The organism is Pseudomonas sp. Choline-02u-1 (assembly GCF_002836515.1).
Classification (GTDB): Bacteria; Pseudomonadota; Gammaproteobacteria; order Pseudomonadales; family Pseudomonadaceae; genus Aquipseudomonas.
On record NZ_PJBC01000013.1, the window covers coordinates 391,700 to 448,028 of the forward strand.

Here is a 56,329-nt window from a genome sequence, read left to right on the forward strand (position 1 = left end):
ATCGCCTATCGCGGCATCCTCCCGGATCTGTTCCGCGAAGGGCAGGGCATCGTCGCCCTTGGCAAGCTCAACGCCGATGGCGTGGTAGTCGCCGATGAAGTGCTGGCCAAGCACGACGAGAAGTACATGCCGCCGGAAGTGACCAAAGCGCTGAAAGACAGCGGTCAATCCGCACCGACGCCTGTGAAGGAGGGTTGATCGATGGCCGCCGCACTGTTTATTCCTGAGCTGGGCCATCTGGCGATGATCCTCGCGCTGTGTTTTGCACTGGTCCAAGCGCTGGTGCCGATGCTCGGCGCGTGGCGCGGTGACCGCTTGTGGATGAGCCTGGCGCAACCGGCGGCGTGGGGCCAGTTTGCCTTTCTGCTGTTTGCCTTTGGCTGCCTGACCTACGCGTTCATGACCGACGATTTCTCGGTCGGCTACGTGGCGATGAACTCCAACAGCGCGCTGCCGTGGTACTACAAATTCAGCGCAGTGTGGGGCGCCCACGAAGGTTCGCTGCTGCTGTGGGCGTTGATCCTCGGCGGCTGGACCTTCGCCGTGTCGGTGTTCTCCCGGCAGTTGCCACAAGTCATGCTCGCCCGGGTACTGGCGGTGATGGGCATGATCAGCACCGGTTTCCTGCTGTTCCTGATTCTTACCTCGAACCCGTTTTCGCGGATCCTGCCGCAGATCCCCGCCGACGGTCGCGACCTCAACCCGTTGCTGCAGGACATCGGCCTGATCGTGCATCCGCCGATGCTGTACATGGGCTACGTCGGTTTCTCTGTGGCCTTCGCATTTGCCATCGCCGCGCTGCTCGGCGGACGTCTCGATGCAGCGTGGGCGCGGTGGTCGCGGCCATGGACCATCGTCGCCTGGGCCTTCCTCGGCATCGGCATCACCCTCGGTTCGTGGTGGGCGTATTACGAACTCGGCTGGGGCGGCTGGTGGTTCTGGGACCCGGTGGAAAACGCCTCGTTCATGCCATGGCTGGTCGGCACCGCGCTGATTCACTCGCTGGCCGTCACCGAAAAACGCGGCGTGTTCAAGAGCTGGACGGTGTTGCTGGCGATTGCCGCATTCTCGTTGAGCCTGCTCGGCACCTTCCTCGTACGCTCGGGCGTGCTGACCTCGGTGCACGCGTTCGCCTCGGATCCCGAGCGGGGCGTGTTCATCCTGATCTTCCTGCTGTTTGTGGTGGGCGGTTCGCTGACGCTGTTCGCACTGCGCGCGCCAGTGGTGAAAAGTCAGGTCGGTTTCAATCTGTGGTCGCGTGAAACCTTGCTGCTGGGCAACAACCTGGTGCTGGTCGTCGCTGCATCGATGATTTTGCTCGGGACGTTGTATCCGCTGATTCTCGATGCCATCAGTGGCGCCAAACTGTCGGTCGGCCCGCCGTACTTCAATGCGCTGTTCATTCCGTTGATGGCGTTGTTGATGCTGGTGATGGCAGTCGGTGTGATCGTGCGCTGGAAGGACACGCCAGTGAAATGGCTGGCAAGCATGCTCACGCCCGTGCTGCTCGGCAGCGTCGCGCTGGCCGTGGTGGCCGGCGTGGCGTATGGCGATTTCAACTGGGCGGTGATTGCGACATTCCTGCTCGCCGCGTGGGTGTTGCTCGCCGGCTTGCGCGATCTGTTCGACAAGACCCGCCACAAGGGCCTGATCAAAGGTTTGCCGACGCTCACCCGCAGCTATTGGGGCATGCAGATCGCCCACCTCGGCATCGCCGTGTGCGCGCTGGGGGTGGTGTTGTCGAGCCAGAACAGTGCCGAGCGCGACCTGCGTCTGGCGCCGGGCGAGTCGATGGATCTGGCGGGCTATCAGTTCGTCTTCGAAGGTGCCAAGCATTTCGAAGGGCCAAACTTTACCTCGGACAAAGGCACCGTCCGCGTCATCCGTGATGGCAAGGAAATCAGCGTGCTGCACCCGGAAAAACGTCTGTACACCGTGCAGAACTCGGTGATGACCGAAGCCGGCATCGATGCCGGTTTCACCCGCGATCTCTACGTCGCCCTCGGCGAGCCACTGGATAACGGCGCCTGGGCCGTGCGCGTACACGTCAAACCGTTCGTGCGCTGGATCTGGTTCGGTGGCTTGCTCACCGGATTTGGCGGTTTGCTGGCGGCGCTGGATCGACGTTATCGGGTCAAGGTGAAAAGCAAAGTGCGCGAAGCACTGGGCATGACAGGAGCGGCGGCATGAGGCGTTGGTTGATGTTGTTGCCGCTGGCGATTTTCCTGCTGGTGGCGGTGTTTCTGTATCGCGGTTTGTATCTGGATCCGGCGGAGCTGCCGTCGGCGATGATCGACAAGCCGTTCCCGGAGTTTTCCTTGCCGAGTGTGCAGGGTGACAAGACGCTGACCAAGGCCGACATTCTCGGCAAACCGGCGCTGGTCAATGTCTGGGGCACCTGGTGCATCTCCTGCCGGGTCGAGCACCCGGTGCTGAACAAACTCGCCGAGCGCGGCGTGGTGATCTACGGCATCAACTACAAGGACACCAATGCCGACGCCTTGAAGTGGCTGGCCGAGTTCCACAATCCGTATGCGCTGGATATCCGTGACGACGAAGGCTCACTGGGCCTCAACCTCGGTGTCTACGGCGCGCCGGAAACCTTCTTCATCGACGCCAAAGGCATCATTCGCGACAAGTTCGTCGGGGTGATCGACGAGCAGGTCTGGCGCGAAAAACTCGCGGCCAAGTATCAGGCGCTGGTCGATGAGGCCAAGCCATGAAGCGTTTTCTCGCAGCAGTGGTGTTGGGCTTGAGCCTGGCTGGTGTCGCCCACGCGGCCATCGACACCTACGAATTTGCCAAAGAGGGCGACCGTGAGCGTTTCCGCGAACTGACCAAGGAACTGCGCTGCCCGAAATGCCAGAACCAGGACATCGCCGACTCCAACGCACCGATCGCCGCCGACCTGCGCAAAGAGATTTTTCGCATGCTCGGCGAGGGCAAGGACAATCAGCAGATCATCGACTTCATGGTCGATCGCTACGGTGATTTCGTCCGCTACAAACCGGCGCTCAATTCGAAGACCGCGCTGCTCTGGTTCGGCCCGGCCGGTCTGTTGCTCGGTGGTTTTGTGGTGATCGCGCTGATCGTGCGCAGGCGTCGCGGGCAACGTGCCGAAACGCCCACATCGCTGTCTGCCGAAGAACGTCAGCGCCTCGACCAACTGTTGGATAAAAACCAAGAATGATTGATTTCTGGCTCGCCGCAGGGCTGTTGCTTCTGGTCGCCCTGAGTTTTCTGCTGATCCCGGTGCTGCGTGAACGTCGTGCCCAGCGGGAAGAAGACCGTACCGCGCTGAACGTCGCGCTGTATCAGGAACGGGTTGCCGAGCTGCAGGCGCAGCAGGCCGAAGGCGTGCTCGACGCGGCGCAACTGGACAGCGGTCGCGCGGAAGCTGCGCGTGAATTGCTGGCCGATACCGAAGGCGCCGCCGCGCCGCGTGTCTCGCGCCTGGGCAAACCGTTGCCGTTGCTGGCCGCGGTGTTGGTGCCGCTGCTGGGCCTTGGTCTGTACCTGCATTTCGGTGCCGCCGACAAGGTGGAACTGACCCGCGAGTTTGCCCAGGCACCGCAGTCGATGGAGGAGATGACCCAGCGTCTGGAGCGTGCGGTTGCCGCTCAACCGGATTCTGCTGAAGGTCTGTATTTCCTCGGCCGTACCTACATGGCTCAGGACCGCCCGGCAGACGCGGCGAAGATGTTCGAACGCGCCGCTAACCTCGCCGGTCGCCAGCCGGAGCTGCTCGGCCAGTGGGCGCAGGCGCAGTATTTTGCTGACGGTAAAAAGTGGTCGGAAAAGATTCAGAAACTGACCGACGAAGCGCTGAAGGCCGATCCGAAAGAAGTCACCAGCCTCGGTCTTCTCGGCATCGCCGCGTTCGAAGGCGAGCGTTATCAAGAAGCGATCGATTACTGGAATCGCCTGCTTGCGCAGCTGCCACCGGATGACAACTCTCGCGCGGCGCTGCAAGGCGGCATCGAGCGTGCCGCCGAACGCTTGAAAGCAAGCGGTGGCAAGGTTGCCCAGGCAGCGGCGCCGAAAGCTGCGTTGCTGACAGTCAGCGTCGATCTGGCCAGCGAACTCAAAGGCAAGGTGCAACCGGGCGACAGCGTGTTCATCTTCGCCCGCGCCACTTCAGGCCCACCTGCGCCGCTGGCGGCCAAACGCCTGACCGTGGCGGATCTGCCAGTGACCGTCGAACTGGGTGATGCCGATGCAATGATGCCGCAGTTGAAACTGTCGAACTTCCCTGAAGTCCAACTGGTTGCGCGCATCTCACGAGCCGGTCAACCGACTGCCGGTGAGTGGATCGGTCGCAGCGGCCCACTGGCCAGCAGCACCACCGCGCCACAAACACTGACCATCGACAGCCCGGACAAATAATCGGGCAAACAAGGAAAGCACCGCCATGCACACCATCGCCCGAATCACAGTCCTCACACTGGCCCTGGGCTTGAGTGCATGTGCGGTGCAACGCCCGGAACCGACCACCAGCCTGCCGCCGATCCCGCCGTCGCAACCGAGCCCGACCCCGTCGACCTCGCCAACACCGGGCAAAAGCATCCCGGCGAAACCGGCAAAACCCGTCCCGCGCACCTCAGCCAGTTTCGCCCCACCACCGGGCGGCAACAGCCACTGGGATCAGAAACTCGGCGTCTACGTCCTCGACGACCAGACCAACACCTTCTACCGCCAGCGCACCTACTACCGCTGGAATAACGGCTGGAGCCGCTCGGTCAGCCCCAACGGCCCGTGGGAAGACACCAACATCCACGGCGTCCCGCCGGGGTTGGGCAAGAAGTTCGGGCAGTAAGAGAAACGGCGATCCTCGGATCGCCGTTTTTTTTGCGTCTGATTCTCAGAGAATCGCACGATAGTTACCTAACGCCTTTACCGATTCGACCAAGCCTTGCCGCTGGAGAAAGCCAAGATATTTATCCACCTCCACATTGGGCGTTTTCAATTGCCGTCGCTGGCTTTGAGCCGCAGCGACGACGGCCGCCGAATCAAGGTGAAAAAGGTTTTCCACAAACTCATCCAGGTGCTGAGCTTCGATGCCGTATGGCGCGAGGTGACAGGAGGGGAAATCTTTCAGGTTGAACGTCACTATTACATCGGCACCGCATCGGATAGCGGCCGCCAGAACATGGCGGTCGTTCTCATCAGGCAGCGTCAGGCCTGACACCAGGTCTTCATAGCCATCGATACACGCATCTGGAATGGCCAAGTCCATCAAGTGCGATGTGCGATCGAGTTGTTCGAGGGTCAGGTCGGACCTGTTCTTCAATAAGTTACGCTTCCATTCGTGGTGTATTTCCTGAGTCCAGCGAGCCTGATACAGCCCAGACAACGCGAGCCACATCAGGAAATCTCTTAAAGGGGCCGGATATAAAACGCATGCATCGTATACAGCAGTGAAAGAGGAATGCCTCACTCGTATCCTGTCCTTAGCGCTTGTGCCTGCTCCGCGAGAAGCGTCATTGCCTGCTCGCTGGCGGTGTCTCGCCGGGTTTTATATTCCATCAGATCGGCAAAACGCACACGTCGGTGCTTGCCTGTTTTGTGGTAGGAAATCTCACCGCTTTCCAGCAGTTTGATCATGTGCGGACGTGAGACGTTGAGCAGATCGGCAGCTTCCTGCGTGGTCAGCTCCGCGTGGATCGGGACCACCTTCACAGCGTGGCCCTGCGCCAGCGCCGCGAGGATATCGCTCAGCAAGCGTAAAGCCGATGTAGGCAGCTCGACGCTGTGGGCTTCGTTCTGTTCATCAAAAATCTGGATTCGCTGAGTTTCAAAACCGGTTGCGAGAAATGCGGTCAGGGCGCGCTGGCCTTCAATCGCGGCTTTGACCTTACGTTCGACAGGCAGATTGATGGCAGATGGAGTAGCGGTGGTCATAAGACTGTTCCAGCACTGTAAGGAAGATCCGCGGACGTTATTCGAACCAAACGAAATTCGCAATAAACGAAACTGTTGCAGGAATACTTTGTAAAACAACCAACCATCACCCCGTCCCATTCTGTGCTTGAGTAAAGATAACTCTAGAGTTACTTTTAATGGGCCAGGCCAAGGAGGCGGTTGGTGCAGAGCAGGCTATTGATGAAGGAGCTGGAGGAGGCGGGCTGGACGCTGGATCGGGTTGCGGGCAGTCATCACATTTTCACTCATCGTTACAACCCGAACACCATTGCCGTCCCGCATCCGAAAAAGGATTTACCGCTGGGGACAGTCAAAAGCATTCGGCGGCGCGCGGGGTTATTCAGCCCGGCAACCCGTCATGAAGGAGATCCGTAATGCAATATCCCATCTGCATCGAGTGGGGTGACGAGAACACTGCCGTCGGCATTCAGATCCCCGATATTCCCGGCGCAGTCACGGCCGGGGACAGCTTTGAGGAGGCCTACAACGCGGCCGTGGAAGTGGCTCACCTCATGCTGCAGGAGATCGCGGCGGCCGGTCAGGCGATTCCGATGCCGACCTCGGCAGCGGCGCATCGCAATCATCCGGATTTTGCCGAGATGGGCTGGGGCATGCTGGAGCTGGATATCTCGCCGTACCTGGGCAAGACCGAAAAGGTCAACGTTACGCTGCCCGGCTATGTGATTCAGCGTATTGATCGCTATGTACGCGAGCACAACGTCAAAAGCCGCTCCTCGTTTCTGGCGGATGCGGCGATGGAGAAACTGGTTCGGTATTGAGGGGCTGCGCAATTGTGGGAGCGAGCCTGCTCGCGAAGGCATCAGGTCAGGCACTGATCTGTGGCTGACACACCGCCTTCGCGAGCAGGCTCGCTCCCACTATGACATCGCGTCAGGACGCGACTTTTCGCTGCGCCAGCGCAGCGTTTTGCGAAGCACTCAAAAACCGTAACAACGCCAACAGCGGAAACACACTCCCAACAATCACGATCCACAACCAGCCGCCATGTTCATACACAGCGCTGGCCACCGACGAGCCGAAGGCGCCGCCGATGAAGATGCTGGTCATGTACAAGGCGTTCAGTCGACCACGGCTTTTGGCGTCCAGCGAGTACACCGCGCGTTGGCCGAGGACCATGTTCATTTGTACGCAGAAGTCGAGCACCACGCCGGTTACAGCCAGGCCGATGACGCTGTAGGCGGGGTGGATGAAGGCGGGAAGGAAGCTCAGGCTGGCGAAGAGCATGGCCAGCAGCGAGGCGATGCGGGTGTGGCCGGCATCGGCGAGGCGGCCGCTGATTGGCGCGGCGATGGCACCGATGGCGCCGACCAGGGCGAAGATCGCGATTTCGCTTTGCGACAGGCCATGGTTGCGCGCCAGTTCCAGCGGCACGGCGGTCCAGAACAGGCTGAACGTGGCGAACATGCAGCCCTGATAAAACGCCCGCTGACGCAGCACCGGTTGCTGGCGCAGCAAAGTCCACAGCGAGCCGATCAGTTGGCCATACGTGGCGCTGTGATCGGGCTGGCGCTTGGGCACGGTCAGCGCCAGCACTATGCTGATCGCCGCCATCAAGGCCGCAGCGATCATGAACATGGCGCGCCAGCCGAGGTGATCGGCGACCACGCTCGACACCGGTCGCGCCAGCAGAATACCCAGCAGCAAACCGCCCATGATCCCTCCGACCACCCGGCCACGGGATTCTTCCGGCGCCAGGTGCGCAGCGAGCGGAATCAGGACTTGCACCGACACCGAGCTGAACCCCACCAGCAACGAAATCAGCAAGAACACATTCGGCTGATCGGTAAACGCCGCCGCCAGCAGGCTGGCAATTGCCACCACGGTAGTGATGATCATCAACCGCCGGTTTTCCAGCAGATCGGCCAGCGGCACCAGAAAGAACAGGCCCAGTGCATAACCGATCTGGGTCAGCGAGACGATGAAACTCGCCATGGTGTCGGAGAGGCCGATGTCTGGCGCGATCAGGCCAATGATCGGTTGTGCGTAATAGATATTGGCAACGATGGCGCCGCAGCAGAATGCGAACAGCAGAACCATGCCTCGGGTCATTGCGTGAGGAGTGGTGGTCATGGGATTACTCGGGTCGGGCACAGGGAAAGCGGTGAAGGCTAATGGACAACGCGGGTTGGCAGAAGACAGTTTCGGATGATAACGGTTATTACGTTGTGTAATGACCGGTATCTGCGCTCGACAAAAAAGGCGACCGAGTGGGTCGCCTTTTTGTTGAGGTCAAACTTTACTGGCCGCTATAAATCTGATCGAACACCCCACCATCGTTGAAGTGGGTTTTCTGCACGGTGCGCCAGTCACCAAACGTCTTCTCCACCGAAAGGAAATCCACTTTAGGGAAACGGTCGGTGTACTTCGCCAGCACTGCCGGGTCGCGCGGGCGCAGGTAGTTGGCCGCAGCAATCTCCTGACCTTGCGGCGACCACAGGTACTTCAGATATTCATCAGCTGCCGCGCGCGAACCTTTTTTGTCGACGACCTTATCGACTACCGACACAGGCGGCTCGGCTTCGGCGGAGACGCTTGGGTAGACCACTTCAAACTGATCACGACCAAATTCGCGAGCGATCATTTCCGCTTCGTTTTCGAAGGTCACCAGCACGTCGCCGATCTGGTTGGTCATGAACGTGGTGGTGGCGGCGCGGCCACCGGTATCGAGCACTGGCGCTTGCTTGAACAGTTTGCCAACGAAGTCCTTGGCCTTGTTCTCGTCGCCGCCGTTCTTCAGCACATAGCCCCAGGCCGACAGGTAGGTGTAGCGGCCGTTGCCCGAGGTTTTCGGGTTCGGCACGATCACCTGCACGCCGTCCTTGAGCAGGTCCGGCCAGTCTTTCAGGGCTTTAGGGTTGCCCTTGCGGACGATGAACACCGTCGCCGAGGTAAACGGCGCGCTGTTGTTCGGCAGGCGCGTGACCCAGTTCTCCGGCACCAGTTTGCCGTTGTCGGCGAGGGCGTTGATGTCGGTGGCCATGTTCATGGTGATGACATCGGCCGGCAGGCCATCGATCACCGAACGCGCCTGCTTGCTCGAACCACCGAAAGACATCTGCACGGTGATGTTCTCGTTGTGCTCGGCCTGCCAGTGTTTCTGGAACGCAGTGTTGTAGTCCTTGTAGAAATCGCGCATCACGTCGTAGGAAACGTTAAGCAGCGTCGGTGCTGCCTGAGCGATGTTGGCCAAGGCCAGGCCAGCGGCGAGAAGTGAGGCGCCAAAGAGTTTTTTCACTGCGCATTCCTTGTTCTGTGGGGGTGTTGAGTCAAAGGTGAGGCGATTTGCCAGCGACTATAACGGGCGCGTGATAGCCGCTTAAAGATTAAAAAGCTCTGTACTTATTCCACTTTCTTGAACAGTTGACTGCCGCAACGCGAACAAAACGCCGCGCTTTGCTCGTGGCTCTTTTTCTGACATCCCGGGCAGTCATGTTGCAGCTGTTCGCCGCGCATGGCATTGGCCAGTTCTGCGGTAAAAATCCCCGTGGGCACGGCGATGATCGAGTAACCGGTGATCATGACCAGCGAGGAAATCACCTGGCCCAGAGGTGTCTTCGGCACGATGTCGCCGAAGCCCACAGTGGTCAAGGTGACGATCGCCCAGTAGATGCCCTTCGGAATGCTGGTAAAGCCGTGCTCTGGACCTTCGATCACGTACATCAGCGTGCCGAACACCGTGACCAGCGTGCACACGCTGACCAGAAACACGACGATTTTCTGCTTGCTGCCACGCAGCGCCGACATCAGGTAGTTGGCCTGCTTGAGGTACGGACTGAGCTTGAGCACGCGGAAAATCCGCAGCATCCGAATGATGCGGATGATCAGCAGGTACTGAGCATCGCTGTAATAAAGCGCGAGGATACCGGGCACGATCGCCAGCAGATCCACCAGCCCGTAAAAGCTGAAGGCATAGCGCAGCGGCTTGGGCGAGCAGTACAGACGCAGGATGTATTCGCCGAGAAAAATCGCCGTGAAACCCCACTCGATGTAGGCCAGCACGTCGGCGTAGTTGCGATGGATACTGTCGATACTGTCGAGCATCACAATCACCAGACTGGCGAGGATGATCAACAGCAGAATGCCGTCGAAGCGACGCCCGGCCGGGGTGTCGCTCTGGAAAATCATGACGTAAAGCCGTTCACGCCAATTGTTGCTGCTGTCCATGGATAACGCCTGAATCGAAGATCAGCGCAGCCTAGGGTGATTCTCCTCGTGAGCGCAAGACTCATGCGCAAGCGACGCTTTGCCAAGCATCTGAATGCCGGCGCGAATCAACCAGCAGGCAAGGATGAATGGCGCAGTCAGCGTCGCCAGCCCGAGGGCGGCAAACAGCGGCGTCACCAGCAAGGCCAGGACAATTGCGAGCAGCGGCAACCACGGATGTTGCCGTTGCGCGCTGAAGGCGAGGGCGGCGAGTACGGCGTTGTAGCCACCGAGCCCGAGCAGTGCGGCGGACGTTTCGTGATGCAGCAGACTGGAGCCGAGGCCGATCGCCGACGCCAGCAGCGCCCAGCAGAACGCCCGGCGATCGGCGAGCAGCAAACCGCTGGCGATCAACGCCCCGGCCAAGGGATGGTCGAGAAACATCACTTGCCCAAATCCGCGCAGTTCAGCAGCCAGCAGATTTGTCGTGTTCAGGTCGACCGATGCCATTGGCGCGGAGGGTTCGGCGAACACCAGCAGCACCCAACTGATCGCCACGAACGGCGAGGTATACGCCGGTATAGCGCGACTGCGGTACACGTGTTTGAGCCATTGCTGAGTGAGCATCGCGCTCAACCCGCCTGCCGCGAGAATCAGCGGTGGCAGCAACGGCGACCAAGGGAAATACAGGCTCAGCAGCAGGCCGAGCAGCACGCCGTTATAGCTGAATAACCCGGCCTGGCGATCGGCTTTGGCGTAGTTGCGCCGCTGCGCGGTGAGCAGACCGGCAACGCCACCAAGCAGCGCCCCGGCAAACAGCACCGGCGCTGTCAGCAGAATCGCCAACAGACACAGCAGGCCGCACAGCGGATGGCGCTGGAAGAAAATCTGACTGAAACCGTTGAGCAAAGCCTCGGCCCAGTCGGGGCAGTGGGTGTTGAAGTGATTGGCAGGCATGGCAGTTCATTCGGTGCTGATCGTTCCCACGCGCCGCAAAGGAATGCCTGAAAGGACGCTCTGCGTCTGCTCTTGGGACGCAGAGCGTCCCGGGCCGCATTCCCACGCAGAGCGTGGGAACGATCATGGTGGGGGGCTAGATCAACGTCTCAATGCGCAGGGAGTTGGTCGAACCCGGCTGGCCAAACGGCACGCCGGCAGTGATCAGCAGCGTGTCGCCACGCTCGGCCATGCCTTGTGCCTGGGCGATTTCCAGCGCGGTTGAGCAGACTTCATCGACCTGGCGCAGACGATCGTTGACCACCGAATGAATGCCCCACGCCACGCTCAAGCGCCGCGCCGTTTGCAGGTTCGGCGTCAGATTGAGGATTGGCGCTTTCGGTCGTTCCCGCGATGCGCGCAGCGTCGAAGCGCCCGACTCGCTGTAATTGACCAGCACCGCCACCGGCAGCACGTTGCTGATCCGGCGGATCGCGCAGCTGATTGCATCCGAAACGGTTGCCTCGGCTTTCGGTCGGCTGACGTCGAGCTGGGTCTGATAATCCGGGCCGTTTTCCACCTGACGAATGATCTTGCTCATCATCTGCACGGCTTCGAGCGGATACTCGCCCGAGGCGGTTTCCGCCGACAGCATCACTGCATCGGCGCCTTCGGCCACGGCATTGGCAACGTCGGTGACTTCGGCGCGGGTCGGGGCCGGGGAGAAGCGCATCGACTCGAGCATCTGCGTCGCCACGACCACCGGTTTGCCGAGTTCGCGGCAGGTGGTGATGATGTTTTTCTGAATCTGCGGCACGCTTTCTGCCGGCACTTCAACACCCAGATCGCCGCGAGCGACCATGATTGCGTCGCTCAACCCAGCAATCTCACGCAGTTGCTCGACCGCTGAAGGCTTCTCGATTTTCGCCATCAGAAAGGCTTTGTCGCCGATCAATGCGCGGGCTTCAACAATGTCCTGCGGGCGCTGCACGAACGACAGCGCGACCCAGTCCACACCCAGCTCCAGACCGAAGCTCAGGTCGCGACGATCCTTGGCGGTCAACGGGCTGAGGTCGAGCACCGCTTGCGGCACGTTCACACCTTTGCGGTCGGACAGTTCGCCGCCGTTGAGCACGGTGGTGTCGATCGCATCGGCGTACTTGGTAACCACGCGCAGACGCAGCTTGCCGTCGTCGAGCAGCAAATCCATGCCGGCTTCCAGTGCGGCGATGATCTCGGGATGCGGCAGGTTCACCCGACGCTCGTCGCCCGGTGTCGCGTCGAGATCGAGGCGGAACGCCTGACCGCGATGCAGTTGCACCTTGCCTTCGGCGAACTTGCCGACGCGCAGTTTAGGCCCCTGCAAGTCCATGAGAATGCCCAGCGGATAGTTGAGCTGGCGCTCGACTTCGCGGATCCACTGATAGCGATTGGCGTGGTCGGCGTGATCGCCGTGGCTGAAGTTCAGGCGGAAGATGTTGACCCCGGCCTCGACCAGTTCGCGGATGTCGTCGATGCCGTCGACCGCAGGGCCGAGGGTGGCGAGGATTTTGACCTTTTTATCAGGCGTCATGATTTGCAGTTCTCAAGGATCAGGATGGCGCGGAAGTCGTTGACGTTGGTGCGGGTCGGCTCGGTGACGATCAACGCGTCGAGCGCTTCGAAGTAGCCGTAACCGTTGTTGTTATCCAGCTCATCGCTGGCGCTTAAGCCCAGGGCGGCGGCGCGGGCGTAGCTGTCCGGGGTCATGATTGCGCCGGCATTGTCTTCCGAGCCGTCGATGCCATCGGTGTCGCCGGCCAGCGCGTAGACGCCGGGCTGGCCCTTGAGGTTGTCGGTGAGGCTCAAGAGGAATTCGGCGTTACGCCCGCCACGACCATTGCCGCGCACGGTCACGGTGGTTTCGCCGCCGGAGAGAATCACGCACGGCGCCGCCAATGGCTGGCCGTGGTTGATGATCTGCCGGGCGATGCCTGCGTGGACTTTCGCCACTTCACGGGATTCGCCTTCCAGATCGCCGAGAATCAAGGTGCTGAAACCGGCCTGACGGCATTTCACCGCCGCGGCATCCAGCGATTGTTGCGGGCGGGCAATCAACTGGAAGTGGCTGCGAGCCAGACTCGGGTCGCCGGGTTTGACGGTTTCCGACTCGGGGCTTTGCAGCCAGTTGCGCACCGAGGCCGGAATGTCGATGCCGTAGCGTTTGATGATCGCCAGGGCTTCGGCGCTGGTGCTAGGGTCGGCCACGGTCGGGCCGGAGGCGATGACGGTGGCGAGGTCGCCGGGTACATCGGAAATCGCGTAGGTGTAAACCGTCGCCGGCCAGCAGGCCTTGCCGAGGCGGCCGCCCTTGATCGCCGAGAGGTGCTTGCGCACGCAGTTCATCTCGCCGATGGTCGCGCCGGATTTGAGCAAGGCCTTGTTGATCGACTGTTTGTCGGCGAGGGTGATGCCTTCGGCCGGCAAGGCGAGCAGGGCAGAGCCGCCGCCGGAGAGCAGAAAGATCACGCGGTCGTCTTCGGTCAGGTTGCTGACCAGTTCCAGCACGCGTTTGGCCACGGCCAGACCGGCGGCGTCCGGCACCGGATGCGCGGCTTCGACCACTTCGATTTTTTCGCACGGGGCGCCGTGTCCGTAGCGGGTGACGACCAGGCCCGTGACTTCGCCTTCCCAGCAGCGCTCGACCACTTGCGCCATGGCGGCCGCCGCTTTGCCGGCACCGATGACGATGACGCGACCGCTGCGGTCGGCGGGCAGATGGGCTTCAAGGACTTGGTTCGGATGCGCCGCGTCGATGGCTGTGGCAAACAGCTCGCGCAGCAGTTGTTGCGGATCGACCGACATGGCGGGCTCCCAATCTTATTGTTCTTGGTTAATGCTGATGATCGTTCCCACGCTCTGCGTGGGAATGCTTCAATGGACGCTCTGCGTCCGCTTCGGCAGGGACGCGGAGCGTCCCGGGCAGCATTCCCACGCGGAGCGTGGGAACGAGCGACGGGGCAGGCTTTATTTATTGTCGCGGATCGAGAAATTGGCCATGTGCTCAAGTCCCTTGATCAGCGCCGAGTGGTCCCAGTTGCTGCCACCGATGGCCGCGCAGGTGCTGAACACTTGCTGAGCGTTGGCGGTGTTGGGCAGGTTGATGTTCAGCTCCTTGGCGCCTTGCAGGGCCAGGTTCAGGTCCTTCTGGTGCAGGCTGATGCGGAAGCCCGGATCGAAGGTGCCTTTGATCATGCGCTCGCCGTGCACTTCAAGAATCTTCGAGGAGGCGAAACCGCCCATCAACGCTTCACGCACCTTGGCTGGATCGGCACCGTTTTTGGAGGCGAACAGCAGCGCTTCGGCAACGGCCTGGATGTTCAGCGCAACAATGATCTGATTCGCGACTTTGGCGGTCTGGCCGTCGCCATTGCCACCGACCAGGGTGATGTTCTTGCCCATGGCCTGGAACAGCGGCAGGGCGCGTTCGAAGGCATCGGCGTCGCCACCGACCATGATGCTCAGGGTCGCGGCTTTGGCGCCGACTTCGCCGCCGGACACTGGCGCGTCGAGGTATTGCGCGCCTTTTTCGTTGATTTTCGCGGCGAAGGCCTTGGTGGCGGTCGGCGAAATCGAGCTCATGTCGATGACCACTTTGCCTTTGCCGACACCGGCCGCGACGCCGTCGGCACGGAACAGCACGTCATCGACCTGCGGGGTATCCGGGACCATGACAATGATGAATTCAGCTTCCTGCGCGACTTCGCGCGGGTTGGCCAACGCGACGGCGCCAGCGGCGACCAGATCGGCCGGGGCTGCGTCGTGGTGCTGCGACAGGAACAGGCTGTGACCGGCTTTCTGCAGGTTCGCCGCCATTGGGTGGCCCATGATGCCGGTGCCGATGAATCCGATTTTAGCCATGAGAAAATCCTCTTGTTTTTGTCGTGCTCAAGCAAATTGGGGAACTGCTTTTTGTGGGAGCGAGCAAGCTCGCTCCCACAGGGGATCTGCATCAAATTGCGTTATGAGTTTTCAGCCAGCCGAGGCCCGCCTCGGTGGTGGTCAACGGCTTGTATTCGCAGCCGACCCAACCCTGATAACCGATGCGGTCGAGGTGTTCGAACAGGAAGCGGTAGTTGATCTCGCCAGTGCCCGGCTCGTTGCGCCCCGGGTTGTCCGCGAGCTGCACATGGTTGATCTCGCCCAGGTGCGATTGCAGGGTGCGGGCCAGATCGCCTTCCATGATTTGCATGTGATAGATGTCGTATTGCAGGAACAGATTGGCGCTGCCGACCTGTTCGCGAATCGACAGGGCCTGCGCCGTGTTGTTCAGGTAGAAACCGGGAATGTCGCGGGTGTTGATCGCTTCCATCACCAGTTTGATGCCCACCGCTTGCAGCTTGTCGGCGGCGTATTTGAGGTTGGCGACGAAGGTCTTTTCCACGGTGGCATCGTCAACGCCTTGCGGGCGGATACCGGCCAGGCAGTTGACCTGGGTGTTGCCCAGCACTTGTGCGTAGGCGATCGCCAGATCAACCCCGGCGCGGAATTCTTCAACCCGCTCCGGCAGGCACGCAATGCCACGCTCGCCCTTGGCCCAGTCACCGGCCGGCAGGTTGAACAGCACTTGGGTCAGACCGTTGGCTTCAAGCTTTGCCTTGATTTCGGCGGAGCTGAAGTCGTAAGGGAACAGGTATTCCACGCCACTGAAACCGGCCTTGGCGGCGGCGTCGAAACGGGCAAGGAAATCCTGTTCGGTGAACAGCATGGACAGGTTGGCTGCGAAACGCGGCATGGTGGTCTCCCGTAAATCTTGTGAGGTCTCCTGTGGGAGCGGGCTTGCTCGCGAAAGCGGTGGGGCAGTCGACATTGATGTCGGATGTGATATCGCCTTCGCGAGCAAGCCCGCTCCCACAGGGAGAGCGGTCAGCAGTTAATCAAGCAACGAAATCGCCGTCGGCGCGTCATTGCCGACCAGAGCCAGGTCTTCGAACTCGTTGACCGCGTTGATCTCGGTACCCATGGAGATGTTGGTCACACGCTCCAGAATGATCTCGACGATCACCGGCACCTTGAACTCTTCGATCATCTGCTCGGCCTTGCGCAGGGCAGGGGCGATTTCTGATGGTTCGAACACACGCAGCGCTTTACAGCCGAGGCCTTCGGCGACTGCGATGTGGTCTACCCCGTAACCGTTGAGTTCCGGCGCGTTGAGGTTATCGAAGGACAGCTGCACGCAGTAGTCCATTTCGAACCCGCGCTGGGCCTGACGGATCAGGCCCAGGTACGAGTTGTTCACCACGACGTGGATGTACGGCAGTTTGAACTGAGCGCCGACCGCCAGTTCTTCGATCATGAATTGGAAATCATAGTCCCCCGACAGGGCCACGACTTTGCGATTCGGATCGGCCTTCACCACGCCCAGCGCCGCCGGAATGGTCCAGCCCAACGGGCCGGCCTGGCCGCAGTTGATCCAGTGACGCGGCTTGTACACGTGCAGGAACTGCGCGCCGGCAATCTGCGACAGACCAATGGTGCTGACGTAGCAGGTGTCCTTGCCGAACACCTGGTTCATTTCTTCGTAAACGCGCTGCGGCTTGACCGGCACGTTGTCGAAGTGCGTCTTGCGATGCAGGCTGGCCTTGCGCTGCTGGCAATCCTGCAGCCAGGCGCTGCGGTTTTTCAGCTTGCCAGCGGCTTGCCATTCACGGGCCACTTCGATGAACACGGTCAGCGCTGCCGCAGCGTCGGAAACGATGCCCAGATCCGGCGTGAACACACGGCCGATCTGCGTGCCTTCGATGTCGACGTGAATGAACTTGCGACCTTCGGTGTACACGTCAACCGAACCGGTGTGGCGGTTGGCCCAACGGTTACCAATGCCCAGCACCACGTCGGATTTGAGCATCGTCGCGTTGCCGTAACGGTGCGACGTCTGCAGACCGACCATGCCGACCATCAGCGGGTGATCGTCCGGGATAGTGCCCCAGCCCATCAGGGTCGGGATGACCGGGATGCCGGTCAGTTCGGCGAACTCGACCAGCAGATCGCTGGCATCGGCGTTGATGATGCCGCCACCGGCGACCAGCAACGGACGCTCGGCCTGATCCAGCAGCGCCAGAGCCTTCTCGACCTGCACGCGGGTCGCAGTCGGTTTGGCCAGTGGCAGCGGCTGGTAGGCGTCGATGTCGAATTCGATCTCGGCCATCTGCACGTCGAATGGCAGATCTATCAGCACCGGGCCTGGACGGCCGGAACGCATTTCGTAAAAAGCTTTCTGGAACGCGTAAGGCACCTGGCCCGGTTCCAGAACCGTGGTCGCCCACTTGGTGACTGGCTTGACGATGCTGGTGATGTCGACAGCCTGGAAGTCTTCCTTGTGCATACGGGCCCGGGGTGCCTGGCCGGTAATGCAGAGGATTGGAATCGAGTCGGCCGAGGCGCTGTAGAGCCCGGTGACCATGTCAGTACCGGCCGGGCCGGATGTACCGATGCACACGCCGATATTGCCGGCCTTGGTGCGGGTGTAGCCCTCGGCCATGTGCGAGGCGCCTTCAACGTGGCGAGCAAGGACGTGATCGATGCCACCGACCTTCTGCAAGGCGGAGTACAGCGGGTTGATCGCTGCGCCCGGGATGCCAAAAGCGGTATCGACCCCTTCACGGCGCATCACCAGAACGGCGGCTTCGATTGCTCTCATTTTGCTCATGGTTTTGTGCCTCTTTACGTTTTGTAATTGTATACAAGTGGCTTTGCGCAGAGTGTATTCACGGCGGACGGCGCAGGTCAATCCATTTTCTCAAGCGCCTGTTTCATTCGTCGCAAGCCCGTTGTGCTGTGGCTTTTCGTCGCATGTGGCGCTTTTCGAGAATTATTGTATACAAAAAAATAACTCATTGTGTTCTATTTGTGGCATCGGACTGCGGCACAGACGCGCAGTCCCACGACTTTCCCTATAACAAAATGAGGACGGCACCATGAGCGCTTTAACCTTGAAAGTCGCAGTCAACCTGGTCAGCGAAGCCATCAATGCAGGGCGCGGCATCAACGCCGCACCGCTGACCATCGCGGTGCTCGACACCGGCGGGCACCTGATCGCCCTGCAACGCGAAGACGGCGCCAGCCTGTTGCGCCCCGACATCGCCATCGGCAAAGCCTGGGGCGCCATCGCATTGGGCAAAGGCTCACGCCTGCTCGCCCAGGACGCCCAGCAACGCCCGGCCTTTTTTTCTTCGTTGAACAGCATGGGGCAGGGCAGCGTTGTGCCGGCGCCGGGTGGTGTGTTGATTCGCAATCAGGCGGGTGAAGTGCTGGGCGCGATCGGGATCAGTGGGGATTTGTCGGATGTGGATGAGCAAGTCGCGATCAGTGCGGTGGAGGCGCTGAAGTTACGCGCGGATGCGGGGGTAGCGGCCTGAGTGAGATAAATCACCACAACTGATGTGGTAATGATGACGAAGCGGGGCGGGGTCTATAGACTGCCGCCCCTCTCGTTTATGTATCAAGGAAGATTCGCGTGAAGACGCTATTTGCCCTCTCTCTGGCCACGGCCATGACCCTCTGTACTCCCGCCCTGCATGCGGCGCAGGCACCTGACGCCGACGAAATCGCGTTCAATGCGCTCAGCCCGGTGGTCTCTGCATTGATCAATGCAGACGATGCCCAGGAACTGATGGATCGTGCCGAAAAGCTCGAATCATCCGATACGTTGCAGGCCATTGCGGTGTATCTGGCCGCCACCCGTGAAGACCCCAAACAATTGCAGGCGCCTTATCAGGTCGCGGCGCTGTTTGCTCGGCGTGGTGATGACAAATTGGCCGAACGCTTTCTACGTGAAGCCGATGACCGCGGCCTGTGGTTCGGCCCGTTGATGGCCGGCGATGAAGACTTCGCCGATCTGCGCGAATCTGGCACCTATAAAAGCGTCCTGGCCAACGCTCAGGAGCGCTACAGCAAAATGGCCGTCGGCAAGGTTGGCGCGATCTCCGTGCTTGATCCGTCGGCCAGCATCCCCGTCCCCAAAGCCTGTCGGCCGGTGGTGGTCTGGCTCCACGGTTATGGCGTCAACGGCGAGCTTGATGAAGATTACCAACCGCTGGCCGACACCGGCGCAGTGATTCTGGGGATCAATGGCACAGAAATGATCAACGCGGTCGACAGCTTCCGTTGGATCGGCCCTGGCTTCGAAGGCACCCATCAAGCCGTGCAGAACGGGCTCAAAGCGTTGGAAGCCCAGCAATGCATCGACCGTAAACGCGTGTTCCTCATGGGCTTCTCGCAGGGCTCGCAACACGCCGGCGCTCTGTTGGCGCAGCACCCGGACGAATACGCCGGCGCGCTGCTGCTGTCACCCGGCGGCATGCAACCGACGCCCACCGAAAGCAAAGCGCGCGGCAAGCGTGTATTTGTCATCAACGGCAAAGAGGAAGGGCCACGCAATCAGCAGATGAGCGCCGATTTCCGTCAATTGTTCAGCGAAGGCAACGAAGTCAAATCCCGTGTCCATGAGGCTGGACACACCTTCCCCGACGACTGGAGCACTTCGCTGCCACAGGCACTGCGCTGGTTGATGGGGGAGGAGGCTTGAGCGCCAAGGGTCACTGCGAATGAGCAGGATATCCTTCTGATCATTGGCGCCTGATCGAAAGCCATCGCTGGCAGCTCCCGCAGGATTCTCTGTCGTATTGAGATGTTGTAACCAATACAAAGCCCTGTGGGAGCTGGCTTGCCAGCGATAGCGGTAAGTCTGTTCAGTCCGGCTCACACCCCTTCAACACCAACCGGATGATCGTCTGCGCTGCCGCTTCATAATCGGCTTCATCGAGCTTGTCTTTCCCGGTCACTGCAGAAATCTGCCAGTCGAAGTCGGCGTAAGTCTGGGTGGCGGCCCAAATGCTGAACATCAGGTGGTTGGGGTCGATCGGGGCGATCTGGCCGCGGTCGATCCAGCTCTGGATGCAGGCGATGTTGTGCTTGGCCTGGCTGTTGAGCTGCTCGACCAGGTCGGCGCTCAGATGCGGGGCGCCGTGCATGATCTCGCTGGCAAACACCTTGGACGCGTAGGGCAGGTCGCGGGAGATGCGGATCTTCGAGCGGATGTAGCCACTCAGCACCTCGCTCGGCACGCCGTCCGGGTTGAACGGGGTCGAGGCCTGAAGAATCGGCTCGATGATGCTTTCCAGCACCTCGCGATAGAGGTTTTCCTTGGATTTGAAGTAGTAGTAGACGTTGGGCTTGGGCAATCCCGCCTTGGCGGCGATGTCGCTGGTTTTGGTCGCCGCAAAGCCCTTGTCGGCAAACTCTTCGCTGGCGGCGCGCAGGATCAGTTCTTTGTTTCGCTCGCGGATTGTGCTCATAAACCCGGTGGTTCCTTGCCTGTTCTGGCGGTGGCGCATGGTAGCACCGGCCTTGAGCGGCGCTCAACAATGCAGCCTGTGGCTGGCGGTCGCGCTATGCTTGGCAACATTCATACACAGAAGGAAACAGGATTCATGGCAGGAAGCAGTTTGCTGGTGCTGATCGATGACATCGCCACCGTTCTGGATGACGTTGCATTGATGACGAAAATGGCCGCGAAGAAGACTGCCGGGGTGCTGGGTGATGATCTTGCGCTCAATGCCCAGCAGGTTTCGGGCGTGCGCGCCGAGCGGGAAATTCCCGTGGTCTGGGCGGTGGCCAAGGGCTCGTTCGTCAACAAACTGATCCTCGTGCCGTCGGCGCTGGCGATCAGCGCCTTCGTGCCATGGCTGGTAACGCCGCTGTTGATGGTCGGCGGTGCGTATCTGTGCTTCGAAGGTTTCGAGAAGCTTGCGCACAAGTTCTTGCACAGCAAAGAGGAAGACGCAGCCGGGCATGCGCAGTTGACCGAAGCCGTCGCCGATCCGGCCACCGATCTGGTGGCGTATGAAAAGGACAAGATCAAAGGCGCGATCCGCACCGACTTCATCCTCTCGGCGGAAATCATCGCCATCACCCTCGGCACCGTGGCCGACGCCTCGCTGACCCAGCAAGTGGTGGTCATGTCCGGCATCGCGATTGTCATGACCGTGGGCGTTTACGGTTTGGTGGCGGGTATTGTCAAACTCGACGATCTGGGTCTGTGGCTGACGCAGAAGCCCGGGCAGATGGCGAAAAGGATTGGCAGCGGCATTCTCAGCGCCGCGCCGTACATGATGAAAACCCTGTCGGTGGTCGGTACGGCGGCGATGTTCCTGGTTGGCGGCGGCATCCTTACCCATGGCGTGCCGGTGCTGCATCACTGGATCGAAGGCGTCGGCGCAGCGGCGGGCAGTGCCGGGTTCGCCGTGCCGATGCTGCTCAACGGTGTTGCGGGGATCATTGCCGGTGCGGTGGTGTTGGCGGTGGTGACTGTCGTGGGCAAGCTCTGGCGCGCAATCAGAAGCTGAACATGAAACCTGTGGGAGCGGGCTTGCTCGCGAATGCGGAACGCCAGTCGACATGGATATTGACTGATCCACCGTATTCGTGAGCAAGCCCGCTCCCACATTCTGATTTGTGTTGAGCCACAAAAAAGGGCCATTCGACGTGCATCGAATGGCCCTTTTTTGCACCCGCCGAGATTACTCGGCGATCTGCAACTTGCGCGCCTCGGTGTAGACGTACCGCACTTTCTCGTACTCGAACGGCGAGTTCATCTGGCCGTAACGGAAACTGGTCTGGTAGCGCTTGTCGATTGCACGCAAGGCCCAGACTTCCGGATGGTTGGAGCTGACTTCCGCGACATTGAGGAAGTTGATCGCGGTGTCGGCGGTGTAGTCCACGGCCAGACCCGCGGTGTCGCGGATGTTCGACGGGCCGAAGATCGGCAGTACGAAGTAGGCGCCGCCCGGTACGCCGTAGAAACCCAGGGTCTGACCGAAGTCTTCGTTCTGGCGTGGCAGGCCCATGGCGGTGGCCGGGTCCCACAGGCCGGCGATGCCGATCGTGGTGTTGAGCAACAGGCGCGCAGTGGTTTCCATCGAGCGCTGACCCTTGAACTGCAGCAGGCTGTTGACCAGATTCGGCACGTCGCCAATGTTGTTGAAGAAGTTGCTCACCCCGGTGCGCACAAAGCTTGGCGTGATATAGCGATATCCATCGACCACCGGCAGGAACACCCATTGGTCGAAGCGGTAATTGAAGTGGTAAACCCGGCGGTTCCACGATTCCAGCGGGTCATAAACGTTCAGCGCGTTGAGCGTCGAGCGCTCGAACTCGCGCTGGTCCAGGCCCGGGTTGAATTTGAGTTTGGTCAGCGGTTCCTTGAAGCCGTCGCTGTCGACCACTACCGGTGCATCGGCTTTGCTGTTGTCGGCCTGGGCCACGCCTGCACAGAGGAGCGCTGCAATCAGCAGGAGATATTTAGCCACGGAAGAACTCCAGCATGGCGTCGCTGTTGACGCGGTAGTTAAGGTTGCCGCAGTGGCCGCCCAGTGGGTAAACGGTCAGGCGATCACCGAAGGTTTTACGCAAAAAGCCCAAATCGCCAGGGCCGAGGATGACGTCGTCGGCGTTGTGCATCACGGCGATTTTCGGGCTGTCGTGCAGATAATCCTTGAGTGCATACAGGCTGACCTGATCGATCAGTTGCAGCAGGCTGCCGCCGTCGGTTCGCGCACGCCACATCGGAATAACCTGTTCGGTGATGTAGCAGTCGAAGTCGCATTGCAGCGCACGCTTGAGGAACGGCGTGAGGCTGGTGCCTTCGGTGATAGGGAATTTCGGCGGGGTGATCAGGCCACGACGGTTGACCAGGTCCGAGGTGTAGGCAATATCGGCCGCCGAGAAGCGGAACGACGTGCCGATGAGCATGGCCATCTGTTCGTTGGTCAGGTGCTGCTTGGACTGCTGGAAGTCATACAGCAGCGCATCGTTGAGGTCGATGTAACCTTTCTGCTGGAAGTAGCGGGTCAGCTTGGTCAGCACCAGTTCGTAGAATGTGGTGCTGCTGTTGATGCCCTTGACCTCGGTCTGCACCAGCTTGTCGAGGTTGGTCACCGAGGTATAGAGATTGACCGGCGGGTTGAGCAGCAGGACTTTCTTGAAGTTGAAGCTGCGGCGGGTCTCGTCCAGATGCGCGACGAACGCGGCATCGAGAGCGCCGAGGCTGTAACCGGTCAGGTAGTACTCGGTCACCGGCAGTTTCGGGTTTTGCGCGCGGACCGCCTGCATCACCCGGTACATGTCTTCGGCGTCTTCCTTGGTCACGCCCGGGGTGGCGAAACGCGAGGCGGCGCTGATGAAATCGAAGCTGGTCGGCGAAGACAGCTGCACGACGTGGTAGCCGGCTTTGTAATATAGCTTTTTCAGGTATTCGTTGAGCGTGCTGTCAAAGCGCGCGCCAGTGCCGGCGATCAGAAAGATCAGCGGCGCCGGTTTGTCCTGCGTGGCGATGCGATAGGTGAGCTTTTTGACTGCCCAGAAATTGTCCGGCAGCTGGAACTCGCGCTCCGGGCGCAGGGTGAGGCTGCGGTCCGTTTGATTGATGTCGTCGTCCAGCGGCAGCTCCGGACGCAGATCCGGTGGTGTCGTGGCGATCGTCGCCTCGAACGGGTTGGTCAGCGGGTAGCCATAGCTGGCGGCGTCGATATCCACCGCCAGCGCGGACGCACTCAAGATAAGGCCGCTGAACAGCGCGGCGAAGCGCAAGGAACGGAGCATGACTAGATCCCTTAGAGGAAGGTGCCGATTGAAGTTCGCAGGCTATGACCACCGGCCGTGCGCCAAAGTGCCATGGTGCGGCACCAAACAGGCGGAATTCGGGGTAATAGTAGCTGGACGATACACTTTGCACGGCCTCAATGAACAGTTAAGTGTTGTTAGCGCTTGCGTATGCAGGGCGGCAGATTAAGCTGGCGGCCGATTTCCGTAGATTGGAGTGCTTCATGTCCCGCCGCTTGCCTGTGATTGTGCTGCTCGTTTTGTTGCCGCTGTGGCTGGCCGCCAGTTATGCCGCGCGTTATGGCTTTATGGAAGACGGCCAGTGGGTCGGCATCTGCGTTGACGAGGCCAGCCGTTGGGAGTGCGTGGTGCGCTCGAACCTCGGATTGATGATCCATTTCAAGGTGCTGGGCTGGGCAGCGGTGGGCATGGCGCTGATCGGTTTTGTCGTGCCGGGGCGGGGAGGATGGTGGCTGGCGGTGCTGGCGGTGGTGTTCGGGATGCCGGCATTGGCGTTGTACAACACCACCTTGGCGGTGTTTGCGGTGGTGATTGCCGGGTTGCGCCTGGTCAGATCCTCACGCGGTGCGTGATTTGAGAGATCGCAGCCTTCGGCAGCACCTACAATGGCACGCCCTGCATCTGTAGGAACTGCCGAAGGCTGCGATCTTTTGATCTTGCTCTGGTCAGCCCTTGCGAACCCGCAGACAGCGCCACAATGCCACCACCATCAAGCCACTGACCAGCGCCCAACCCCAGGCCTGCTGATTCAGCAACCCTTCCTGATACAACTGCGGCGCAATCCCGGCACCGACGATAAACGCCAGCAAGGCGATCTCCCGACGCGGCACGCTCACCGGCCGGCACAGGTACACCAGTGCCGGCAGCACGAACGCCATGCTGGCGAAACTGCGATAGCGCGGATCGAAGACCATCTCCAGCACCATCACCGCAGCGGCAAAACCGGCCGCCGCGACCAGCCAGCCGGCGCGACGCTCGAGAAAATCGAATGCTCGCGCGCGCCAACCGATACGTGCACTCAACGTCAGCGCGGCATGCGCGAGTACCAACAGATTCAGCCCGGTCAGCAAGCCGACCCACAGCCATTCGCCAGCAAATCGCGTGGTCAGCCGCGCCAGATCAGCCCAGGCGCCAATTGAACAAGCAGCGACGGCACCGAGCAATGGCAGCAGCAGTGCCGAGCGCACGGTGCGAACGCGTCCACCTAGAATCAACGTACCGAGGAAAATCACAGCGCCAACCGCCAGCCATTCTTTCCAGTACGGCACGTTGCTCACCGGCCCGGCGAGCACGCCTTTGTCCTGCCGATCGGCATCGAACAGCCCCCAATAGCCGCCGACGGCGCCTTCACTGCCGCGCTTCCATGGCTGATCGAAGGCTTCGATGAGGTTGTAACGCCAGCCTTCCTGCTCGGCCATCGTCACAAACCCACGAATGAATTTCGCCTCGTTGACCCGGCTCGGCACGGCGGTTTCGCGCTGACGGCCTTCGCTCGGCCAGCCGGTTTCGCCGATCACCACGTCTTTGGGGGCGAATTTGTTGCCGAACACCTGGCGCACATCCGCCACATGCCGCAGCGCGACGTCGATGTTCGAGGGATCGTCTTCCCAGTACGGCAGCAAATGGATAGTGAGGAAATCCACGGCCGGGGCAATTTCCGGGTGCTTGAGCCAGAATTCCCAGACATCGGCGTAAGTTACCGGTTGCTTGACCTGGCTTTTGACCTTGTCGATCAGCCGGGCCAGTTGCGCGCCGGTAACCTCTTTGCGCAGCAGCGCCTCGTTGCCGACGATGACTGCCGTGACCACGTCGGGGTTGGCGTTGGCGGATTTGATCAGCAGTTCGACTTCCTGCTCGGTATCCACGGGGTTGCCGTTGACCCAGGCGCCGATCATCAACTTCAGACCGTGTTTGCGCGCAAGATCGGGCAGGGCGTCGAGGCCGGTCATCGAATAGGTGCGGATACATTCAAAGCGCGTTGCCAGTAGCGCAAGGTCGGCATCCATGCGCTCAGGGCGCAATTTGAACGGCACGTCGAACGGCGACTGGTCCTTGTCGAACGGCGTGTACGAGGCGCATTGCAGCTTGTGCGTCGGCGTCGCGGCGTCCGGCAGGATTACCGGTTGGCCGAGGCCATACCAGAAACCGCCAAGGGCCATGAGCCCGAGCAGGCAGGCGAACAGATAAGGCACAAAAGGAAATCGGTACGTCGCGGACATGATCAGGCCGAGTGGCTGCAAAGCGACGCATGTTACCTGCATTTATAGAAAGGCAGGTGGCCTGCAGGCGTTATACATGCAAAGTTCGGGCGGATTGTCTGGCGTCAATTAATCTCGCTTGATTAATGGCTTTCTGATGTCGTTTCTCGCTGCCTTGAGGTCGCTGACAGAGCAGGTCGCCGGCCGCTTGAGGTTGATGATCAAACTATCAGTACCCTTTTTGAAAAATCGGCTGATGTTCGAGTGTGTGAGGTCCGGCGTGATGGGGACGCTGTGCACCATAACAATACGTTGACGATGCCCGGCATCCGTCGGGCGCAGCATTTCGGGGAAGTAAACGATGAAGATGCGACGACTTTTAGGCGCAGGTGCCGCTCTGGCGCTTGCGATGAGTTCCACTTTCGCCAACGCTGAAAAACAGACCCTGAACATCGGTTACGTTGACGGCTGGTCCGACAGCGTCGCGACCACTCACGTTGCGGCCGAAGTGATCAAACAGAAACTCGGTTATGACGTGAAGCTGCAGGCCGTCGCCACCGGGATCATGTGGCAGGGCGTGGCCACCGGCAAACTCGATGCCATGCTCTCGGCCTGGCTGCCCGTGACCCACGGTGACTATTGGACGAAAAACAAGGATCAGGTCGTCGATTACGGCCCGAACTTCAAGGACGCGAAGATCGGCCTGATCGTACCCGAGTATGTCAAAGCCAAATCGATCGAAGACCTGAAGACTGACGACACCTTCAAAAACCGTATTGTCGGCATCGACGCCGGTTCAGGCGTGATGCTCAAGACCGATCAGGCGATCAAGGATTACGGCCTGGACAAGTACAGCCTCAAGGCCAGTTCCGGCGCCGGCATGATTGCCGAGCTGACCCGCGCCGAGAAGAAAAACGAATCCATCGCCGTCACCGGTTGGGTGCCGCACTGGATGTTCGCCAAATGGAAACTGCGCTTCCTCGACGACCCGAAAGGCGTGTATGGCCAGGCTGAAACGGTGAACAGCATCGGCAGCAAAGGCCTGGACGCCAAGGCGCCGGAAGTGGCCAAGTTCCTGAAAAACTTCCAGTGGGCGTCGAAAGACGAAATCGGCGAAGTCATGCTGGCGATTCAGGACGGCGCCAAGCCTGATGCAGCGGCCAAGGACTGGGTGGCCAAACACCCGGAACGTGTAGCTGACTGGACCAAATAACAGCTTCACCGCCTAACTCTGTGGGAGCGGGCTCGCTCGCGAAAGCGGTCTGTCAGTTGACTGATGCGTTGACTGATACGGCGCCTTCGCGAGCAAGCTCGCTCCCACAGTTGTTTTTGGGTGTCCGGTAAATGGCAAAAACATCATGGCCATCTACTACTAAGGTCGTCTGGAACCTCTCTCGCAGCCGCATACATTAGCTACGTTCCAACAATAATCTGTGCTGCGAGGATAAAAACAATGAACGACAGCATTTACCTCTCGATTCAAAACAGTCCCCGATTCAAGGAGCTGGTTCAGAAAAGGGAACGATTCGCCTGGATTCTCTCGGCAATCATGCTTGGGCTGTACTCCGCATTCATCCTGCTGATCGCCTACGGGCCGCATGTTCTCGGTGCGAAACTCAGTCCTGAATCTTCGATCACCTGGGGCATCCCGATCGGTGTTGGCCTGATCCTTTCGGCTTTCGTCCTGACCGGCATCTACGTGCGCCGCGCCAATGGCGAGTTCGACGACCTGAACAATGCGATTCTCAAGGAGGCTCAGCAATGATCCGGCGTCTACTTGCTGTATTGAGTGTTGCGGCTTTCGCACCAAGTGTCTGGGCGGCTGATGCGTTGACGGGGGAGGTGGCCAAACAGCCGCTGAACATCCCGGCGATCCTGATGTTCGTGGCCTTCGTCGGCGCGACGCTGTACATCACCTACTGGGCGTCGAAGAAAAACAATTCGGCTGCCGATTATTATGCGGCAGGCGGCAAGATCACCGGTTTCCAGAACGGCCTGGCAATTGCCGGTGACTACATGTCGGCGGCGTCCTTTCTGGGCATTTCCGCGCTGGTGTTCACCTCCGGCTACGATGGCCTGATCTACTCGATCGGCTTTCTGGTGGGCTGGCCGATCATTCTGTTCCTGATCGCCGAACGCCTGCGCAACCTGGGCAAATACACCTTTGCCGACGTGGCGTCCTACCGCCTCGGGCAAACCCAGATTCGCACCCTGTCGGCCTGCGGCTCGCTGGTGGTGGTGGCGTTCTATCTGATCGCGCAAATGGTCGGTGCTGGCAAGCTGATCCAGCTGCTGTTCGGTCTCGATTACCACGTTGCGGTGATTCTGGTCGGCGTGCTGATGTGCATGTACGTGCTGTTCGGCGGCATGCTCGCGACCACGTGGGTGCAGATTATCAAAGCGGTCTTGCTTCTTTCCGGCGCCTCATTCATGGCGCTGATGGTAATGAAGCACGTCGACTTCGACTTCAACACGCTGTTCTCCGAAGCGATCAAGGTGCACGCCAAGGGCGAAGCGATCATGAGCCCGGGTGGTCTGGTCAAGGATCCGATCTCGGCGTTCTCGCTGGGTCTGGCGCTGATGTTCGGCACCGCTGGCCTGCCGCATATTCTGATGCGCTTCTTCACCGTGAGTGACGCCAAGGAAGCGCGCAAGAGCGTGCTGTACGCTACCGGTTTCATTGGCTACTTCTACATCCTGACCTTCATCATCGGCTTCGGCGCGATCCTGCTGGTCAGCACCAACCCGGCCTTCAAAGATGCAGCGGGCGCCTTGCTCGGCGGCAACAACATGGCGGCGGTGCACCTGGCCAACGCGGTGGGCGGCAGCATCTTCCTTGGCTTCATCTCGGCAGTGGCGTTTGCAACCATTCTGGCTGTGGTAGCCGGTCTGACGCTGGCGGGTGCTTCGGCGGTGTCGCACGACCTGTACGCCAGTGTGATCAAGAAGGGCAAAGCCAACGAGAAGGATGAGATTCGCGTGTCGAAGATCACCACCATCGCCCTGGCGGTGCTGGCGATTGGTCTGGGCATTCTGTTCGAAAGCCAGAACATCGCGTTCATGGTCGGCCTGGCGTTCTCCATCGCGGCGAGCTGCAACTTCCCGGTACTGCTGCTTTCGATGTACTGGAAGAAGCTGACCACTCGCGGCGCGATGATTGGTGGCTGGCTGGGTCTGGTGAGTGCTGTTGGTCTGATGATCCTCGGCCCGACCATCTGGGTGCAGATTCTGCATCATGAGAAGGCGATCTTCCCTTACGAGTATCCAGCGCTGTTCTCGATGATCATTGCCTTTATCGGGATCTGGTTCTTCTCGATTACCGACAAGTCGGCGGCAGCGGACAATGAGCGGGCGCTGTTCTTCCCGCAGTTTGTGCGTTCGCAGACCGGATTGGGGGCGAGTGGGGCGGTTTCGCACTAAGAGATCAGATGTAAGCTTCTAGCTTCAAGCTGCAAGCTTGAAGAAAACGCCCTGGTTGAGAGATTGGGGCGTTTTTTTGTGGGCGGTTATCGGGTGGTTTTGGGTTTATATCCGTTGCTGCGGTAACGGCGGCTTAGGGTTTCGCCCTTACGGCGAGTCACCTTTTTCAGACGCCAAAAAGGTAACCCAAAAGGCTTGCTCCTACGTTCGGCCCTCGCAGGCTCGGGTTCCTTCGCTGCGGGATCGATCCAGGCGCAGCGGCTACGGTTTGCTTCGCTGCACCTCCTTCCGCTGTGTTCGACTTCGTCGAACGGTCGCTGCGCTCCCACGCCCGGATCAATCCCTCCACTCAGCCTTCCGACGTCGCCGGTGGATCAAGATCAAAAGCACTCGAGCTTGCGCTCATTGTTGAGTGGTGCGGCTTCGCCGCGGGCAGCTGCGCTGCCTTGCTTTTTGCTTTTTGTGGGAGCGAGCCTGCTCGCGAAGGCGGCCTGACAGCCGACCTGGTCTTGTAGCACGCGATCCGACTGTAGGAGCTGCCGAAGGCTGCGATCTTTTGATCTGGCTTTTGCTTTTGCTTTTGCTTTTGCTTCGGCTCTGGCTCTGGCTCTGGCTCTGGCTCTGGCTCTGGCTCTGGCTCTGGATTTTGCTTTTGCTGTTGCTTTTGATTCGGTTTTTGATCTCTTGCCCCTTCGGCAGGCTTCGTTACGGGATCGATCCGGGTGTGGGAGCGCAGCGACCGTACGACGCAGTCGTACACAGCGGAAGGAGGTGCAGCGAAGCAAACCGTAGCCGCTGCGCCCGGATCGGTCCCGTAACGAAGGAACCCCGAGCTTTAGCGAGCGGGCCGCACGCCGGGGCAAAGCCTTTTGCTTACTTTTCGGCGTTTGGAAAAGTGAGTCGCTGTAAGAGCGAACCCTTAAGAAGCCGTTACCGCAGCAACGGATATGCCCCCAGAATCCAAGAACCAGTCGGCCCGAAGGCCGCTGAGACCACAAACAAAAACGGCCTCTATATAAGAGGCCGTTCCTGACACACCACTAAACCATCACAAAAAGAAAAAACCTTATTTGCGATCTTCCAGCGAAGTAATGTCACGCGACTCATAACCCGTGTACAGCTGGCGTGGACGGCCAATCTTGTACGGGCTCGAGAGCATTTCCTTCCAGTGCGAAATCCAGCCCACAGTACGCGCTAGGGCGAAAATCACCGTGAACATGCTGGTTGGAATGCCGATCGCCTTGAGGATGATCCCCGAGTAGAAGTCGACGTTCGGGTACAGCGAGCGCTCGATGAAGTACGGGTCGGTCAACGCGATCTCTTCCAGGCGCATGGCCAGTTCGAGTTGCGGATCGTTGTTGATGCCCAGTTCCTTCAACACTTCGTCGCAGGTCTGCTTCATGACAGTCGCGCGAGGGTCGCGGTTCTTGTAGACGCGGTGACCGAAGCCCATCAACTTGAACGGATCGTTTTTGTCCTTGGCCTTGGCGATGAACTTGTCGATGTTCGATACATCGCCAATCTCGTCGAGCATGGTCAGTACGGCTTCGTTCGCACCTCCGTGAGCAGGGCCCCACAGCGCGGCGATACCCGCAGCGATACAGGCGAACGGGTTGGCACCCGAAGAGCCGGCCAGACGCACGGTGGAGGTCGAAGCATTCTGCTCGTGGTCGGCGTGGAGGATGAAGATCCGGTCCATGGCCTTGGCGAGTACCGGGCTGATCGGTTTGATCTCGCACGGGGTGTTGAACATCATGTGCAGGAAGTTTTCCGCGTACGTCAGGTCGTTGCGCGGGTACATCATGGGTTGGCCCATGGAGTACTTGTAAACCATCGCTGCCAGGGTCGGCATCTTCGCAACCAGACGGATCGCGGAAATTTCGCGATGCTGCGGGTTATTGATGTCCAGGGAGTCGTGGTAGAAGGCCGAGAGGGCGCCGACTACACCGCACATGACGGCCATCGGGTGGGCGTCGCGACGGAAACCGTTAAAGAAGGTTTTCAGCTGCTCGTGAACCATGGTGTGGTTTTTCACGGTGCTGACGAACTGGGCCTTCTGTTCTGCGGTCGGCAATTCGCCGTTGAGCAGCAGGTAGCAGGTTTCCAGGTAGTCCGACTTTTCAGCCAGCTGTTCGATCGGGTAGCCGCGGTGCAACAAAATGCCGTTGTCGCCGTCGATATAGGTAATTTTCGATTCGCACGAAGCGGTCGACATGAAACCCGGGTCGAAAGTGAAGCGGCCCGTGGCCGTCAGGCCCCGAACATCGATTACATCGGGACCAACGGTGCCGGTTAAAATGGGCAGCTCGACGGGGGCTGCGCCCTCGATGATCAACTGCGCTTTTTTGTCAGCCATGTGGCCTCCTATTTATGCTTGAACCATCAGACAGACCCCCCACGCAGGGCCCGCACCACTATAGTGAGATAAATTCGAATGTCAATTTGCCTAAAGTCTTGCTCCAGAAGGCTTTAAGCCGACTTTTTCCTCGAAATTGCCTGCCATTTACGCCTTTTATTCAACTTGTGCAATCCGCTATTGGGGGTAGGTGAACGCGTTGTCATTAGTAGCCTAACTGTCTATACTCGGCCACCGACCGCCAAGGGCTTTTGGGCTTGCTTTCATTGGGGGTCGCATCCCTGGGTGGTGGTTACCTGACCAGTGCACTCCCCAACAACTTTGCCCTGATTGTTAGGGGCTCTTCAGTGTGAAAAAAAAGCCGTGAAAAGCCAACGACCTGTAAACCTAGACCTAAGGACCATCAAACTCCCAGTCACTGCTTACACGTCCATTCTTCACCGTATCTCCGGTGTCATCCTCTTCGTGTGCCTTGCCATCATGCTTTACGCATTGGACAAGTCGCTGAGCTCCGAGGAAGGCTTCGGTCAGGTGAAAGCGTGTCTGACCAGTCCGCTAGCCAAGCTAGTGATTTGGGGCATCCTGTCCGCTCTGCTGTATCACCTGGTAGCCGGTGTGCGCCATTTGATCATGGACATGGGCATCGGTGAGACGCTGGAAGGCGGCAAACTGGGCTCGAAAATCGTTATCGCCGTTTCCGTGGTGGTAATCGTTCTGGCAGGAGTCTGGATATGGTAACTAACGTCACTAACCTGTCGCGTTCGGGCCTCTATGACTGGATGGCGCAACGTGTGTCTGCGGTCGTTCTCGCGGCTTACTTCATCTTTCTGATCGGATACATCGTGGCCAACCCTGGCCTCGAGTATGCCCAGTGGCATGAACTGTTCGCTCACAACGGAATGCGTATTTTCAGCCTGCTGGCCCTTGTTGCTCTGGGCGCTCACGCCTGGGTCGGCATGTGGACCATCGCGACCGACTACCTGACGCCAATGGCGTTCGGCAAGTCCGCAACGGCAATACGTTTCCTTTTCCAGGCAGTTTGCGGCGTTGCGATGTTCGCTTACTTCGTCTGGGGTGTGCAGATTCTCTGGGGTATCTGATTCATGGCTAACATTCCAACGATTTCTTTCGACGCCATCATTATCGGTGGTGGCGGTGCCGGCATGCGCGCTGCGCTGCAGCTGGCCCAGGGCGGCCACAAGACTGCGGTGATCACCAAGGTTTTCCCGACCCGTTCGCACACTGTGTCCGCACAGGGCGGCATCACTTGCGCTATTGCCTCCGCCGACCCGAACGATGACTGGCGCTGGCACATGTACGATACCGTCAAGGGTTCCGACTACATCGGTGACCAGGACGCTATCGAATACATGTGTCAGGAAGGCCCGGCTGCCGTGTTCGAGCTGGACCACATGGGTCTGCCGTTCTCGCGTACCGAGCAAGGCCGCATCTATCAGCGTCCGTTCGGTGGCCAGTCCAAGGACTACGGCAAGGGCGGTCAGGCTGCGCGTACTTGCGCCGCTTCCGACCGTACCGGTCATGCGCTGCTGCACACCCTTTATCAGGGCAACCTGAAAGCCGGCACCACGTTCCTCAACGAGTACTATGCTGTCGATCTGGTGAAAAACCAGGAAGGCGAGTTCGTCGGTGTGATCGCGATCTGCATCGAAACCGGTGAAACCTCCTACATTCGTGCAAAGGCCACCGTTCTGGCGACTGGCGGTGCAGGCCGTATCTACGCCTCCACCACCAACGCCCTGATCAACACCGGTGACGGTGTTGGCATGGCGCTGCGTGCCGGCGTGCCGGTGCAAGACATCGAAATGTGGCAGTTCCACCCGACTGGCATCGCCGGCGCCGGTGTACTGGTGACCGAAGGTTGCCGTGGTGAAGGTGGTTACCTGATCAACAAGCACGGCGAGCGTTTCATGGAGCGTTATGCTCCGAACGCGAAAGACCTTGCCGGTCGTGACGTGGTTGCCCGTTCGATGGTTAAGGAAATCATCGCCGGCAACGGTTGCGGCCCGAATGGCGACCACGTAATGCTCAAACTCGACCACCTGGGCGAGGAAGTGCTGCACAGCCGTCTGCCAGGCATCTGCGAGCTGTCGAAGACTTTCGCCCACGTTGACCCGGTGGTTGCGCCGGTTCCGGTTGTTCCGACCTGCCACTACATGATGGGCGGCGTTGCCACCAACATTCATGGCCAGGCGATCACCCAGAACGCCGAAGGTCAGGACCAGATCATCCCTGGCCTGTTCGCGGTAGGCGAAGTGGCTTGCGTATCGGTCCACGGTGCCAACCGTCTGGGCGGCAACTCGCTGCTCGACCTGGTGGTATTCGGTCGCGCTGCCGGTCTGCACCTGGAAAAGGCGTTGACCGACGGCATCGAATACGACGACGCTACCGAGTCCGACATCGAAGCTGCACTGTCGCGCCTGAATGCACTGAACAACCGTACCGACGGTGAAGACGTTGCCACTCTGCGTCGCGAGCTGCAAAGCTGCATGCAGAACTACTTCGGCGTATTCCGTACCGGCGAATACATGCAGAAAGGCATCGCTCAGCTTGCTGACCTGCGTGCCCGCATCGCCAACGTGAAAATCAACGACAAGTCGCAGGCGTTCAACACTGCACGAATCGAAGCGCTGGAGCTGCAAAACCTGCTGGAAGTGGCTGAAGCTACCGCCATCGCGGCCGAAGTACGTAAAGAGTCCCGCGGCGCGCACGCCCGTGAAGACTTCGAAGACCGTGACGACGAAAACTGGCTGTGCCACACCCTGTACTTCCCGGGTGACAAGCGCGTCACCAAGCGTGCCGTCAACTTCTCGCCGAAGACTGTTCCGACTTTCGAACCTAAAGTCCGGACTTATTAAGGGGTGACCGCCATGTTGCAAGTCAGTGTTTATCGCTACAACCCTGATCAGGACGCTGCGCCGTTCATGCAGGATTTCCAGGTCGATACCGGTGGTAAAGACCTGATGGTGCTGGACGTGCTGGCCCTGATCAAAGAGCAGGACGAGGGTTTCTCCTATCGTCGCTCCTGCCGTGAAGGCGTCTGCGGCTCCGACGGCATGAACATCAACGGCAAGAACGGTCTGGCGTGCATCACGCCGCTGTCCGCCGTTGTAAAAGGCAACAAGCTGATCGTTCGCCCGCTGCCAGGTCTGCCGGTTATCCGTGACCTGGTCGTCGATATGAGCATCTTCTACAAGCAATACGAGAAGGTGAAGCCTTACCTGCAGAACGACACGCCGGCTCCGGCCATCGAGCGTCTGCAGTCGCCAGAAGAGCGCGAAAAGCTCGACGGTCTGTACGAGTGCATCCTGTGCGCCTGTTGCTCGACCTCTTGCCCATCGTTCTGGTGGAACCCTGACAAGTTCCTCGGTCCAGCTGCGCTGCTGCAAGCCTACCGCTTCCTGGCTGACAGCCGTGACACCAAGACCAGCGAGCGTCTGGCTTCACTTGACGACCCGTTCAGCGTTTTCCGCTGCCGGGGCATCATGAACTGCGTCAACGTATGTCCGAAAGGCCTGAACCCGACTAAGGCCATCGGTCACATCCGTAACATGCTGCTCTCGAGCGGCGTGTGATTCAGCTGCTGTAACCGTTGCACCGTAGAGGCTGTGGCGCGGGCTTCAACCCGCGTCATGGCTATAACCAGAGCAGTAGCCACAAGCTGCCGCTCTTATTTTGAAGAAATGAGACAAGCAGGGGCATCCGGGCTGGTACCCGGACTATCAGTGTGATCCTAGGTGGCTTGTTTTAGTCGCTGCATTCGGACTTCTGCAAGTTTGCTCGGTGTCGACACCGATGGTGTTCCCCTAACCGAGGGTGACCAAGCATGCAAGAAAGCGTGATGCAGCGCATGTGGAACAGCGCCTACCTTTCAGGTGGAAACGCTGCCTATGTGGAAGAGCTTTATGAGCTCTACCTGCACGACCCTAACGCTGTGCCAGAAGAGTGGCGCACCTACTTTCAGAAGTTGCCAGCCGACGGCAGCTCTGCCACTGATGTTTCGCACTCGACAATTCGCGATCATTTCGTGCTGCTGGCAAAGAACCAGCGCCGCGCCCAACCGGTTTCCGCCGGCAGCGTGAGCAGTGAGCACGAGAAGAAGCAAGTTGAAGTGCTGCGATTGATCCAGGCCTACCGTATGCGTGGCCACCAGGCAGCCCAGCTTGACCCGCTGGGACTGTGGCAGCGTCCTGCACCTGCAGACCTGTCGATCAATCATTACGGCTTGACCAATGCCGATCTTGATACGACCTTCCGTGCCGGCGACCTGTTCATCGGCAAAGAGGAAGCGAGCCTACGCGAAATTCACGAAGCGTTGCAGCAGACATATTGCCGCACCATCGGCGCTGAATTTACGCACATCACCGATTCCGAGCAGCGCCAGTGGTTCCAGCAGCGTCTGGAAAGCGTGCGTGGGCGTCCGACGTACTCCGCCGACATCAAGAGTCACCTGCTTGAGCGCGTGACTGCCGGTGAAGGCCTGGAAAAATACCTGGGCACCAAATATCCGGGCACCAAGCGTTTCGGTCTGGAAGGCGGCGAAAGCCTGATTCCGATGCTCGACGAACTGATCCAGCGTTCCGGCTCGTACGGCACCAAGGAAGTCGTCATCGGCATGGCCCACCGTGGCCGTCTGAACGTGCTGGTCAACACCTTCGGCAAGAATCCGCGCGAGCTGTTCGACGAGTTCGAAGGCAAGAAGAAGGTCGAGCTCGGTTCCGGTGACGTCAAATATCACCAGGGCTTCTCGTCCAACGTGATGACCACCGGCGGTGAAGTTCACCTCGCCATGGCGTTCAACCCGTCCCACCTGGAAATCGTTTCTCCGGTGGTCGAAGGTTCGGTGCGCGCCCGTCAGGACCGTCGCAACGACCTGACCGGTGAGAAAGTTCTGCCGATCTCCATCCACGGTGACGCGGCATTCGCCGGTCAGGGCGTGGTCATGGAAACCTTCCAGATGTCGCAGACCCGCGGTTTCAAGACCGGCGGTACCGTGCACATCGTGATCAACAACCAGGTTGGTTTCACCATCAGCAACCCGCTGGACTCGCGCTCCACCGAGTACGCCACCGACGTTGCCAAGATGATCCAGGCGCCGATCCTCCATGTGAATGGTGATGATCCGGAAGCCGTGCTGTTCGTGACCCAACTGGCCATTGACTACCGCATGCAGTTCAAGCGTGACGTGGTGATCGATCTGGTCTGCTACCGTCGTCGCGGCCACAACGAGGCCGACGAGCCAAGCGGCACCCAGCCTCTGATGTATCAGCAGATCACCAAGCAGCGCACCACCCGTGAGCTGTACGCTGATCGCCTGACCCAGGCCGGTGTGCTCGACGCTGAACGAGTTCAGGCCAAGGTCGACGAATACCGCAACGCGCTGGACAACGGTCTGCACGTGGTGAAATCGCTGGTTAAAGAGCCGAACAAAGAGCTGTTCGTCGACTGGCGTCCGTACCTGGGCCACGCCTGGACTGCGCGTCATGACACGCGCTTCGATCTGAAGACCCTGCAAGAACTGTCCGCCAAGCTGCTGGAAATTCCGGAAGGCTTCGTGGTCCAGCGTCAGGTCGCGAAGATCTACGAAGACCGTCAGAAGATGCAAGCCGGCGGCCTGCCGATCAACTGGGGTTATGCCGAAACCATGGCATACGCGACCCTGGCGTTCGAAGGTCACCCGATTCGCATGACTGGTCAGGACATCGGCCGCGGTACGTTCTCGCACCGTCACGCTGTGCTGCACAACCAGAAAGACGCGGGCACCTACATTCCGCTGCAGAACCTGTACGACGGTCAGCCACGTTTCGACCTGTACGACTCGTTCCTCTCGGAAGAAGCGGTACTGGCATTCGAATACGGTTACTCGACCACCACGCCAAACGCGCTGGTGATCTGGGAAGCCCAGTTCGGCGACTTCGCCAACGGTGCGCAGGTCGTTATCGACCAGTTCATCACCAGCGGTGAGCACAAGTGGGGCCGTCTCTGCGGTCTGACCATGTTGCTGCCACATGGTTACGAAGGTCAGGGCCCTGAGCATAGCTCGGCACGTCTTGAGCGTTACCTGCAGCTGTGCGCCGAGCACAACATTCAGGTGTGCATGCCGACCACGCCAGCACAGATCTACCACTTGCTGCGTCGTCAGGTAATCCGTCCGCTGCGCAAGCCGCTGGTCGTGCTGACGCCGAAGTCGCTGCTGCGCCACAAGCTGGCCATCTCGACGCTGGAAGATCTGGCCGAAGGTTCGTTCCAGACCGTGATCCCGGAAATCGACGCACTGGACCCGAAAAAGGTCGAGCGCGTGGTTCTGTGCAGCGGCAAGGTCTACTACGACCTGCTGGAAAAACGCCGTGCCGAAGGCCGCGAAGATATCGCCATCGTGCGTATCGAGCAGCTGTATCCGTTCCCTGAGGACGACTTGAAGGAAGTCCTGGCTCCGTACACTAACGTCAAGCATGCCGTGTGGTGTCAGGAAGAGCCGATGAACCAGGGTGCCTGGTACTGCAGCCAGCATCACTTGCGTCGCAGCATTGCCAACCTCGACAAGACTCTCGTACTTGAGTACGCGGGCCGTGAGGCTTCGGCTGCGCCAGCTTGTGGTTATGCATCGATGCACGCCGAGCAGCAGGAAAAACTGCTGCAAGACGCTTTCACTGTTTAACGCCTTCGCGCTGACTGAAACCGAATTTTAAGGACCCACAGATAATGGCTATCGAAATCAAAGCCCCGTCATTCCCGGAATCGGTTGCCGATGGCACCGTTGCCACTTGGCACAAGAAACCAGGCGAGGCCGTCAAGCGTGACGACCTGATCGTCGACATCGAGACTGACAAGGTCGTGCTGGAAGTATTGGCCGAAGCCGACGGCGTGCTGGGCGCAATCATCGCCGAAGAAGGCGCTACCGTTCTGTCGAACCAGGTTCTGGGCTCGATCGAAGAGGGCGGCGCTGCTGCTGCCGCTCCTGCCGCCGCTGCTGCTCCGGCTGCTACTGCCGCTGCCGCACCGGCTGCTGCCGATGGCGAAGACGACCCGATCGCAGCACCGGCTGCTCGCAAGCTGGCTGAAGAGAACGGCATCAACATCGCTTCCGTTGCCGGTACCGGCAAAGGTGGTCGTGTGACCAAGGAAGACGTGGTTGCTGCTGTTGCTGCGAAGAAAGCCGCTCCGGCTGCCGCACCTGCCAAGGCTGCTGCTCCTTCGGCTGCTGCGCCTGTATTCGCTGCTGGCGACCGCATCGAGAAGCGCGTACCGATGACCCGCGTGCGTGCCACCGTGGCCAAGCGTCTGGTTGAAGCCCAGTCGAACATGGCGATGCTGACCACGTTCAACGAAGTCGACATGACCGAAGTCATGGCCCTGCGTTCGAAGTACAAGGACCTGTTCGAGAAGTCCCACAACGGCGTACGCCTGGGCTTCATGTCGTTCTTCGTCAAAGCGGCCACCGAAGCGCTGAAGCGCTTCCCGGCTGTCAACGCGTCGATCGACGGCGGCGACATCGTTTACCACGGCTATGCGGACATCGGCGTTGCCGTTTCCAGCGATCGTGGCCTGGTCGTACCGGTTCTGCGTAACGCTGAGCTGATGAGCCTGGCTGAAATCGAAGGCGGCATCGCCACCTTCGGCAAGAAGGCCCGTGACGGCAAACTGTCGATGGACGAGATGACCGGTGGTACCTTCACCATCACCAACGGTGGTACCTTCGGTTCGATGATGTCGACGCCGATCGTCAACCCGCCGCAGGCAGCGATTCTGGGCATGCACAACATCATCCAGCGTCCAATGGCCATCAACGGCCAGGTCGTGATCCGTCCGATGATGTACCTGGCACTGTCCTACGATCACCGTCTGATCGATGGCAAAGAAGCTGTGACCTTCCTGGTGACCATCAAGAACCTGCTGGAAGATCCGGCTCGTCTGTTGCTGGATATTTGATAGAAGCAGCTGCAAGTCTCAGGCTGCGAACTGCAGGTAAACGCAGTTTGGCTTGAGGCTTGCGGCTTCACGCTTGCTGCAAAAAAGAGGATTTTTTGAATGTCGCAGAAATTTGACGTAGTAGTGATCGGTGCCGGCCCTGGTGGCTATGTAGCCGCCATCAAGGCTGCTCAGTTGGGCCTGACCACTGCCTGCATCGAGAAGTACACCGACGCAGAGGGCAAGCAAGCCCTGGGCGGTACCTGCCTGAACGTGGGTTGCATTCCTTCCAAGGCGCTGCTCGACAGCTCGTGGAAATACAAGGAAGCCAAGGAAAGCTTCAACGTTCACGGTATCTCGACCGGCGAAGTCAAAATGGACGTCGCTGCGATGGTTGGCCGCAAGGCTGGCATCGTCAAGAACCTGACCGGCGGTGTTGCCACCCTGTTCAAGGCCAACGGCGTTACTTCGATCCAGGGCCACGGCAAGCTGCTGGCCGGCAAGAAAGTCGAAGTCACCAAGCCGGACGGCTCGGTTGAAGTCATCGAAGCGGAAAACGTCATCCTCGCGCCAGGTTCGCGTCCGATCGACATTCCACCTGCGCCGGTTGACCAGAACGTCATTGTCGATTCGACGGGTGCTCTGGAATTCCAGTCCGTACCTAAACGTCTGGGCGTGATCGGCGCGGGCGTGATCGGCCTGGAGCTGGGTTCGGTATGGTCGCGTCTGGGTGCCGAAGTGACTGTTCTCGAAGCGCTGGACACTTTCCTGATGGCAGCGGACACCGCTGTTTCCAAGGAAGCGCTGAAAACCCTGACCAAACAGGGCCTGGACATCAAGCTGGGCGCTCGCGTTACCGGTTCGAAAGTCAACGGCGAAGAAGTCGTCGTCAACTACACCGATGCCAACGGCGAACAGACCATCACTTTCGACAAGCTGATCGTAGCCGTTGGTCGCCGTCCGGTGACCACTGATCTGCTGTCTGCCGACTGTGGCGTGGAAATCGACGAGCGCGGTTTCATCGCGGTTGATGACCATTGCGTCACCGCCGTACCGGGCGTCTTCGCCATTGGCGACGTGGTTCGCGGCATGATGCTGGCCCACAAGGCTTCGGAAGAAGGCATCATGGTTGTTGAGCGCATCAAGGGCCACAAGGCTCAGATGAACTATGATTTGATCCCTTCGGTTATTTATACTCACCCGGAAATCGCGTGGGTTGGCAAAACCGAGCAGGCGCTGAAGGCCGAAGGCGTTGAAGTCAACGTCGGCACCTTCCCGTTCGCCGCTTCCGGCCGTGCCATGGCTGCCAACGATACCGGTGGTTTCGTCAAGGTCATCGCCGATGCCAAGACCGACCGCGTATTGGGCGTGCACGTGATTGGCCCGAGCGCTGCGGAACTGGTTCAGCAGGGCGCGATCGGTATGGAATTCGGCACCAGCGCTGAAGACCTGGGCATGATGGTTTTCTCCCATCCGACCCTGTCCGAAGCCTTGCACGAAGCTGCTCTGGCAGTGAATGGCGGCGCTATTCACATTGCCAACCGCAAGAAGCGTTAAGACATAATAAGAAACCACGGCGGTAGCGGCCCGTCGTGAGCCTTGCGAGCAAGACTCACCGCGGAATGTCCGCCGGACGCAGTCTTGCGTAGCTCAGCTACGCAAGCAGCAGTCACAGGTGGCGCGGCACTCAAACGAGCGCAGCGCCGAATGCGCAGTACCTAACGAAGACGGTAAAAAGCATGAATCTTCACGAGTATCAGGGTAAGCAGCTGTTCGCTGAATACGGCCTGCCAGTTTCCACTGGTTACGCAGTAGACACCCCGGAAGCAGCAGCAGAAGCTTGCGACAAGATCGGCGGCAACGAGTGGGTCGTCAAAGCCCAGGTTCACGCCGGTGGTCGCGGTAAAGCGGGCGGCGTCAAGCTGGTTCGCAGCAAAGAAGACGCCAAAGCCTTCGCACAGCAGTGGCTGGGCAAGCGTCTGGTGACTTACCAGACTGACGCCAACGGCCAGCCAGTCACCAAGATCCTGGTTGAATCGTGCACTGATATCGCTAAAGAGCTGTACCTGGGCGCTGTCGTTGACCGTTCGAGCCGTCGCATCGTGTTCATGGCTTCCACCGAAGGTGGCGTGGACATCGAGAAAATCGCTCACGACACGCCAGAAAAAATTCTGAAAGCCACTATCGATCCACTGGTTGGCGCTCAGCCATCCCAGGGTCGCGAGCTGGCATTCCAGCTGGGTCTGGAAGGCAAGCAGGTCACTCAATTCGCCAAGATCTTCGTAGGTCTGGCCAAGCTGTTCAAAGACCACGACCTGGCTCTGCTGGAAGTGAACCCGCTGGTGATCAAGGCTGACGGCGATCTGCACTGCCTCGACGCGAAGATCAACATCGACGCCAACGCCATGTACCGTCAGCCTAAGCTGAAGGCATTCCACGATCCGTCGCAGGACGATCCGCGCGAAGCGCACGCTGCCAAGTTCGAACTGAACTACGTAGCCCTGGAAGGCAACATCGGCTGCATGGTCAACGGTGCCGGTCTGGCGATGGGTACCATGGACATCGTCAACCTGCATGGCGGCAAGCCAGCCAACTTCCTCGACGTAGGCGGTGGCGCTACCAAGGAACGCGTTACTGAAGCGTTCAAGATCATCCTTTCCGACCAGAACGTCGCGGCAGTACTGGTCAACATCTTCGGCGGCATCGTTCGCTGCGACATGATTGCCGAAGGCATCATCGGCGCCGTGAAAGAAGTCGGCGTGAAAATCCCGGTTGTTGTTCGCCTTGAAGGCAACAACGCTGAGCTGGGCGCTAAAGTACTGGCAGAAAGCGGTTTGAACATCATCGCTGCTACCAGCCTGACCGACGCTGCTCAACAAGTTGTCAAAGCTGCGGAGGGCAAATAATGAGCGTCCTGATCAATAAAGACACCAAAGTTATCTGCCAGGGTATTACCGGTTCGCAAGGTAGTTTCCACACCCAGCAAGCCATCGAATACGGCACCAAGATGGTTGGCGGCGTAACTCCGGGCAAAGGCGGCACCGAGCACCTGGGTCTGCCAGTGTTCAACACCGTTAAAGATGCAGTAGCTGCCACCGGCGCTACCGCCAGCGTGATCTACGTTCCGGCTCCGTTCTGCAAGGACTCGATCCTGGAAGCGGCATTCGGCGGCATCAAGCTGATCGTTTGCATCACCGAAGGCATTCCTACCCTGGACATGCTGGACGCTAAAGTTAAGTGCGACGAGCTGGGCGTAGTCCTGATCGGCCCTAACTGCCCAGGCGTGATCACCCCAGGCGAATGCAAGATCGGCATCATGCCAGGTCACATTCACTTGCCAGGCAAGGTCGGTATCGTTTCGCGTTCCGGCACCCTGACCTACGAAGCTGTGAAGCAGACCACTGACGCCGGTTTCGGTCAGTCGACTTGCGTCGGCATCGGCGGTGACCCGATCCCGGGTTCGAACTTCATCGACATCCTGAAGCTGTTCCAGGAAGACCCGAAGACCGAAGCGATCGTGATGATCGGCGAGATCGGCGGTTCGGCAGAAGAAGAAGCGGCTGCCTACATCAAGGCTAACGTGACCAAGCCGGTTGTTTCCTACATCGCTGGTGTGACTGCTCCTCCGGGCAAGCGCATGGGCCATGCTGGCGCAATCATCTCTGGCGGCAAAGGCACTGCAGACGAGAAATTCGCTGCGCTGCAAGACGCAGGCGTAAAAACCGTGCGTTCGCTGGCAGACATCGGCAAGGCCTTGGCCGAGCTGACTGGCTGGGAAGTGAAGAAGTAAGCTTCGGCTGACTTTTTAGCTCCAGCAACAAAGGCCACCTTCGGGTGGCCTTTGTCGTTTCAGAGCAGCGGCAAGCCTCAAGCTGCTAGCTGCAAGATGGATGCTTGCAGCTCAAAACTTGTAGCTTGCAGCTGCTTTTCTTATGTAAACGCGACACTGAAACGTCGCGTATCGGATAGTTCGCCCTCCAACAGTGCGTTTGCAAGCCAGATTCGTTAGGCTAGCAGCCATTTTTGCGTCCGCCGCCCACAAGGCAGCTACGCGCTTTAAGGGTCAGTCCCATACGGATCGACAGCATTTCCCTAATCCAACAGGGCAATCCCCCTCTAAATTCCGATTTCAGTAGTGTGGTATTACCTTAATGAAAGTTTTGAAAGGTCAGGACATCCTGGCGCTTGGTTTTATGACGTTTGCCCTGTTTGTCGGGGCCGGTAACATCATCTTCCCGCCGATCGTCGGCTTGCAGGCCGGCCCCCACGTGTGGATGGCTGCGCTGGGCTTTCTGATCACCGCTGTAGGTTTGCCGGTGGTCACTGTAGTGGCGCTGGCCAAAGTTGGCGGCGCGATGGATGCGTTGAGCAGCCCGATCGGCAAAATCGCTGGCGGCATCCTCGCGGCGGCGTGCTATCTGGCTGTCGGCCCGCTGTTCGCCACTCCGCGTACCGCGACCGTTTCCTTCGAAGTGGGTCTGGCGCCGTTGACCGGCGAGAGTCCGCTGGCGCTGTTCCTCTACAGCTCGGTGTACTTCCTGCTGGTATTCTTCATTTCGCTCTACCCTGGGCGTTTGCTGGATACGGTGGGCCGCTTCCTCGCGCCGCTGAAAATCATTGCGCTGGCAGTACTGGGTATCGCCGCGTTCGCCTTGCCGGCGGGTGACATCGGTCACGGCACACCGGAATACGTCGCCGCACCATTCTCCCAAGGCTTCATCAATGGTTACCTGACCATGGATACCCTGGGGGCGCTGGTGTTCGGCATCGTCATCGTCAACGCGATTCGCTCCCGTGGCGTCGAGTCGCCGGCACTGATCACCCGATACGCGATCATCGCCGGGCTCATCGCCGGCGTGGGTCTGGCACTGGTCTACGTCAGCCTGTTCCGCCTCGGTTCCGGCAGCCACGAAGTCGCGGTCGGTGCCACCAATGGCGCGGCGGTGCTGCATGCTTACGTGCAGCACACCTTCGGTTCGCTGGGCAGCGGTTTCCTTGCGGTGCTGATCTCGTTGGCGTGTCTGGTCACGGCGGTCGGCCTGACCTGTGCTTGCGCTGAATATTTCAGCCGTGTGCTGCCTCTGTCCTACAAGACTCTGGTGATCATCCTCGCAGCGTTCTCGCTGCTGGTCTCCAACCTCGGCCTGACCAAGCTCATCGCCTTTTCGATTCCGGTGCTCACGGCGATCTATCCGCCGTGCATCGTTCTGGTCGCGCTGAGCTTCTGCAAGGATTTCTGGCATGAGCACGGGCGTATTCTTGGCCCGGTGATGCTGGTGTCATTCGTGTTCGGCACCATCGACGCGTTGAAGGGCGCCGGTCTGGCCGAGCGGATGCCGGCTCAGTTGACCCACCTGCCGCTGAGCGAGCAGGGTCTGGCGTGGCTGGTGCCGTGCGTGATGACTCTGGTGGTGGCCGTGGTTTGCGACCGCCTGCTCGGCAAGCGCAGCGAAGCCACTGCCTGACGTGGTTTGACCCGCCACAAGTGGGTTCGGCAGGGTTAAACAGAAATGCCCCGTATCAATCGATACGGGGCATTTTTTATGCGCGTGAGGCAGTGTCTTTTTTGCTGAGCTAACGTCGAAAGAGTTGCCTGGTCTGCATGTGGGAGCGAGCTTGATCACTCCCACAGGTTTTTCCGATGTACCGCGCCTCATCACAAGGAATTGCATGTCGTTCATCCAAGCCAATCTCATCCACCTGCTCGCCGCCGTCTGGTTTGTCATCTGCTGGGGCGGCTACACCCGTTACGCCACCTGGAAGGCGCGCGATACGGCATGTCTGGCCAGCGTGTTGCACCTGTACCGCGAAGACTGGATGCGCCGCATGTTGCTGCGTGACAACCGGATCGCCGACGCCAGCGTGATCGGCAATCTGGAACGTAACGCCTCGTTCTTCGCTTCCAGCACGCTGATCATCCTCGCCGGTATTCTCACCGTACTCGGGGCGTCGGAGCGGGCGGTATCGTTGCTGGCAGATATTCCGATGGTGCAGCAGGCTTCGCAGGGCATGTCGGAAATCAAATTACTGTGTCTGGCCCTGGTGTTCGTCTATGCGTTCTTCACGTTCAGCTGGTGCATGCGCCAATACAACTTTGCGGCGATTCTGGTCGGTTCAGCGCCGATGATCGGTGAGCGTCAAGTGACCGAGCAGGAACGCAAGGCCTTCGCTTCGCGTGCGGCACGGGTGATTTCGATGGCGGCCAACCAGTTCAACTTCGGCCTGCGTTCCTACTACTTCGGCATGAGCATGCTGGCGTGGTTCGTCAGCCCGTGGTTGTTCATGATCATGAGCGCGGGAGTTGTGGTGGTGTTGTATCGCCGGGAGTTTCATTCCGACGTTCTCGATGTCATGGTCTATACCCCTACAGAGGCGCCCGTCCCTGAGACAAACAAAGAGGCTGTTTGATGAGTATTCCGTTCTGGTGTGTGTTTATCAGTGCTTTATTGATCTACGTGGCGCGCATGCCGGTGGCCAAGGCCATGAAGGAACAGGGAGGGTATGACAATCATTTGCCGCGGCAGCAACAGGCGCAATTGACCGGGTTCGGTGCGAGGGCGCTGGCGGCCCATCAGAACAGCATCGAAGCGTTTATTTTGTTCGCCGTCGGTGTGCTGATGGCGCACACCACGCAAACCGCAGGCTGGCTGATCGATGCGCTGGCGATCATCTTCGTGATCTCGCGGATCTTGTATCTGTGGTTCTATCTGGCCGACCTGCCGAAGTTGCGCAGCCTGATGTGGCTAGTTGGCTTTGTCTGTTCGTTGTCGTTGATGATTAGTCCGACTTTTAGAACCGTGTTGCTATAAAACGGTAAATCGCAGACAAAAGAAAACCCGCACTTGGCGGGTTTTCTTTTCACACCAGAAAGCTTATTGCTTTTTGGCGGCTTCTTCTTGAGCAGCGGCGTTCGATTCAGCCTGAGCTTTGGCAGCTTCGGCGTTTTCTTTTGCTGCGTCGTTCACTTTATCCTGAGCTTTGTTCATGTCTTGCTGAGCTTGCTCAGCATGTTGGTTGGCATCTTGAGCTTTGTCCTCGGATTTTTTATCGCAGGCAGCGAGACCGAGGGAAGCGGTCAACATCAAGGCAATAGCTAAAGTCTTACGCATGGGGTGTATCTCCTTATGGAAAATAACTACTGGCCTTAAGAACTCGGCGCTACGGGTTAAGTTCCTCATTTGTTTCAGATATATAAGTTTGTTTTATCACGGAACTTTTGCCGCTTTTCTCACTACTGGCAAAAGGCCCAAACGCGAGTAATTATCACATGGCCGTAAACCCCGTTTTTGAGCGCGCGACGCGCTTTTTATCGGCATTGCGTCACTGTCAGGTCTTGGGTCTGCAGGTGCACAGCGCCTCGAGCGCAGGTCTGACGGTGATCCTGCCCTACAGCGAAAAAATCGTCGGCAATCCAGAAACCGGAGTCATCCACGGTGGCGCCATCACTTCGCTGATGGACACCGCGTGCGGTATGTCGACCTTGTGCGTGCTGCCGGAGTTCGAAGTCTGTCCGACCCTCGATCTGCGCATCGACTACATGCACGCCGCCGAACCGCACAAAGCCGTGTACGGCTTTGCCCAGTGCTACCGCGTCACCACCGACGTGATCTTCGCCCGAGGCTATGCCTACCAGGACGATCCCGAGCAGCCAATCGCTCATGTCGTCGGCACCTTCATGCGCATGGGCGTTGGTCTGAAGGGCAGCAGGGGCTTCGCCGGCGCGATCAAGGGAGCCAGCCAATGAGCAACGATCTCAGGGAGCAGCTGCAACAAGCCCACGCGCAGGGCGATTACGCGCCGCTGCTGGCATTGATCCCTTATGCCGGGCTGATCGGTATTGAGTGCTCGCGAGTCGGCGATGAGCTGCTGTTCAAGCTGCCGGCGAACAAGGACAACATTGGTAACCCTTTATTGCCGGCGATTCACGGCGGAGTGATTGCCGGTTTCATGGAGCTGGCCGCGGCCTTGCATTTGCTGATCTTCACCGGCACGCCGGGTGTGCCGAAGATCATCGATTTTTCTCTCGATTACCTGCGCGCCGGGCAATTTCGCGACACTTGGGCCAGGTGTCAGGTCTGTCGTCAGGGCCGGCGCGTGGCCAACGTCGCGGTCACGGCGTGGCAGAGTACCGAGGGCGAACCGATCGCCACCGCCCGTGCGCATTTCAAAATCGACGAACCCTTGAAATCCTGAACAGCGCCCCAAACTCAGATGACAACCCGCCGCCGACCACTCGGGTCGCGGCCACTGCCATCTGATTGGAGTTTGATGACCATGAGTGTGGAAACTCAAAAGGAAACCCTGGGCTTCCAGACCGAGGTAAAGCAGCTGCTGCACCTCATGATCCATTCGCTGTATTCGAATAAGGAAATTTTCCTTCGCGAATTGATCTCGAACGCCTCTGACGCTGTCGACAAGCTGCGCTTCGAAGCCCTGGCCAAGCCTGAGTTGCTCGAAGGTGGCGCTGAGCTGAAAATCCGTGTGAGTTTCGACAAGGACGCCAAGACCGTTACCCTCGAAGACAACGGTATCGGTATGAACCGTGACGATGTGATCACCCACCTGGGGACCATCGCTAAATCCGGCACCGCCGATTTCATGAAAAACCTGTCCGGTGATCAGAAGAAAGATTCGCACCTGATCGGCCAGTTCGGTGTGGGCTTCTACTCGGCCTTCATTGTCGCCGACAAGGTTGACGTTTACAGCCGTCGCGCTGGCACCGACGCCAGCGAAGGCGTGCACTGGTCGTCCAAAGGCGAAGGCGAGTTCGAAGTCGCTACGATCGACAAGCCAGAGCGCGGCACCCGCATCGTCCTGCACCTGAAGTCCGGTGAAGACGAATTTGCTGATGGCTGGCGTCTGCGCAACATCATCAAGAAGTACTCCGACCACATCGCTTTGCCGATCGAACTGCCGAAAGAAGTCACTCCGGCCGAAGGCGAAGAGGCTCCAGCCGTTGAATGGGAAACCGTCAACCGCGCCAGCGCCCTGTGGACCCGTCCGCGCACTGAAGTCAAAGACGAGGAATATCAGGAGTTCTACAAACACATTGCTCACGACTTTGAAAATCCGCTGTCGTGGAGCCACAACAAGGTTGAAGGCAAGCTCGAGTACAGCTCGCTGCTGTACGTGCCGGCTCGCGCGCCGTTCGACCTGTACCAGCGTGAAGCGCCGAAAGGCCTGAAGCTGTACGTGCAACGCGTGTTTGTAATGGATCAGGCCGAGTCGTTCCTGCCGCTGTACCTGCGCTTCATCAAAGGTGTGGTCGACTCCAACGACCTGTCGCTGAACGTGTCGCGTGAAATCCTGCAGAAAGACCCGATCATCGATTCGATGAAGACCGCGCTGACCAAGCGCGTGCTCGACATGCTGGAAAAACTGGCGAAGAACGAGCCTGAGCAATACAAGGGCTTCTGGAAAAACTTCGGTCAGGTCATGAAAGAAGGCCCGGCAGAAGATTTCGCCAACAAAGAGAAAATCGCCGGTCTGCTGCGTTTCGCATCGACTCAAGGTGACGACGGCGAGCAGAGCGTCGGTCTGGCCGACTACCTGGCCCGCGCCAAGGAAGGTCAGGACAAGATCTACTACCTCACCGGCGAAACCTATGCGCAGGTCAAGAACAGCCCGCACCTGGAAGTCTTCCGCAAGAAAGGCATCGAAGTGCTGCTGCTGACCGATCGCATCGACGAGTGGCTGATGAGCTACCTCAGCGAATTTGACGGCAAGACCTTCGTCGACGTGGCGCGTGGTGATCTTGATCTCGGCAATCTGGACTCTGAAGAGGACAAGAAAGCCGCAGAAGAAGTCGCCAAGTCCAAGGAAGGCCTGGTCGAGCGTCTGAAAACCGCGCTGGGCGATTCCGTGGCTGAAGTCCGCGTGTCCCATCGTCTGACCGATTCGCCGGCCATTCTGGCCATCGGCGATCAGGACCTGGGCTTGCAAATGCGCCAGATCCTCGAAGCCAGCGGGCAGAAAGTCCCGGATTCGAAGCCGATCTTCGAATTCAACCCAAGCCACCCGCTGATCGAGAAACTCGATGGCGAGCAGAGCGAGGAGCGTTTTGGCGACCTGTCGCACATCCTCTTCGATCAGGCCGCGCTCGCGGCGGGCGACAGCTTGAAGGATCCGGCCGCTTACGTGCGCCGTCTGAACAAGCTGCTGGTTGAACTGTCGGTTTGATCACGTTGTAGGAAAAACCCGCTTCGGCGGGTTTTTTCGTTCTGGTGTTTACGCAATCAGGAGTCAGAAATGAGCCAAGTCACTGTACGTTCCGTGGTCTATCAGATTGACGGCCAGGCCTATGAAGGTCGCCTGGCATTCGACGCCGAGCACAAGGCTGCGCGTCCGGGGTTGCTGATGGCGCCGAACTGGATGGGCGTCAGCGCCGGTGCTGAAGACATCGCCAAAGCGGTGGCCGCCAAGGGCTATGTGGTGTTGATCGCGGATGTCTACGGCCAGACCGTGCGTCCGCAGAATGCTGATCAGGCGCTGGCAGCGATGATGCCGCTCAAGGACGACCGTGCGCTGTTGCGCAAGCGTCTGCAAGTGGCCTTCGAGCAATTGCAAAGCCAGGGCGAAGCGGCGGTTGATACGTCGAAACTGGCGGTGTTCGGTTTCTGCTTCGGTGGTTGCTGTGCGCTGGACCTGGCCCGCACCGGCGCGCCGGTAAAAGCGGCGGTGTCGTTCCACGGCACGCTGGATTCGCCGAACCCGGCGGATGCGCAGAACATCAAGGGCTCGGTGCTGGTGCTGCACGGCGCGTCCGATCCGTTGGTACCGAAGGAGCAATTGCCGGCGTTCGAAGATGAAATGAACGCGGCGAAGGTCGACTGGCAACTGCTCAGCTACGGCGGCGCGGTGCACTCGTTTACCGATCCGCACGCTAACGTGCCGGGCAAGATGATGTACGACGAAAAGACCGCCAAGCGCGCGTTCAAGTCGATGCATGATTTGCTGGATGAGGTGTTCAAGGGCTGATTTTTTCAGCGTCTGAACTGGTCTCTTCGCGAGCAAGCCCGCTCCCACAGGAGATGTGTGGTGTTAATGGGATTCTGAAAACACCCTCCATCACTGTGGGAGCGGGCTTGCTCGCGAAGGCTGACTTACAGGCGACACAGAATTTAAGGTAGTTCGATCCGCTCGACTTCCCCCGGCACCGTCGGCCAATCCCCGGCTGCCCATTTGCGTCGGGCCTCATCAATCGCGGCCGGATCACTGGCAACAAAATTCCAGTTGATTCGCCTCGGGCCATCCAGCGGCGCGCCGCCGAACACCACGGCGTGCACATCGCTTTCAGCAAACAGGCTCATTTCTTCGCCTGCGGGCAGCACGACCAGTGCATGCGGCTCGATCGCCTCGCCATTCAACTGCGCATCACCGCTCAACACATACACCGCGCGTTCTTCGTGTTCGGCCGGAATCAGCAGCGTCGTCGCAGTCTGCATCTTCAGTTCGGCATACAGCGTAGGAGAAAGCACCGGAACCGGTGATTGCAGGCAAAAGCCTGACCCGGCAATCATGCGAATCTGCACACCGAGGTGATCGCTGACCGGCAGCGTCACTGCCGGGTGATGGCTGTAATGGCCCGGGCCCTGCTCGTGTTTCTTGGGGGAGGCCAGCCACACCTGCAGGCCGTGCAGGGTGAAGGTCTCGGCGAGCAGTGGCGCAGGCGTACGCTCGACGTGGGCGATGGCGCTGCCGGCGGTCATCCAGCTGACATCGCCGGCGCTGACAACCTGGTCGGAGCCCAGACTGTCCTTGTGCTGCAATTGCCCTTCGAACAGATAGGTAAGCGTCGACAGACCGATGTGCGGATGCTGGCGGATGTCCATGCCTTTGCCCGTCGGATAAATCGTTTCCAGCATGTGGTCGAAAAACACGAAAGGCCCGACGTTGCGGCATTTGGCTGACGGCAGCGGTCGCAGGATCGGCTGGCCTTCAACGTCTTCGGCGCGCGGGCGGATGATCAGGAGTGGCGTGTCCATGGTGCATTCCAGGCTGAGCGGGAGATGCCAGAAGCATAACCCGCCGCTGGCATCGGGAGGGCTATTGGCTGTCGAAGCCTTGTGGGGCGTGGGTTTCAATGCTGACTTCGCTGGTGGTCATCAGCTTGTGAATCGGGCAGCGATCAGCGACTCGCAACAGTTCCTCGCGCTGGGCGTCAGTGAGTACCCCTTTGAGCGTCAGGGTCACATGCAGGGCGTATTTGCCTTTGTGCTCTTCGCTGTTGTCGCGCTTCACTTCGACGCCCACGCCGGTCAGCGGGATGTCTTTTTTCTTTGCGTACATCTTCAGCGTCAGCGCTTTGCAGGCGCCGAGGGCGGCGTCGAAGTAGTCGTGTGGCTCTGGCGCGGTGCCTTCACCACCGGCGGTTTTCGGTACGTCGGCAAAGAATTCGTGGTCATCGATCTGGACGGTATGACGAAAACCTTCGGCAGAGACGGTATTGACGGTAACAGTCATGGAAACCTCACGGGCGGCAGGAAAAAGCGTGCGATCAAAACAGACCTTGCAGTTATAGAGCATTCCCGACAGTGGGCGTTCCGCTTTTCGGCAGGGATGAACCCTTATCGTTCGGGCGCGGTCTAGGCTATGCCCATCTGCCGGAGATTACTTGTGTCCTTGTCTCGTTTGAGTCTTGCCTGCCTGCTGCTATTCGCCGGCAATGTAGGCGCCCGCGAATACACCTACAGCGATGCGCACCTGCACTACGTGGATTTCTTTCAGGAAAGCGCCGGTATGCAGAAATTGCTTACGGCCATGAAGGAAAATGCCATCGAACACGTGATGATTTCCGGCATTCCCGTGGCGAAGAAATGGCATGAAGACGAACCCAAGCGCCCGCGCTATTACGCCGGCGATGACGCCGATGCCTATTGGTACAGCGCCACGGATGTGATCATTGCCGACGCGGTGCAAAAACTCGCGCCAGAGCAGCGTCCGTACTTTCATCCATTCCTGTCCGGCTTCAATCCCAACGACAAGAATTCCGCTGCGCACATTCAGCGCATGCTCGACCTGTATCCAGGGTTGTGGCAAGGCATCGGCGAGGTGTTTACCCGGCACGACGATCTGACCGCGCTGACCTCCGGCGACACACCTAGAGCCAACAACGAGGCAATGACCAAAATCTATCACCTCGCCGCTGAAAACGATCTGCCGGTGATGCTGCACTCCAACATCACTTCAAAGCGTGAGAAAAATCCGCTGTATCTGCAGGAAGTCGAAGAGCCGCTGCGCAATCATCCGCACACGCGGTTCATCTGGGCGCACGCCGGCACCAGCGCCGAGATTCATCGGCATCAGACGCAATTGCCTTTCTTGTTACCCACTCTGACGCGCATGCTTGAAGCCTATCCGAATCTGTTTATTGATCTGTCGTGGAGCATGCTCACGCCGTACCTGCTGGACGAGCAGGGCAAGCCGCGCGCGCAATGGCTGGCGCTGGTGGAGAAATATCCCGAGCGCTTCATGCTTGGCTCTGACGTAGTAGGACGATTCAACAAACTCGGTCAGGAAATGCACAGTTACAAGCCGTTCCTCGATGCGCTACCGGAAGGGGTAGCGCGCAAAGTCGCGCGGGATAATTTCCTGGCGACATTGCCGCGCGAAACAGGCAAACCCGCTGAGCAGCGCTGAGCCGTCAGCCCAAGGGTTCGAACTCGCCGCTCGTCTGCCTATCGCCTTTTCGTCTTACGTAATTTCCAGACAATGCCGATACCTTCTAAAGCAACCCGCTGCAGGCTGACGCAGCGCTTTTGGAAGGAGCCAGAGTGATGAATATCCGTAGTCTCAATATTGCCCCGCGCGCCGGTCTCGGTTTCGGCCTGCTGGCCTTGATGGTGTTTGCCCTTGGGGCGTTCGCCTTGCTGCAAATGTCGAACATGCGTGCGCAGTCCGATGAAGTCGACAACAACTGGCTGCCGAGTGTAATGGCGGTCGGGGAGATGAGTCAGGACATGCTGCGTCTGCGCGCGTTGACCATGCGCCTGTTGCTCAACCGCGATGCCAAGGCTCTGGAGCAGAACGTCACCAAGCTCAACGAGCTGCGCAGCGGCTTGACTGAAGCGCAGCAGCGCTATGACGTTCTGATCGCGTTGCCCGAGGAGCGCGCGCTGTTCGATCGCTTCAAGGTTGCCGAGCACAAATATCTGGAGCTGCAGGCGCAAGTCCTACAGCTGTCGGCGCAGAATCGGGTCGCTGAGGCTTCGGCGATCCTCAATGATCAGATGAGCCCGCTGGCCGATGAGATTGCCGTGACTCTGCGCGATCTGGTCGAGATGAATAAACACAATGCCAATCTGGCCACCGAGGCTGCACGGGCGGTCTTCAGCCAGTCGCGGGTGTGGGTCGGGGTGATGATCGCCATGGCCGCGCTGATTACCGTTGGGCTGGCAGTGCTGCTGACGCGCAGCATTGTCGTGCCATTATCGCAATCGCTCAGCGTGGCCGAGGTCGTCGCCAGCGGCGATTTGACTGGCGACATTCACATCGCTGGCGCAGACGAGCCGGCGCGCCTGCTGCAGGCGCTGAAAAGCATGCAGCACAATCTGCGCGATACCATCCGCCGCATTTCCGAGTCGTCGACCCAGTTGGCCTCGGCCGCCGAAGAACTCAGCAGCGTCACCGAAGATGCCACTCGCGGCTTGCATCAGCAGAGCCAGGAAATCGAACAGGCCGCCACTGCGGTCAACCAGATGACGGCGGCGGTGGAAGAAGTGGCGAACAACGCCGTAGCGACCTCCGAAGCCTCCCGTGAGTCCGACCGCATCGCCCGCCAAGGGCGCGAGCAAGTTCAGCAGACGGTGACGTCGATCGAGTTTCTCGCCGGCGATGTCACCAATAATGCCGCGCAGGTCGAGGCGCTGGCGCAAAAGGTTCATGGCATCAGCAAAGTGCTGGACGTGATTCGCTCGATCGCCGAACAGACCAATCTGCTCGCCCTCAACGCCGCCATCGAAGCCGCGCGCGCCGGTGATGCCGGGCGTGGTTTTGCAGTGGTTGCCGATGAAGTGCGGGCGCTGGCTCATCGCACCCAGCAGTCGACTCAGGAAATCGAGCAGATGATCGGCGGGATTCAGCAGGGCACCGATTCGGCAGTCAACTCGATGCAGCAAAGCAACGCACGGGCACGTTCGACCCTGGAGCTGGCCAAGGGCGCAGGTTCGGCGCTAGAGGAAATCGCTTCGGCGTTTACCTTGATCAACGAGCGCAATCTGGTCATCGCCAGTGCCTCGGAAGAGCAGGCAGCGGTGGCGCGCGAGGTGGATCGCAATCTGATGAACATCCGCGATCTGGCCATGCAGACATCTGCGGGGGCTAATCAGACCAGTGCGGCGAGTCAGGATTTGTCGCGCCTGGCGGTGGATCTGAATGGAATGGTGGCGCGGTTTTCTGTCTGAGTGAACAGGCGGCGCGACCCTGTAGGAGCTGCGGCACGCTGCGATCTTTTGATGTTGATTCAAGATCAAGGTCAAAAGATCGCAGCCTCGTTTCACTCGTCAGCTCCTACAGGGCAAATAAAAAGCCCCGCATTCGCGGGGCTCTTTAGGTCCAGCAGCAGGATCAGCTGCCTTTGACAGCCTTGCCGTTGACCGTGCCGTCCTGGAGCATGATGTTGTACTCCTTGCCGTCAGTCTCGACCTGTTGCAGACGCACCAGCAGGTAATCCCAATCCTTGGCGAACCAGAGCACGGTGATGCGCTTGCTTTGTGTCGGGTCGCGCACGCGTTCGACCTTGATCGCGTCGATCTGGCCGGCCTTGGTGTCGACCTTTTCCGACCCCAGCACACGGAAGTCGTAGGTATCGACTTCGCCGTCGTCGACGACCTGATAGCTCATGCTTTTCTTGCCGGCGGCGACGTCGTGCTGCAGCGCCAGTTGATAGGTCGATTTGTCGACCATGCCGCGATTCAGCGGGATCTTCACCGCATCGCCACGGTCAGTACCGGTCACCAGTTTGTTGGCCCAGTCGAAGTCCAGATCAGCCTTTTTCGCTTTGCCCAGACCGCCGCGTTCGAAGTGGTAGGACTGTGGCAGCAGGGTGTCCTTGTCCAGCTTCAGGGTGCTTTCTTCGGTCAGGCTGGCGATCATCATCGACGCCTTGAAGCTGAGTTTCCAGACACCGTTGGCTTCCTTGGTCAGGCTGCGTTCGGCGGTGCCGCTCATGGGCAGCTGCTTCCAGTCGGCGGTGTAGCTGGCGGAGAACGGTTGAAGGTCCGCTGCCTGCGCGAAGGGCAGGGCGAGCAGAGCGCAAGCGAAGAGCAGGGCGCGACGCATAATATCTCCTAGTGTCGAATCAAGTGGCCGCTGGCGGCGAGCAGCTGGCCGTCGAGTAAAGCACCCTGTTCACCGAGTGTCAGCCTGCCTTCGGCAAACCAGCGTACCGCCATCGGATAAATCAGGTGTTCCTGAACGTGGACTCGTTGCGCCAGACTCTGCGGCGTGTCGTGCAACTCTACCGGTAATACTGCTTGTACGACCAGTGGTCCGCCATCGAGTTCCTCGGTGACGAAGTGCACGGAGCAGCCATGTTCCGTGTCGCCGGCCTCCAACGCACGCTGATGAGTGTGTAACCCTTTGTATTTGGGCAGCAGTGACGGATGGATGTTGAGCAGGCGACCCTGATAGTGGCGAACGAAATCAGCACTGAGAATGCGCATGAAGCCGGCCAGTACCACGAGCTTGGGGTTGAATTGGTCGATCAGTTCGATCAGCGCGGCATCGAAGGCCTCGCGGCCCTCGAATG

55 protein-coding genes and 1 pseudogene (2 of these 56 cut by a window edge) are annotated in these 56,329 nt (G+C 59.4%); 34 read left to right on the plus strand and 22 right to left on the minus strand.

From position 1 onward, the window contains the following. The 6 genes in view from ccmE to CXF97_RS11980 are tightly spaced (at most 25 nt apart) and all read left to right on the plus strand, a layout consistent with a single transcriptional unit that may run on beyond the window. On the plus strand, positions 1–198 hold the 3' end of the coding sequence (ccmE, locus tag CXF97_RS11955; protein ID WP_016771044.1) for a cytochrome c maturation protein CcmE. Its footprint begins 258 nt before the window's first position; 198 of the gene's 456 nt are visible here — the last part of the coding sequence; the start codon falls outside the window, past its left edge; it ends in the stop codon at positions 196–198. Between the two features lie 3 nt (positions 199–201). Then, on the plus strand, positions 202–2,190 hold the full coding sequence (locus tag CXF97_RS11960; RefSeq protein ID WP_101158662.1) for a heme lyase CcmF/NrfE family subunit: 1,989 nt from the start codon (positions 202–204) through the stop codon (positions 2,188–2,190). Then, positions 2,187–2,723: a DsbE family thiol:disulfide interchange protein gene (locus CXF97_RS11965; RefSeq protein ID WP_024012128.1), complete on the plus strand. Its 537-nt coding sequence runs from the start codon at positions 2,187–2,189 to the stop codon at positions 2,721–2,723. Before CXF97_RS11960 ends, CXF97_RS11965 begins: the two co-directional genes overlap by 4 nt. Further along, positions 2,720–3,190, plus strand: a complete 471-nt coding sequence (locus tag CXF97_RS11970; protein WP_101158663.1) for a cytochrome c-type biogenesis protein — start codon at positions 2,720–2,722, stop codon at positions 3,188–3,190. Before CXF97_RS11965 ends, CXF97_RS11970 begins: the two co-directional genes overlap by 4 nt. Beyond that, entirely contained in the window at positions 3,187–4,386 is a 1,200-nt protein-coding gene (ccmI, locus tag CXF97_RS11975) for a c-type cytochrome biogenesis protein CcmI (protein WP_101158664.1), read from the plus strand. Before CXF97_RS11970 ends, ccmI begins: the two co-directional genes overlap by 4 nt. Before the next feature lie 25 nt (positions 4,387–4,411). Next, complete coding sequence (locus CXF97_RS11980) at positions 4,412–4,816, plus strand: hypothetical protein (protein ID WP_073472737.1); 405 nt, start codon at positions 4,412–4,414, stop codon at positions 4,814–4,816. A 45-nt stretch (positions 4,817–4,861) separates the two neighbouring features. Here the strand turns inward: CXF97_RS11980 and CXF97_RS11985 are convergent, their stop codons facing one another. Together CXF97_RS11985 and CXF97_RS11990 are read right to left on the minus strand one after the other, a co-directional pair. After that, the gene (locus CXF97_RS11985) at positions 4,862–5,437 is read right to left on the minus strand and encodes a PIN domain-containing protein (protein ID WP_101158665.1); all 576 of its coding nucleotides are present in this window, start codon (positions 5,435–5,437) and stop codon (positions 4,862–4,864) included. Continuing rightward, positions 5,434–5,901, minus strand: a complete 468-nt coding sequence (locus CXF97_RS11990) for a helix-turn-helix domain-containing protein (RefSeq protein ID WP_101158666.1) — start codon at positions 5,899–5,901, stop codon at positions 5,434–5,436. Before CXF97_RS11990 ends, CXF97_RS11985 begins: the two co-directional genes overlap by 4 nt. Before the next feature lie 183 nt (positions 5,902–6,084). On the opposite strand from CXF97_RS11990, the gene CXF97_RS11995 reads away from it, so the two are divergent. Together CXF97_RS11995 and CXF97_RS12000 are read left to right on the plus strand one after the other, a co-directional pair. Continuing rightward, the gene (locus tag CXF97_RS11995) at positions 6,085–6,297 is read left to right on the plus strand and encodes a type II toxin-antitoxin system HicA family toxin (protein WP_101158667.1); all 213 of its coding nucleotides are present in this window, start codon (positions 6,085–6,087) and stop codon (positions 6,295–6,297) included. Further along, positions 6,297–6,701 carry a type II toxin-antitoxin system HicB family antitoxin gene (locus tag CXF97_RS12000; RefSeq protein WP_101158668.1) on the plus strand — a complete coding sequence of 135 codons (405 nt, stop codon included), beginning with the start codon at positions 6,297–6,299 and terminating at the stop codon, positions 6,699–6,701. The genes CXF97_RS11995 and CXF97_RS12000 overlap by 1 nt, the downstream gene beginning before the upstream one ends. Positions 6,702–6,813: 112 nt before the next feature. On the opposite strand, the gene CXF97_RS12005 is transcribed toward CXF97_RS12000, so the two are convergent. The 9 genes from CXF97_RS12005 to gcl all read right to left on the minus strand — a co-directional run bounded on the left by CXF97_RS12005 (position 6,814) and on the right by gcl (position 17,710). After that, positions 6,814–8,013: an MFS transporter gene (locus tag CXF97_RS12005; RefSeq protein ID WP_101158669.1), complete on the minus strand. Its 1,200-nt coding sequence runs from the start codon at positions 8,011–8,013 to the stop codon at positions 6,814–6,816. 166 nt (positions 8,014–8,179) lie between these two features. Continuing rightward, the gene (locus CXF97_RS12010; RefSeq protein WP_095126517.1) at positions 8,180–9,178 is read right to left on the minus strand and encodes a sulfate ABC transporter substrate-binding protein; all 999 of its coding nucleotides are present in this window, start codon (positions 9,176–9,178) and stop codon (positions 8,180–8,182) included. 104 nt (positions 9,179–9,282) lie between these two features. Further along, positions 9,283–10,107: an ion transporter gene (locus CXF97_RS12015; protein ID WP_041479613.1), complete on the minus strand. Its 825-nt coding sequence runs from the start codon at positions 10,105–10,107 to the stop codon at positions 9,283–9,285. Positions 10,108–10,128: 21 nt separating this feature from the next. Beyond that, positions 10,129–11,043, minus strand: coding sequence for an urea transporter (locus tag CXF97_RS12020; RefSeq protein ID WP_101158670.1), 915 nt, complete (start codon positions 11,041–11,043; stop codon positions 10,129–10,131). A gap of 136 nt (positions 11,044–11,179) precedes the next feature. Continuing rightward, entirely contained in the window at positions 11,180–12,595 is a 1,416-nt protein-coding gene (gene pyk, locus CXF97_RS12025; protein ID WP_101158671.1) for a pyruvate kinase, read from the minus strand. Beyond that, positions 12,592–13,866 (minus strand): glycerate kinase, encoded by a 1,275-nt coding sequence (locus CXF97_RS12030; protein WP_101158672.1) that lies wholly within the window; start codon positions 13,864–13,866, stop codon positions 12,592–12,594. The genes pyk and CXF97_RS12030 overlap by 4 nt, the downstream gene beginning before the upstream one ends. A 162-nt stretch (positions 13,867–14,028) precedes the next feature. Further along, positions 14,029–14,922, minus strand: coding sequence for a 2-hydroxy-3-oxopropionate reductase (locus tag CXF97_RS12040; RefSeq protein WP_101158674.1), 894 nt, complete (start codon positions 14,920–14,922; stop codon positions 14,029–14,031). Between the two features lie 91 nt (positions 14,923–15,013). Beyond that, positions 15,014–15,796, minus strand: a complete 783-nt coding sequence (hyi, locus tag CXF97_RS12045) for a hydroxypyruvate isomerase (protein WP_101158675.1) — start codon at positions 15,794–15,796, stop codon at positions 15,014–15,016. Positions 15,797–15,934: 138 nt separating this feature from the next. Then, positions 15,935–17,710, minus strand: coding sequence for a glyoxylate carboligase (gene gcl / locus CXF97_RS12050; protein ID WP_042607573.1), 1,776 nt, complete (start codon positions 17,708–17,710; stop codon positions 15,935–15,937). Positions 17,711–17,978: 268 nt separating this feature from the next. Here gcl and CXF97_RS12055 point away from each other — a divergent pair, with 268 nt between their 5' ends. Then, the gene (locus tag CXF97_RS12055) at positions 17,979–18,419 is read left to right on the plus strand and encodes a heme-binding protein (protein ID WP_101158676.1); all 441 of its coding nucleotides are present in this window, start codon (positions 17,979–17,981) and stop codon (positions 18,417–18,419) included. A 98-nt stretch (positions 18,420–18,517) separates the two neighbouring features. Next, positions 18,518–19,588: an alpha/beta hydrolase gene (locus tag CXF97_RS12060; protein WP_101158677.1), complete on the plus strand. Its 1,071-nt coding sequence runs from the start codon at positions 18,518–18,520 to the stop codon at positions 19,586–19,588. Between the two features lie 163 nt (positions 19,589–19,751). Here the strand turns inward: CXF97_RS12060 and CXF97_RS12065 are convergent, their stop codons facing one another. Further along, entirely contained in the window at positions 19,752–20,357 is a 606-nt protein-coding gene (locus CXF97_RS12065; protein ID WP_101158678.1) for a TetR/AcrR family transcriptional regulator, read from the minus strand. A gap of 135 nt (positions 20,358–20,492) precedes the next feature. Between CXF97_RS12065 and CXF97_RS12070 the strand changes: the two genes are divergently transcribed. Beyond that, entirely contained in the window at positions 20,493–21,407 is a 915-nt protein-coding gene (locus tag CXF97_RS12070; protein WP_101158679.1) for a DUF808 domain-containing protein, read from the plus strand. A 174-nt stretch (positions 21,408–21,581) separates the two neighbouring features. On the opposite strand, the gene CXF97_RS12075 is transcribed toward CXF97_RS12070, so the two are convergent. Both CXF97_RS12075 and CXF97_RS12080 read right to left on the minus strand, forming a co-directional pair. Beyond that, a complete protein-coding gene (locus CXF97_RS12075; protein ID WP_101158680.1) occupies positions 21,582–22,370 on the minus strand; it encodes a VacJ family lipoprotein in 789 nt (262 codons plus the stop codon). Then, positions 22,363–23,661 (minus strand): serine/threonine protein kinase, encoded by a 1,299-nt coding sequence (locus tag CXF97_RS12080; protein ID WP_101158681.1) that lies wholly within the window; start codon positions 23,659–23,661, stop codon positions 22,363–22,365. The genes CXF97_RS12075 and CXF97_RS12080 overlap by 8 nt, the downstream gene beginning before the upstream one ends. Positions 23,662–23,885: 224 nt before the next feature. Between CXF97_RS12080 and CXF97_RS12085 the strand changes: the two genes are divergently transcribed. Beyond that, positions 23,886–24,254, plus strand: a complete 369-nt coding sequence (locus tag CXF97_RS12085; RefSeq protein WP_101158682.1) for a hypothetical protein — start codon at positions 23,886–23,888, stop codon at positions 24,252–24,254. 93 nt (positions 24,255–24,347) lie between these two features. On the opposite strand, the gene CXF97_RS12090 is transcribed toward CXF97_RS12085, so the two are convergent. Both CXF97_RS12090 and CXF97_RS28220 read right to left on the minus strand, forming a co-directional pair. Then, entirely contained in the window at positions 24,348–25,943 is a 1,596-nt protein-coding gene (locus tag CXF97_RS12090; RefSeq protein WP_101158683.1) for a beta (1-6) glucans synthase, read from the minus strand. Between the two features lie 66 nt (positions 25,944–26,009). Then, a complete protein-coding gene (locus tag CXF97_RS28220) occupies positions 26,010–26,300 on the minus strand; it encodes a hypothetical protein (RefSeq protein ID WP_178081173.1) in 291 nt (96 codons plus the stop codon). Here CXF97_RS28220 and CXF97_RS12100 point away from each other — a divergent pair. From CXF97_RS12100 to CXF97_RS12110, 3 genes are all read left to right on the plus strand, one after another. Beyond that, positions 26,242–27,093, plus strand: coding sequence for a glycine betaine ABC transporter substrate-binding protein (locus tag CXF97_RS12100; protein WP_101158684.1), 852 nt, complete (start codon positions 26,242–26,244; stop codon positions 27,091–27,093). The two genes, CXF97_RS28220 and CXF97_RS12100, sit on opposite strands and share 59 nt — an antisense overlap. A gap of 240 nt (positions 27,094–27,333) precedes the next feature. After that, entirely contained in the window at positions 27,334–27,645 is a 312-nt protein-coding gene (locus CXF97_RS12105) for a DUF485 domain-containing protein (RefSeq protein WP_042607582.1), read from the plus strand. Continuing rightward, on the plus strand, positions 27,642–29,300 hold the full coding sequence (locus CXF97_RS12110; protein ID WP_101158685.1) for a cation acetate symporter: 1,659 nt from the start codon (positions 27,642–27,644) through the stop codon (positions 29,298–29,300). The genes CXF97_RS12105 and CXF97_RS12110 overlap by 4 nt, the downstream gene beginning before the upstream one ends. Before the next feature lie 1,066 nt (positions 29,301–30,366). On the opposite strand, the gene gltA is transcribed toward CXF97_RS12110, so the two are convergent. Then, the gene (gene gltA / locus CXF97_RS12115) at positions 30,367–31,656 is read right to left on the minus strand and encodes a citrate synthase (protein WP_101158686.1); all 1,290 of its coding nucleotides are present in this window, start codon (positions 31,654–31,656) and stop codon (positions 30,367–30,369) included. Positions 31,657–32,019: 363 nt separating this feature from the next. Here gltA and sdhC point away from each other — a divergent pair, with 363 nt between their 5' ends. The 12 genes from sdhC to CXF97_RS12175 all read left to right on the plus strand — a co-directional run bounded on the left by sdhC (position 32,020) and on the right by CXF97_RS12175 (position 46,391). Continuing rightward, positions 32,020–32,394, plus strand: a complete 375-nt coding sequence (gene sdhC, locus CXF97_RS12120) for a succinate dehydrogenase, cytochrome b556 subunit (RefSeq protein WP_016773673.1) — start codon at positions 32,020–32,022, stop codon at positions 32,392–32,394. Then, positions 32,388–32,756, plus strand: a complete 369-nt coding sequence (gene sdhD, locus CXF97_RS12125) for a succinate dehydrogenase, hydrophobic membrane anchor protein (protein WP_008049683.1) — start codon at positions 32,388–32,390, stop codon at positions 32,754–32,756. The genes sdhC and sdhD overlap by 7 nt, the downstream gene beginning before the upstream one ends. Before the next feature lie 3 nt (positions 32,757–32,759). Then, positions 32,760–34,532 carry a succinate dehydrogenase flavoprotein subunit gene (sdhA, locus tag CXF97_RS12130; protein ID WP_042607585.1) on the plus strand — a complete coding sequence of 591 codons (1,773 nt, stop codon included), beginning with the start codon at positions 32,760–32,762 and terminating at the stop codon, positions 34,530–34,532. A 12-nt stretch (positions 34,533–34,544) separates the two neighbouring features. Next, entirely contained in the window at positions 34,545–35,249 is a 705-nt protein-coding gene (locus CXF97_RS12135) for a succinate dehydrogenase iron-sulfur subunit (RefSeq protein WP_016773675.1), read from the plus strand. A gap of 251 nt (positions 35,250–35,500) precedes the next feature. Further along, the gene (locus CXF97_RS12140) at positions 35,501–38,332 is read left to right on the plus strand and encodes a 2-oxoglutarate dehydrogenase E1 component (protein WP_101158687.1); all 2,832 of its coding nucleotides are present in this window, start codon (positions 35,501–35,503) and stop codon (positions 38,330–38,332) included. A gap of 44 nt (positions 38,333–38,376) precedes the next feature. Further along, positions 38,377–39,603, plus strand: a complete 1,227-nt coding sequence (gene odhB, locus CXF97_RS12145; RefSeq protein ID WP_101158688.1) for a 2-oxoglutarate dehydrogenase complex dihydrolipoyllysine-residue succinyltransferase — start codon at positions 38,377–38,379, stop codon at positions 39,601–39,603. Between the two features lie 99 nt (positions 39,604–39,702). Continuing rightward, positions 39,703–41,139: a dihydrolipoyl dehydrogenase gene (gene lpdA / locus CXF97_RS12150; RefSeq protein ID WP_101158689.1), complete on the plus strand. Its 1,437-nt coding sequence runs from the start codon at positions 39,703–39,705 to the stop codon at positions 41,137–41,139. A gap of 182 nt (positions 41,140–41,321) precedes the next feature. Beyond that, entirely contained in the window at positions 41,322–42,488 is a 1,167-nt protein-coding gene (gene sucC / locus CXF97_RS12155) for an ADP-forming succinate--CoA ligase subunit beta (RefSeq protein ID WP_016773679.1), read from the plus strand. After that, on the plus strand, positions 42,488–43,372 hold the full coding sequence (gene sucD / locus CXF97_RS12160; protein WP_016773680.1) for a succinate--CoA ligase subunit alpha: 885 nt from the start codon (positions 42,488–42,490) through the stop codon (positions 43,370–43,372). Before sucC ends, sucD begins: the two co-directional genes overlap by 1 nt. A 361-nt stretch (positions 43,373–43,733) precedes the next feature. Beyond that, positions 43,734–45,047: a branched-chain amino acid transport system II carrier protein gene (gene brnQ, locus CXF97_RS12165; RefSeq protein ID WP_101158690.1), complete on the plus strand. Its 1,314-nt coding sequence runs from the start codon at positions 43,734–43,736 to the stop codon at positions 45,045–45,047. A 205-nt stretch (positions 45,048–45,252) separates the two neighbouring features. Beyond that, on the plus strand, positions 45,253–45,990 hold the full coding sequence (locus CXF97_RS12170) for a DUF599 domain-containing protein (RefSeq protein ID WP_101158691.1): 738 nt from the start codon (positions 45,253–45,255) through the stop codon (positions 45,988–45,990). After that, complete coding sequence (locus CXF97_RS12175) at positions 45,990–46,391, plus strand: MAPEG family protein (protein ID WP_101158692.1); 402 nt, start codon at positions 45,990–45,992, stop codon at positions 46,389–46,391. Before CXF97_RS12170 ends, CXF97_RS12175 begins: the two co-directional genes overlap by 1 nt. 63 nt (positions 46,392–46,454) lie before the next feature. Here CXF97_RS12175 and CXF97_RS12180 read toward each other — a convergent pair whose 3' ends face one another. Next, positions 46,455–46,691 carry a hypothetical protein gene (locus tag CXF97_RS12180; RefSeq protein WP_007959016.1) on the minus strand — a complete coding sequence of 79 codons (237 nt, stop codon included), beginning with the start codon at positions 46,689–46,691 and terminating at the stop codon, positions 46,455–46,457. 158 nt (positions 46,692–46,849) lie between these two features. Here CXF97_RS12180 and CXF97_RS12185 point away from each other — a divergent pair, with 158 nt between their 5' ends. The 4 genes from CXF97_RS12185 to CXF97_RS12200 all read left to right on the plus strand — a co-directional run bounded on the left by CXF97_RS12185 (position 46,850) and on the right by CXF97_RS12200 (position 50,559). Then, positions 46,850–47,326 carry a PaaI family thioesterase gene (locus CXF97_RS12185; RefSeq protein ID WP_101158693.1) on the plus strand — a complete coding sequence of 159 codons (477 nt, stop codon included), beginning with the start codon at positions 46,850–46,852 and terminating at the stop codon, positions 47,324–47,326. Next, positions 47,323–47,775: a PaaI family thioesterase gene (locus tag CXF97_RS12190; protein WP_042607592.1), complete on the plus strand. Its 453-nt coding sequence runs from the start codon at positions 47,323–47,325 to the stop codon at positions 47,773–47,775. Before CXF97_RS12185 ends, CXF97_RS12190 begins: the two co-directional genes overlap by 4 nt. 81 nt (positions 47,776–47,856) lie before the next feature. Next, complete coding sequence (gene htpG / locus CXF97_RS12195) at positions 47,857–49,761, plus strand: molecular chaperone HtpG (RefSeq protein WP_101158748.1); 1,905 nt, start codon at positions 47,857–47,859, stop codon at positions 49,759–49,761. A 69-nt stretch (positions 49,762–49,830) separates the two neighbouring features. After that, on the plus strand, positions 49,831–50,559 hold the full coding sequence (locus tag CXF97_RS12200) for a dienelactone hydrolase family protein (protein WP_101158694.1): 729 nt from the start codon (positions 49,831–49,833) through the stop codon (positions 50,557–50,559). 143 nt (positions 50,560–50,702) lie between these two features. Here the strand turns inward: CXF97_RS12200 and CXF97_RS12205 are convergent, their stop codons facing one another. Next, on the minus strand, positions 50,703–51,566 hold the full coding sequence (locus CXF97_RS12205) for a pirin family protein (RefSeq protein ID WP_101158695.1): 864 nt from the start codon (positions 51,564–51,566) through the stop codon (positions 50,703–50,705). Between the two features lie 61 nt (positions 51,567–51,627). Beyond that, entirely contained in the window at positions 51,628–52,044 is a 417-nt protein-coding gene (locus tag CXF97_RS12210) for an OsmC family protein (RefSeq protein ID WP_101158696.1), read from the minus strand. A 129-nt stretch (positions 52,045–52,173) separates the two neighbouring features. Between CXF97_RS12210 and CXF97_RS12215 the strand changes: the two genes are divergently transcribed. The 3 genes and pseudogenes from CXF97_RS12215 (at position 52,174) to CXF97_RS28775 (ending at position 54,983) form a co-directional block, all read left to right on the plus strand. After that, positions 52,174–53,220, plus strand: a complete 1,047-nt coding sequence (locus CXF97_RS12215; RefSeq protein ID WP_101158697.1) for an amidohydrolase family protein — start codon at positions 52,174–52,176, stop codon at positions 53,218–53,220. Between the two features lie 137 nt (positions 53,221–53,357). Next, positions 53,358–54,128 (plus strand): annotated as a pseudogene (locus CXF97_RS28770) (MCP four helix bundle domain-containing protein); the annotation flags it as partial. Further along, positions 54,120–54,983: a methyl-accepting chemotaxis protein gene (locus CXF97_RS28775; RefSeq protein ID WP_371918380.1), complete on the plus strand. Its 864-nt coding sequence runs from the start codon at positions 54,120–54,122 to the stop codon at positions 54,981–54,983. The pseudogene CXF97_RS28770 and the gene CXF97_RS28775, both read left to right, overlap by 9 nt. Positions 54,984–55,146: 163 nt before the next feature. On the opposite strand, the gene CXF97_RS12225 is transcribed toward CXF97_RS28775, so the two are convergent. Next, positions 55,147–55,860: a DUF3108 domain-containing protein gene (locus CXF97_RS12225; RefSeq protein ID WP_101158699.1), complete on the minus strand. Its 714-nt coding sequence runs from the start codon at positions 55,858–55,860 to the stop codon at positions 55,147–55,149. Between the two features lie 8 nt (positions 55,861–55,868). Next, a protein-coding gene (gene purN, locus CXF97_RS12230; RefSeq protein WP_101158700.1) for a phosphoribosylglycinamide formyltransferase crosses the window boundary here: on the minus strand, positions 55,869–56,329 show its 3' portion. Its footprint extends 190 nt past the window's final position; 461 of the gene's 651 nt are visible here — the last part of the coding sequence; its start codon lies off the right edge, out of view — the gene reads right to left on this strand; the stop codon is at positions 55,869–55,871.

Bases quoted from the DNA above. Each gene is read 5' to 3' on its own strand.
- odhB (WP_101158688.1), top strand. From the start codon at position 38,377: ATGGCTATCGAAATCAAAGCCCCGTCATTCCCGGAATCGGTTGCCGAT.
- sdhD (WP_008049683.1), top strand. From the start codon at position 32,388: ATGGTAACTAACGTCACTAACCTGTCGCGTTCGGGCCTCTATGACTGG.
- gcl (WP_042607573.1), bottom strand. From the start codon at position 17,710: ATGAGCAAAATGAGAGCAATCGAAGCCGCCGTTCTGGTGATGCGCCGT.
- CXF97_RS12100 (WP_101158684.1), top strand. From the start codon at position 26,242: ATGAAGATGCGACGACTTTTAGGCGCAGGTGCCGCTCTGGCGCTTGCG.
- CXF97_RS11990 (WP_101158666.1), bottom strand. From the start codon at position 5,901: ATGACCACCGCTACTCCATCTGCCATCAATCTGCCTGTCGAACGTAAG.
- CXF97_RS12085 (WP_101158682.1), top strand. From the start codon at position 23,886: ATGTCCCGCCGCTTGCCTGTGATTGTGCTGCTCGTTTTGTTGCCGCTG.
- CXF97_RS12205 (WP_101158695.1), bottom strand. From the start codon at position 51,566: ATGGACACGCCACTCCTGATCATCCGCCCGCGCGCCGAAGACGTTGAA.
- CXF97_RS12185 (WP_101158693.1), top strand. From the start codon at position 46,850: ATGGCCGTAAACCCCGTTTTTGAGCGCGCGACGCGCTTTTTATCGGCA.
- CXF97_RS12170 (WP_101158691.1), top strand. From the start codon at position 45,253: ATGTCGTTCATCCAAGCCAATCTCATCCACCTGCTCGCCGCCGTCTGG.
- CXF97_RS12055 (WP_101158676.1), top strand. From the start codon at position 17,979: ATGAGCGCTTTAACCTTGAAAGTCGCAGTCAACCTGGTCAGCGAAGCC.
- CXF97_RS12175 (WP_101158692.1), top strand. From the start codon at position 45,990: ATGAGTATTCCGTTCTGGTGTGTGTTTATCAGTGCTTTATTGATCTAC.
- CXF97_RS12180 (WP_007959016.1), bottom strand. From the start codon at position 46,691: ATGCGTAAGACTTTAGCTATTGCCTTGATGTTGACCGCTTCCCTCGGT.
- CXF97_RS12015 (WP_041479613.1), bottom strand. From the start codon at position 10,107: ATGGACAGCAGCAACAATTGGCGTGAACGGCTTTACGTCATGATTTTC.
- sucD (WP_016773680.1), top strand. From the start codon at position 42,488: ATGAGCGTCCTGATCAATAAAGACACCAAAGTTATCTGCCAGGGTATT.
- CXF97_RS12020 (WP_101158670.1), bottom strand. From the start codon at position 11,043: ATGCCTGCCAATCACTTCAACACCCACTGCCCCGACTGGGCCGAGGCT.
- CXF97_RS12070 (WP_101158679.1), top strand. From the start codon at position 20,493: ATGGCAGGAAGCAGTTTGCTGGTGCTGATCGATGACATCGCCACCGTT.
- CXF97_RS12105 (WP_042607582.1), top strand. From the start codon at position 27,334: ATGAACGACAGCATTTACCTCTCGATTCAAAACAGTCCCCGATTCAAG.
- CXF97_RS12210 (WP_101158696.1), bottom strand. From the start codon at position 52,044: ATGACTGTTACCGTCAATACCGTCTCTGCCGAAGGTTTTCGTCATACC.
- sdhA (WP_042607585.1), top strand. From the start codon at position 32,760: ATGGCTAACATTCCAACGATTTCTTTCGACGCCATCATTATCGGTGGT.
- CXF97_RS12140 (WP_101158687.1), top strand. From the start codon at position 35,501: ATGCAAGAAAGCGTGATGCAGCGCATGTGGAACAGCGCCTACCTTTCA.
- CXF97_RS11970 (WP_101158663.1), top strand. From the start codon at position 2,720: ATGAAGCGTTTTCTCGCAGCAGTGGTGTTGGGCTTGAGCCTGGCTGGT.
- CXF97_RS12090 (WP_101158683.1), bottom strand. From the start codon at position 25,943: ATGCAGGTAACATGCGTCGCTTTGCAGCCACTCGGCCTGATCATGTCC.
- brnQ (WP_101158690.1), top strand. From the start codon at position 43,734: ATGAAAGTTTTGAAAGGTCAGGACATCCTGGCGCTTGGTTTTATGACG.
- CXF97_RS11965 (WP_024012128.1), top strand. From the start codon at position 2,187: ATGAGGCGTTGGTTGATGTTGTTGCCGCTGGCGATTTTCCTGCTGGTG.
- CXF97_RS12000 (WP_101158668.1), top strand. From the start codon at position 6,297: ATGCAATATCCCATCTGCATCGAGTGGGGTGACGAGAACACTGCCGTC.
- CXF97_RS12190 (WP_042607592.1), top strand. From the start codon at position 47,323: ATGAGCAACGATCTCAGGGAGCAGCTGCAACAAGCCCACGCGCAGGGC.
- htpG (WP_101158748.1), top strand. From the start codon at position 47,857: ATGAGTGTGGAAACTCAAAAGGAAACCCTGGGCTTCCAGACCGAGGTA.
- hyi (WP_101158675.1), bottom strand. From the start codon at position 15,796: ATGCCGCGTTTCGCAGCCAACCTGTCCATGCTGTTCACCGAACAGGAT.
- gltA (WP_101158686.1), bottom strand. From the start codon at position 31,656: ATGGCTGACAAAAAAGCGCAGTTGATCATCGAGGGCGCAGCCCCCGTC.
- CXF97_RS11980 (WP_073472737.1), top strand. From the start codon at position 4,412: ATGCACACCATCGCCCGAATCACAGTCCTCACACTGGCCCTGGGCTTG.
- CXF97_RS12215 (WP_101158697.1), top strand. From the start codon at position 52,174: ATGCCCATCTGCCGGAGATTACTTGTGTCCTTGTCTCGTTTGAGTCTT.
- CXF97_RS12110 (WP_101158685.1), top strand. From the start codon at position 27,642: ATGATCCGGCGTCTACTTGCTGTATTGAGTGTTGCGGCTTTCGCACCA.
- CXF97_RS12065 (WP_101158678.1), bottom strand. From the start codon at position 20,357: ATGAGCACAATCCGCGAGCGAAACAAAGAACTGATCCTGCGCGCCGCC.
- lpdA (WP_101158689.1), top strand. From the start codon at position 39,703: ATGTCGCAGAAATTTGACGTAGTAGTGATCGGTGCCGGCCCTGGTGGC.
- CXF97_RS28775 (WP_371918380.1), top strand. From the start codon at position 54,120: ATGCAGCACAATCTGCGCGATACCATCCGCCGCATTTCCGAGTCGTCG.
- CXF97_RS12030 (WP_101158672.1), bottom strand. From the start codon at position 13,866: ATGTCGGTCGATCCGCAACAACTGCTGCGCGAGCTGTTTGCCACAGCC.
- CXF97_RS12135 (WP_016773675.1), top strand. From the start codon at position 34,545: ATGTTGCAAGTCAGTGTTTATCGCTACAACCCTGATCAGGACGCTGCG.
- ccmI (WP_101158664.1), top strand. From the start codon at position 3,187: ATGATTGATTTCTGGCTCGCCGCAGGGCTGTTGCTTCTGGTCGCCCTG.
- CXF97_RS12080 (WP_101158681.1), bottom strand. From the start codon at position 23,661: ATGCTCCGTTCCTTGCGCTTCGCCGCGCTGTTCAGCGGCCTTATCTTG.
- CXF97_RS12005 (WP_101158669.1), bottom strand. From the start codon at position 8,013: ATGACCACCACTCCTCACGCAATGACCCGAGGCATGGTTCTGCTGTTC.
- sucC (WP_016773679.1), top strand. From the start codon at position 41,322: ATGAATCTTCACGAGTATCAGGGTAAGCAGCTGTTCGCTGAATACGGC.
- pyk (WP_101158671.1), bottom strand. From the start codon at position 12,595: ATGACGCCTGATAAAAAGGTCAAAATCCTCGCCACCCTCGGCCCTGCG.
- CXF97_RS12200 (WP_101158694.1), top strand. From the start codon at position 49,831: ATGAGCCAAGTCACTGTACGTTCCGTGGTCTATCAGATTGACGGCCAG.
- CXF97_RS12225 (WP_101158699.1), bottom strand. From the start codon at position 55,860: ATGCGTCGCGCCCTGCTCTTCGCTTGCGCTCTGCTCGCCCTGCCCTTC.
- CXF97_RS12040 (WP_101158674.1), bottom strand. From the start codon at position 14,922: ATGGCTAAAATCGGATTCATCGGCACCGGCATCATGGGCCACCCAATG.
- CXF97_RS11960 (WP_101158662.1), top strand. From the start codon at position 202: ATGGCCGCCGCACTGTTTATTCCTGAGCTGGGCCATCTGGCGATGATC.